This is a genomic window from Streptomyces sp. NPDC037290, from assembly GCF_055603245.1.
In genome coordinates, this window is sequence record NZ_JBVJVZ010000001.1 from 140,191 (window position 1) to 196,127 (window position 55,937).

The window sequence follows — 55,937 nt, forward strand, 5'->3', positions numbered from 1 at the left end:
GAAAGGTAGGGGGTGCGGTGGATCGGCGGGTCGTCTCCGCAAAAAGGAGAAAAAACAAACAAAAAAAAAACCCCCCCCCCCGCCCCCGGGGCCTCGCCCCCGGGACTATTTCCCGATTAGTCGCCTACGCGACGGTGCGCTCAGAAGGCGCTGTTGTTGCAGCCCATGGTCGAGCCGATGTGGGTCGACTGGGCACCCGGGTCGCCCTCGCCGTTGAGGCCGTTGCCCAGGAGGCCGTTGAGGATGCCGACCTCACCGAGGACGTCGAGGTTCAGGTCGTGGGACTTGCAGTTGGAGCTCTGCAGGACGCTGAACTTGTCGCCGCCGCGCTCACCGCCCTTGCCTCCGTAGCCGCCCTGGCCGGCGTGGGCGGTGCCGCCCACGAGCGCGATGCTGCCGATTGCGGCGACGAGGACGGCAGCCTTGCGAAGCTTGTGCATGTCATCTCCGGTGGAGTGAAGTGTGTTGCGATCTGTGACAGATCGACTTCTTACAGTTACGGGAGGTTAATCAGAAATATCTCAAAACGGACAGCGACGCGCCGACTTCATGATCTCTGGGCAAAAGCACCCGAAAGCCGCAGTGCATGCGAACGGGCCCTCCGTGGCGATGCCCGAAGGGCCCGTGCTGGGCTTGGGTGTTCGGTTGTCCGGGGCCCCCGGGGGCCGCCCGCCCTGCCGCGCGCAGCAGGTCCGAGGGGTGAAAGTCCCTAGTGCGCGGTCGCGTTGGCGAGGGCGTTCGACTGCATGTTGGACTGGCCGCAGTCGATGCCGTGGGTTTCGGAGGCGGCGAGCACGGCGACCGGCACGGCCGCGTTGAGCAGCGACTGCGGGCTGCACTCCTGGGACGGGTGGAACAGGTTGCTCTGCAGGGCCGATGAACCCTGGCCCGGCGTGGCCTGCGGGCTGATCTGCGGGCTGATCGACGGGCTCAGCGTCGGGTTGACCTGCGGGGTGACCTCGGCACCGCGCTGCGGGGCCTGCTGGGGGGTCCCGTAGGTCTGCGTGCTGGCCTGGGCGGAGGTTGCCGAGGCGGCCTGGGCGTCCAGCTGCGAAACGGGGGGCGGCGCAGCGCCGTTGTAGCCGTTGTACGCGGGAGCCGCAGCGGAGCTGGGGCCGGCGCCGACGGCGGACAGACCCCCGGCTGCTGCGACGACGAGCGCGACTTGGTGAAGCTTGCGCATGGAACCCTCGGCCCTTCATTGACCTGTGCACGGAACGTGTCGAAATGCTGATGTCTCAATGCAGCTGTTGCTGTTCTTGCTGCCCTGGGCGGCTGCGATGGACCATCGCTCTGTCCTCGTGGGGAACGAAGCAAGTGCCGAGCCGGATACGGGTGTCGGGCGCCGGTCACCCATTTGCCCCAGGCCTGTGCGTGCCTCGGTACGGTGTCCGGAGGACCCCTGCGATCCTGAACCGGCGCGTCCGTCCGTCAATGGCAAATGGGTGACGGAGTTCCCGGTCCCGTGACCGGGGCGGGGGAAATGTCGTTGCCAGCTGGGAGAGGGCAGCGATCATGGATCACGGAGGGGTAAAGGGAGTTCGCTGTCAGCTCCGGCGTAAGTCCGTGCGCAGCCCGGAAGTTACCCCCGTAACGGCGCAGTACGACCATACGAATACCAGGCTGAGCGCACGCCGCACTGAATACAACGGATTTCCCTGTTCAGGTATTGAAGGGCCGAGGGTTCCATGCGCAAGATTCACAAGGCCGCGCTCGTCGTAGCGGCGGCCGGCGGCTTGTCCGCCATCGGCGCCGGCGTCAGCCATGCCGACACTCCCGTCGGATACGGCGGTGGTGCCGCCCCAGCGCCGGCTCCCGAGTACCCCGCACCGCAGTACGCGGCTCCCCAGTACGCGGCTCCTCAGTACGCGCCACCGCAGTACGCCGTTCCCCAGTACGCACCTCCTCAGTACGCGCCACCGCAGTACGCGGCTCCCCAGTACGCACCCCCGCAGTACGCGCCGCCCCCGCCGAGCGGTCCGCAGGCGCAGGCGACGGCCAACTCGCGGGGTGTCGCCCAGGTCGCCGCCCCGCAGCCGTACGCCCCGCCGGTGATGCCGCCCCCGCCCGCGCCCCCGGCGCCGCCGCAGCAGACCGGTTACGCCTCCGCGGTGGCCACGTCGCTCGGCGCCGCGCAGGCCTCCAACTCGCCGTACGGCCCGCAGCAGGCCGTTGCCCCGCAGCAGCCGGCGGCGCAGGTCATGCCCCAGGTCAGCCCGCAGTCCGCGCCGGAGGTCATGCCGCGGGTCGCCCCGCAGGTCTCCGTGCCCCAGACCTTCGGCGCGACGGAGGCCCCGCCGCGTGTCGCCCCCCAGGTGAACCCGCAGGTGAACCCCCAGGTGAACCCGCTCGTCAACCCGCTGGTGTCAGGGGCCGGCGCGCCGGAGGTCCCCGGGCTCGGCCTCGGGCAGGTCGCCGCGCCCCCCGTCGGCCAGCTGGGTCTTCCCCGCCTCGGCTGACCGCCCAGCCGCGCTCCGCCACCCCCCACTCGATCTGCTGCAGATCGCATCCGCCAGACCATCGGAGAAGCAATGCGCACGTTTCACAAGGCCGTCCTCGTGGGCGCCGTCCTCGGCAGCGTCGGCACCTTCGGCGTCAACCCGGCCTCCGCACACGAGCCGGGCCACGACCTCGACATCACGCAGGGCATCGAGTGCCGCTCGCACGACATGAACATCGATGTGCTCGGCAGTGTCGGCGCCGTCAACGGCCTGGCGGGCAACCTGCTGAACGGCGAGGGCAACCCGGGCGCGCAGGAGAGCCACCTCGGCTCGGACATGGGCTGCAACAGCCGGGCGCTCTGACGGGCCGCGCCGAACAGCGCCGGACCCTCCCCGTGAACACCGGGGAGGGTCCGGCGCTCTTCTGTGTGCGGTCGTACCGCCCTGGACGGCGCCCCGGACGGCGAGAAAACTCCCTCCCGGAGGGAGGGCCAGGATGTGCGCCCCCGGCAGGACTCGAACCTGCGGCCAAGCGCTTAGAAGGCGCCTGCTCTATCCACTGAGCTACGGGGGCCTGGTGTGGTGGCCTCGTGCCGGGTGCCCCGGGGGGCTGATCCCTGACGTTGCCCGGGGACAAGGATAGAGCTCCCGGTTCCCTGACCCTGTCGCTTCGCCTCCGTGGCTCGATGTGGAGGTTCGGTGAAGCGGTCCTGATAATCGCAGGCAGGTGCGATTCGTGCATCGCTTTTGGCCTCCGACGCACCGGGTGTTGTGCACTCGTTATGCCTCGACTGCGCCCGTGTCCCAATGGTTCCTTCCGTCCGTTCTGTCCTCCCGGCGCGCAGACATGTCTATATGCTTCAGAATTCCCCTAAAATTGGGCATTCTTCGCATGTGGTGACCTTGGACGTACGGCCTCAGCTGCTCGACACACTCTCCGCTCTGCGCGACAGTGTCGCCGCCACACGCTTTCCGCTGCCCCTGGCCGGGGCCGCACGCGCGCGTGCCAACCGCGACGAACTCCTCGCGCAGCTCGACGACTACCTCGTACCCCGCCTGCGTGAGCCCGAGGCGCCGTTGCTGGCCGTCGTGGGCGGATCCACCGGCGCCGGCAAGTCGACGCTCGTGAACTCGCTCGTCGGACGGCGCGTGAGCGAGGCGGGCGTACTGCGGCCGACGACCCGGACACCGGTCCTCGTCTGCCACCCCGACGATCATCACTGGTTCAGTGGCATGCGCGTACTCCCCGAGCTCACGCGCGTGTGGGCGCACCAGCAGGACCCGGTCGAGGAGCTGCTGCTGCCCGACCGCGAGACCCCCACGCGCGTGCTGCGCATCGAGACGACCGAAACCATCCCGCGCGGGCTAGCCCTCCTCGACGCCCCCGACATCGACTCGCTGATCGCCGACAACCGTGTCCTGGCCGCGGAGCTGATCTGCGCCGCCGATGTCTGGATCATGGTCACGACGGCGACCCGCTACGCCGACGCCATCCCCTGGCACCTGCTGCGCACCGCCAAGGAGTACGACGCCACCCTCGTCACCGTGCTGGACCGGGTGCCCCACCAGGTCGTCTCCGAGGTCTCCCGGCAGTACGGCGCCCTGCTCACCAAGGCCGGGCTCGGCGACGTACCCCGCTTCACCGTGCCCGAACTGCCCGAGTCCGCCTGGGGTGCAGGACTGCTGCCCGCCAGCGCCGTCGCCCCCCTGCGGACCTGGCTCGTGCACCATGCCCAGGACCCCGCGGCCCGGCAGCAGGTGATCGCCCGGACGGTCCACGGCCTCCTCGACTCGTTCAAGTCACGGATGCCCGAGCTGGCCAGCGCCGCCGCCGCCCAGTACGCGGCCGCCCTTCGGCTCACCGCCGCCGTGGACACCGCCTACGACACCGAGCAGGCGCGCGTGCGCGGCCGACTGCAGGCCGGCGCCGTACTCGCCGGGGACGCGCTCAAGCGCTGGCGGGCCTTCCCCCTGGACTGCACCCCCGGGGAACTCCTCGACGCGCTCGTGGAGAGCCTGGGCGCCCTGCTGCTGTGCTCCGTCACCGCCGCCGACGAACGGGTCGGCGAGGCCTGGCGGCACGAACCCGCGGCGAACGCCCCGGGCCTCGCCGGCCGCGACCACTCCTCGGAGAGCGCCGAGCACCGCATCGGCCTCGCCGTACGGCGCTGGCGGCGCGAACTGGAGGAGTACGCCGAGGACGAGGTGCGGGTCCTGGAGCGCACCTCCGCACCCGATCCCGAGGTCGTCGCCGCCGTCGTGGCCACCTCGCTGCTGGGCGGCCGCCGGACGCGCAACGTGGGCGAGGGGCTCGCCGACAAGCTCGGCGCCCATGGCGCGCTGCGGCTGCGCGACCGGGCGGGGCGCCTGCTGGCCGAGTACGTCGAACGGGTCATGCACACCGAACGCGAGCGGCGCCTCGCCCCGCTGGACGCCCTCGGCGTCAACCCCGGGCCCCAGGCCGAGCTCATCGCCGCGCTGTCCGTACTGCAGAAGGAGAGGTGACCGGTGACGGCCGCCACTGATCAGGACCACCTGGAGCACACCGACCCCATGGCGCGCACCGAGCGCAGCGGTCACATGAATGCCGAGGTCATGAAACCAATGGAGCGTGGCGACCTGGTCGGCGAGCTGCCGAACCCGAGCCCGGAAGTTCCCGGCGACGCCGGCCCCGCGCCGGGGGACGGGACCACGGGCGGTGCCTCCACCGCCCCCGAGGAGCGGACCGAGAACGCGGGCAGCGACTCCGTACCGGCCGCCTCGGGGGCGGCCGCGGACACGGGCGAGAACAGGGCCGAGGCCGACGACCGGGGAGCGAGCACGGGCCGGGCCCAGGCCGACGACCAGGGGGCGAGCCACGCCCGGGCCGAGGGCGAGCGCGAGGACTCGGAGCGCGGGGGGCACGCACGCGTGACGGGGGAGGACACCGGCCCCGAGCCGCACAACCGCCGGGTGCCGACGGAACCGACCGGTGACCGGGACGCACGCGCGGCGGGCCAGGGGGCGGGCCGGGACAGGTCCGTCGCTGGTCGGGACGCTGAGGGGGGCGCGGCGGATCAGGGGGCGGGGCGGGGCAGGTCTGGCCAGGGTGCCGGGGCGGGGAAGGCGGATCAGGGGGCCGTTCGGGACAGGTCCGTCACTGGTCGGGGCGCTGACGGGGGCGCGGCGGATCAGGGGGTCGGTCGGGGGAGGTCTGTCCTTGGCCAGGGGGCTGACGGGGGCGTGGCGGATCAGGGGGCGGGGCGGGACAGGCCGGCCCTTCGCAAGGGCGCGGACGCGGGAAGCGGTCAGCGCTCCCGCCCCGCGCACCGCACCCCCCGGCAGCCCGGTCCCAGCGACGAGGCGGCCCCCCGGCGCAGACACGACACCGGTGCGGACTCCGGTACCGGCGCCGACGGCAGTACCGGCGGTACCGACACCGCCGCCGACACCGGCGCCGACTCCTCGGAGACGTGGGACGACGGGCTGATCGCCCGGCGGGTCACGGAGGACGGCGCCGCCGCGCTCGCCACCGAACGCGAGACCACCGGCCGGATCCTGGGCGGCAGCCCCCCCGTCCCGCTGGCGTACGACGGCCCGCTGCGCTCCCGGCTCGACGCCCTGCGCGAGCTCGTCGGCCTCTCCCGCACCCGGCTGGACAAGCACACCCTCGCCGAGGCCGGACGTGTCCTCGACGAGGCGGCCGCCCGCCGCAAGCTCTCCGGCCGGCACACCGTCATCGCCATCGCGGGCGCCACCGGCAGCGGCAAGTCGCAGCTGTTCAACGCCCTCGCCGGGGTGGCCATCTCGGAGACCGGCGTACGGCGCCCGACAACGGCCGCCCCCATCGCCTGCAGCTGGAGCGACGGCGCGGCGGGCCTGATCGACCGGCTGGGCATCCCGGGCCGGCTGCGCCGCCGCCCCGTGCACAACCCGGAGACCGAGGCGGAGCTGCGCGGGCTGGTCCTGGTGGACCTGCCCGACCACGACTCCGCCGCCGTACAGCACCGCGAACAGGTCGACCGGATCCTGAAACTGGTCGACGCGGTGATCTGGGTGGTCGACCCCGAGAAGTACGCCGACGCCGTCCTGCACGAGCGCTATCTGCGGCCCCTGTCCGGCCACGCCGAGGTCATGTTCGTCGTCCTCAACCAGGTCGACCGGCTGCCCGGGGAGGCCGCCGACCAGGTCCTGGACGACCTGCGGCGGCTGCTGGACGAGGACGGCGTCGCGCTCGGCGAGCACGGCGAACCGGGCGCGACCGTGCTCGCGCTGTCCGCGCTGACCGGCGAGGGCGTCGGCGAACTGCGCGACGCGCTCGGCCAGTTCGTCGCGGAGCGCGGCGCGGCGGCCCGCCGGGTCGCCGCCGACGTGGACGCCGCCGCGACCGAACTCCGCCCCGTCTACGCCGCCGAACGGCGCGTCGGCCTCAGCGAGGAGGCGCGCGAGGAGTTCGCGGCACGGCTCGCGGACGCGGTGGGCGCCACCGCGGCGGGCGAGGCCGCCGAACGTGCCTGGCTGCGCAACGCCAACCGCGCCTGCGGTACGCCCTGGCTGCGGCTGTGGCGCTGGTACCAGGGGCGCGGCGACTCCACGACGGGCCGCCACGCGGTGCGCCCGCAGGCCGACGAGGAGGCCACCGCACGGCAGCGGGTGGAGCAGGCGGTCCGTACGGTGGCCGACCGCGCCTCCGCCGGGCTGCCAGGGCCGTGGGCGCAGGCGGTGCGCGAGGCGGCCGTACGTGGATCACAGGGGCTGTCGGAGGCGCTGGACGAGCTGGCCGGGCGGGCCGGACTGCCGCCGGGCCGCCCGCCGCGGCCGGGCTGGTGGCCGGCGGCGGTGCTGGTGCAGGCGGCCATGACCCTGCTGCAGATCGTGGGCGGCGTGTGGCTGGCGGGCCAGATCGCCGGCGTCATGGCGCCGAACCTCGGCGTCCCGGTGCTGCTGATGCTGTGCGGGATCATCGGCGGGCCGCTGGTGGAGTGGGGCTGCCGGATGGCGGCCAGAGGACCGGCCCGGCGCTACGGCCAGGAGGCGGAACGGCGCCTGCGGGAAGCCGCCGCCGGCTGCGGCCGGGCCAGGGTGCTCGATCCGGTGGCGGCGGAACTGCTGCGCTATCGGGAGGTGCGGGAGCAGTACGGGCGGGTCGTGCGGACCGGGGCGGGAGTGAGGGTGAGCTGAAGGAGGCGGGCGGAAGAGGGCGGGGGAGGGCCGGCGGGAAAAGGGCGGAGGGAGGACCGGGGAGAAGGGCAGGCCGAAGACCTGGTGCCGCCACCTCGGGTGAAGGCGGTGGCGGGGGAGGCGTGTCACTCGTGCGGGTGGCGGGGTTTTCCACAGGTCAGGGAGCGTCCACAGCGCTCAGCGGGCCCGGCCCGGCGGAGGCAGTCTGGGGTCGCGGCGATCGCACGGCGGGTCCGGCCGGAGGGACGGCGGACGGCGCACGCGATCGACGGGACGCGCGAGCACGTACGACGGTCGTACGTGCCGGTGCGCCAGACGCAGCCGTACGGGACGGGCCCGTACGCGTGTCCGCCCGGCCGTGACGGGCCGGGCGGGGAGGGGAGCGAGGACATGAACGAGACGATCGTCTGCGTGGTGGGCAACGTGGCAACCGAGCCGGTGTACCGGGAGGTGGCGACGGGCCCGTCGGCCCGGTTCCGGCTCGCGGTGACCGCGCGGTACTGGGACCGGGAGAAGAGCGCCTGGACGGACGGGCACACCAACTTCTTCACGGTGTGGGCCAACCGCCAGCTCGCGGTCAACGTGGCCGCGTGCGTGGAGGTCGGCCAGCCGGTCGTCGTCCAGGGCCGGCTGAAGGTGCGCACGGAGGCGCGAGACCCGCAACAGCAGTGGACCTCCGCCGACATCGACGCCGTGGCGGTCGGGCACGACCTCTCCCGCGGTACGGCCGTCTTCCAGCGGGCGGCCAAACCGGAGGTACCCGCGCCGGCGAACCGGCCCGAGCCGAACTGGGAGACACCACCCCCGCCCGCTGCCGCACCGGACGAGGTCACGGTGCAACAGGCTCCGGAGCCGGCGGCGGTGACATGACGTCAGTGCCTGAGGCCGGTTCGGTGACCACCCCCCGGTCACCGCCGCCTTCCGGATCGCCGAACTCCCCGTACGAACGGGTGGATTTGTCGATATGCCCAGCTCATGGACGGTCCCGGCGATAACGATTACGGATCGGATCGCCCATCGGATCATCCGACCGGCGGGAGAGGCTCCGCCTGATCCATAGGATGCCGGGCGTGCCCCTAGGGGCTGCCGATTCTGCTGGTGGGACCGTCCCCCACGTCCAACGGGTCCTGCTCGAAGGGGAATTCTGTGCTTGCTGCGTTCTCTGGGTTCCGCCGTTCCGCCGGAACGGCCCGCCTGGCCGCCGCCGCGACGGTGTCCGGTCTCGTGGCGGCCGGCGCGCTGTCCGGCGCCGGTACGGCCGCGGCCGACGGGACACCGCAGACCCAGGGCGGGGCGACGGCCACGATCAACGGCCTGAAGACCTACGGCGAGGCAGTGATCCACGAGGACGGCGGCGACCAGCGCGTGGAGGCCGGCCTGTTCGAGATGTCCGTCGACGGCGGCGGCACCCTGCAGACGTACTGCGTCGACCTCCACAACCCCACCCAGCGCGACGCCCACTACCAGGAGACACCCTGGAGCGGCACCTCGCTGGGCGCCAACAAGGACGCCAGCAAGATCAGCTGGATCCTGCGGCACTCCTACCCCCAGGTCAACGACCTCGCCGCGCTCGCCCGCCAGGCGGGCGCCGGCACCCTGACCGAGCAGGACGCGGCGGCCGGCACCCAGGTGGCGATCTGGCGTTACTCCGACGGCGCGCGGGTCGACGCCGTCGACCCGCAGGCCGAGAAGCTCGCCGACTACCTGCAGAAGAGCGCCCGCGCCCTCGATGAACCGCAGGCCTCGCTCACCCTGGACCCGCCCGCGGTCTCCGGCCGGCCGGGCGACCTGCTCGGACCGGTGACCGTGCACACCAACGCGGGCACGGTCGCGGTGAGTCCGCCGGCGGACGCGGCCACCAGCGGGGTGCGGATCACCGACAGGACCGGCAAGGAGATCACCTCCGCGCAGGACGGCAGCCGGCTGTACTTCGACGTCCCCGGGGACACGTCCGCCGGCACGGCCCAGCTGACCGTACAGGCGTCGACCACCGTGCCCGTGGGCCGTGCCTTCGCCTCCGACAGCCACAGCCAGACCCAGATCCTGGCCGGCTCCAGCGAGTCCACGGTCTCCGCGACCGCGACCGCCACCTGGGCGGCCGAGGGCGCCATACCGCAGCTGTCGGCCCGTAAGAACTGCGCCCAGGGCGGCGTGGACATCGTCGCGGCCAACAAGGGCGACCAGCCCTTCACCTTCGAGCTGATGGGCGCCGAGCACACCATCCCCGCGGGCACCTCCCGCACGGTGACCGTCCCGCTCCAGGAGGACCAGGCCTACGACTTCACGATCACCGGGCCGCACGGCTTCAGCCGACGCTTCACAGGCGTCCTCGACTGCAAGACGCAGGGCACGATCACGACACAGACGGCCAAGGTCCCCAACGAGCCGAGCCCCGCGTCGGTCGGCGGCGGCACCACGGCCCCCGACACCGACCTCGCCGCGACAGGCGGCTCCGCGATCACCCCACTGATCGCGGGCGTGGCCATCGGCTTCGTGGTGATCGGCGGGGCGGTACTGGTGGTGCTGCGCAAGCGCGAGCAGCCGGGCGACTGAGGCGACACGCGGGGCCACCGCGCCGCGACCTGCCCGCGGCGACCGATCCCACCCGGCCTCACGCCCCGCCGTCCCGGCCGGCGGCCCCACCGCGCGCAGCGCCGGGAAAGATCAGCTTCGGCCCGCCGCTGATCATCCCCAGAGCCCCGAGACCGAGCGCCACACGCCCCAGGACCTTCGCGCCGTGCCAGGAGTGCGGCGCCCCGAAGGCCACCCAGGCGGCCAGCGCGATGCCCGCCATCATGACCACCAGTCCACCGATGCGACGTAAACCATGGTTCATGGGCTCATCGTTGCCCGGCGCTGATCAGCACTCAACCACCACAGCACCTGACAAGCCACCGTCGACACGACGGCTCCTCCGCGCTCGCGGCATCACGCCCAAGATCGCCCGCAAGGGCACCGCCCACGGATCCGGCCTGGGCAAGACCAGGTGGGTCGTCGAGCGAACCTTCGCCTGGCTCCACCAGTTCAAACGCCTGCGGATCCGCTACGAGATACGAGCCGACGTCCACCTCGGACTGCTCCAACTCGCCTGCAGCATCATCTGCTTGAGGCAACTCCGAACCTCATTCTGAAATGATCAGTTAGAGAATGAAGGTAGCCGGCTTCGTCCTCAGCATCGTCGCTCTGTGCATTGGCATCGGTAATCCGACCTGGCAGTTGGCTCTGTATCTGCTCAACGGCCCTCGCATCCGAGTCCGCATGGCAGTGGGCGCCTTGGGCCCGGGCGGGCTGATGACGTTCCCGGTAGTGGTCCGCACCCCATCAGGGCGTATGTACGTCGTGCAGGGGGCGACGTCCTGAGCCAGCGGTACAGCACGGGAGGGAAACCTCAACGACCGCCCCGCCCGTAGTTCGCAGCTAGGGGCAGCCTGACGCGAGCACTGCACGGGGTGCCGTTCTCAACCCAAGGACGGCACCTGAGGTTTCTGGGCCCCGAGAGCTGCGCCGTCTGGTGAGGTATCTACCCAGCCAGATGAAGATGAACGTCCTGTCTGGACTAGAGGGCTGTGCTCGCCCAGACAGGATGTGGCCCCTCCCCGGCCTATCAGGGGTAGATGACATTCCCGTTGAATTGATTGAATGGGTTGGTCGCGTAGTTTTGGAAGGCGGCGGCGTGCGTGTTCGACACAATGGTGTTGTTCGAGAAATTGATCACGCCGGTGCCGTCAAGTCGTACGCCGAGTGCGGCGGCTGAGATGTCGTTGCCTGTGATGGTGACCTTGGAGCCGCCATTGACATGGAGTCCGGCCCCCGCAATGCTCTGCAGTTCGGAGCTCGAAATCGTCACATAGTATGCACTGCGGATTTCGACTGCTGACGAGCCGTTAGCTCGGAAGTGGCCGCCTGACACGTTGATCCAACTGTCCCCGTCGATCCAGAGGGCGGTTACGTGGCTCTGGTTGGTTGTGTTGGTGATGGTCACAAGGGTTTTGTCTTTGCTGACGATACCGACGTTGCAGAAATCTGTCGTAAGTCCGTCGATCGTGCCCCAGGTGCTTCCTTTGTCGGTCCCTTGCAGAAGAACTCCCCAGTCTGCACCGAAGACGAAGACACCACTCATGTGGAATGCGTCGAGATGGTTGAGTATGATGCCGATTCCGCCGTTATGCCAGAAGGTCCCCTGGTAGGTTTTGTCTGGCGTCCAGACCTCCACATTCGAGATCGTCGTGACGTCCCATCCCGTGTCGAGTTGAATGCCCAGTTTGGCGACCCGCGAGATGAACACATCCTGGATGACCGCACGCCCCGTGTTGTCGGAAGCCGACTGGATTCCGATCCACGTGTGCGCGATCTTCACGTCGCTCACTCGTGTTCCCACCCCGTTCAGGAGGATGGTCGTGGCGTACTGAGTCGGTTTGGCGGAGCCCTCGTCCTGCGCGTAGTCGAATACCAACCCGCTCACTGCGCCACCCTCTAGGAGGCTGATCGCGCTGCGTGAGGGGTTTGTCGCGAGGATGGTGGGGAGCGAATCCCAGTCGGAGGTGTAGCTGCCGTTGGGCTGTCCGAACATCAGCTGCTTTGTCAGCGTCAGGGTATCGGTGATCTTGTAGGTTCCATACGGGACATAGACCGGAGCCTTCCGGGCGGTCGACTGCGCGATAGCGCACTTGAAGGCGTTGGTGTCATCTGTGATGCCGTCACCGACGGCACCACAGTCCCGGACGTTCTCAACGTCTATGCCGGTTTTGACGACCTTCCCTTTGCGCACGGTGAGCTGCTTGGGAGGCCCTGCCGGCATGGTGATCGCGGTACGTACTGGCCCCTTGGCCGCACCTGCTTGTGCTATTCCCCCAGAACCCGTGAGCCCGGCGGCTATGAGTATGAGAGCGAGTAATCGGCCAAGCTGTCGAATCATGCGTCTTCCTTCTCTCGTTCAGTAGTAGCGCGGAGAGTGGCTGCGATACCAGGAACAAGCGAGCACGGCAGGGGCCGGCACTGCCAGGCAGACCGTCTCGTGACGCAGAAAAGACGGACTCCACCGCGCATCGCAACGGACGTTAAGAACGACGCCTTTCCTTCGGCCGTGTGACGTCGATCTCTCAAACCGGACGTATTTTTCATCCGGAGGGGTCAAGGGCGGCGCTCAGCGGAGTGTCTGCGCGATCACACTGAGAGAGGCTGGAGAGCACAACCCGCCGCCCTTCTGAACGAGGCGGTGTAGACAGGGGCAGATCGAGTGTGCCAGGCCGCCTCAGTTTCCGTCTCATTCAGCGAGGTTCACTGCTGTTCAGACAGGACCATCCGCAGAGGTCGTGCCGGCACTCACCCGCCCCTGAACGCAGGTGAACGGCCCTGCACTCTGCCCAGCAAGGCACCAACAGACTTGGAAAGTGTGTTGGTCCGCACGGACCGGGCCCAGGACACCGCCAGTCGAGGCGGCTACTTTGAGTGCGGTAGCGCGAGGGATGCAGGACTACGAGAAATCCCGCCCGAGGCCCAAGGGGATCGTCGCGGAGGCGGAGAGCGCCATAGGCGGTTGCGTAGCGATGTTCTTCGTGGCCTTGGTGATTCTGGGCATCGTCGCTGCCCGTAGCAGGTGACACGCCTTCCCGGTACGTACCCTCGGCGCGATACCTGGGCCGTCCGAGGCCAACCGACTCCAACCGACAACGACAGAAGTCCCGCTGGCCAGCGAGACCCTTGATCAGTAGACCGGCGAGTTAGGCCGCACTGAGCAGGCTGTAGCCGTTGAACGCGCCGGCCTCTTCAGGGGCGATGAGAGTCCCTCACTGCCAGGAGGCGACCGCAGCTCGTTGCAACGCGGAGCACGTCTCGCGATGCCCCGGTCAGTTCCTTGGCCAACCGCCGCAGGTCCTCCGGGCCCTGGTCCCGGTTGCCGAGGGCGTCCGAGGCATGCTCCAGCAGCTCGGCAGCCCTTCCCAGTTGTACCGCTTCGATGTTGTCCGCCAGACGGGACATGTAGCCGCCCTTGTCGTCGGTGTTCAGGTAGCAGGGCTTGCCTTCCGGCCCCGACCACGGGAGGAGGCGTAGTTTGTTCGGTGCCGTCATCCTTGCGTCTGCCTCTCGTCGATCACGTGGTGGGTGGTGAAGACCGCGTCGACGCGATCCCCTGGGAACGCCAGAAGGGCGGCCTCGACGACTCGCCCGGCGGTATCGGTCGCGACGCGCGTGATCGCGAGGACTGCCTTGGAGGAGCCGGTCCGGAGGGTCGATGCTTCGTCCGGCGTTGGTGGGCGGGCACATACCGTCTCCCGGACGGTTGCCGGCGGCGAGCCCAGAACGGCGAGTCGTAGGGCGGTCTCCTGCCAGGAGGGTTCGCTGTCCAGCGCTCCGGCCGGGACCAGGTCGTGCGGGATGTAGATGCGGGCCAGGCCGCGCGGTGACTCTTCCTCGTGGCTGACGCAGAAGAACTCAGTGAGTGGACTGCCCGTCGGTACCTTGAGTAACGTCGTCAGGTGGCTGTCTGCCGGAACCGTGGTGGTGCGCACGGTGACGCGCAGGGCCGCTTCAGCAGCGGTCCACGGGTCCAGCGTCCCCCATCCGCCGACGTACACGATCTTGCGTGGTGGGCGACGAACGAAGTTCCCCTTGCCGTGGACCTTCTCGACGAGGCCTTGGCTTGGAGGACCGCGAGGCGCGCCGCAGTGTCACCGTGCTGACCTTGTATCGGTCGGCGAGGCCGGTCTCGGACGGAAGACGTTCGCCCGGCTTCATGCGACCGGTCGTGATCTGCTGCCGTAGATCGTCGGCGATGTCGTAATGGCGTGGAGGCACGGGCCGGGTCACCGCGAGGAATGACCAGGCTTCAGCGGGCAGGTGCGAAGCGACCACCACCACATGCGGCCGTACTCGTTCTTCCCGAGCCAGCACGTATGGGCGGACGAGCGCGTTCTCTTCGCCCCGGAGCGGTCGTGGCCGGGGGCCGGAAGGGCGTTAAGGGGCGGCGACGCCTGCCCTTGGGGGCGTACCGCGCTCTGGTGAGCGAGACGGCACGGCGGATACGGTTGAGCACGCTACTCAACTCCTGTCGCTGATGGCAGGTCCCCCGACATCGCCCGTCGTGGGGACCGCTTTGCGTACGACCGCCCAGAGGGTGCGGCCGTCCAGGCTGGTGGCGACGAGACCGAACCGATCGGCTCCCGCCACCGCTTCCAGGACCTCCCGCCATGCATCGGCGGAGAGCGAGCCCGGCACCTCTGCTTCGACCGACGCGTACCGGTCGTGCTCCTCCACGCGCGCGGCGAGACCGACGGCGGACAGCCGGGCAGCGATGGCCGCTCGCGGAGCACGTATGGGAGCCGGGGGACCGTCTGCCCTCCCGCGCTCAGATCGGCCAGGAGTGTGGCGTGGGCGAGAACGTCGTCCGCCGCGCGCAGGAGCTGCTGATCTCCCAGGGTGTGCTGGAAGGCCGCGCTCGTCACGCACATCCGGCGGACGTACTACAGCGACCAGGGGCGGCCCGTCGAGACGGCGGACATCGTGGTGCCCGCCGCCCACTGCGAGATCGTGTACGAGATCCCGATCAACCGTTAGCCGGCGCCCTCAGCAGCGAGCCAATCGGCGAGTGTGGAGAAGTCGGCGTCTACGAGTCCTCTGCTCGGGTCGACGCGATGAAGCAGTGACGGCCCACGGTGCTGTGCATCGACCCAGGCACGGTCCATGGGGCTGATTTCGTCGTCGACCCAGATGAACGGTCGACCATCGGCCCACTCGGCCAAGGGGCGGGTCTTCCAGTGCAGGCCGCGGGGTCCGTCGTCGGCGCCGGCGTCCGGCCACTCCACCACGGGCAGCTTCGGCAGTCCCAGGCGCGGAGCGACGGCCTCGTTCGCGTCCTCCATCCACGTCGTGGCCCACACGAGAGGGCAGCCCAGGGCGAGGAGACTCGATCCGATGCCGGGGTCCAGCCGATCAAGCAGCGGGTTGCCCTGATCGAGAGGCGTCGAGGAGCCGTACGACGCTCCGAACGGGATGAGCGGACCGTCGACGTCGAGGAAGAGGATGGGGCGCTCCGTTGCGCCGGCCACAGCGGCACGATAGCCCGCCGCGGTGGCGGCGGGGACTCTGTTTCCTGGGCCGTGCGAGGGTGCCCGAGGCCACCCAACGGCGACCGGCAGTGACAGGCGAGCCGCAGCCCCCATCAGAGAAACCCCAGGTCAGAGCCGCCCGCCCCAACGCGTTTCCGCCCAGGGGTGGCCGTACGGCAAGATGGGGTGTATCTGCCCACTGCCAGATTTCAAGCTGCCGGACGGTTTCTCTTGGCTGAGTTCATTTACACCATGCGCAAGGCGCGCAAAGCGCACGGCGACAAGGTGATCCTCGACGACGTCACCCTGAGCTTCCTGCCGGGAGCGAAGATCGGTGTCGTCGGCCCGAACGGTGCCGGTAAGTCGACCGTGCTGAAGATCATGGCGGGGCTGGAGCAGCCGTCCAACGGTGACGCCTTCCTGTCTCCCGGCTACAGCGTCGGCATCCTGCTGCAGGAGCCCCCGCTGAACGAGGAGAAGACCGTCCTGGAGAACGTCCAGGACGGTGTCGCCGAGATCAAGGGCAAGCTCGACCGGTTCAACGAGATCGCCGAGCTGATGGCGACCGACTACTCCGACGCGCTGCTCGACGAGATGGGCAAGCTGCAGGAGGAGCTGGACCACGCCAACGCGTGGGACCTGGACGCCCAGCTGGAGCAGGCCATGGACGCCCTGGGGTGCCCCCCCGGCGACTGGCCCGTCACCAACCTCTCCGGTGGCGAGAAGCGCCGCGTCGCGCTCTGCAAGCTGCTGCTCGAGGCCCCCGACCTGCTGCTCCTCGACGAGCCCACCAACCACCTCGACGCCGAGTCGGTGAACTGGCTGGAGCAGCACCTGGCCAAGTACCCGGGCACCGTCGTCGCCGTCACCCACGACCGGTACTTCCTGGACAACGTGGCCGGCTGGATCTGCGAGGTCGACCGCGGCCGCCTGCACGGCTACGAGGGCAACTACTCCAAGTACCTGGAGACCAAGGCCACCCGTCTCAAGGTCGAGGGCCAGAAGGACGCCAAGCGGCAGAAGCGGCTCAAGGAAGAGCTGGAGTGGGTGCGCTCCAACGCCAAGGGGCGCCAGGCCAAGTCCAAGGCCCGTCTCGCGCGGTACGAGGAGATGGCCGCCGAGGCCGACAAGATGCGGAAGCTGGACTTCGAGGAGATCCAGATCCCGCCGGGCCCGCGTCTGGGCAACGTCGTCGTCGAGGTCGACAAGCTCAGCAAGGCCTTCGGTGAGAAGGTCCTCGTGGACGGCCTCAGCTTCACGCTGCCGCGCAACGGCATCGTGGGCGTCATCGGCCCGAACGGCGCCGGCAAGACCACGCTGTTCAAGATGATCCAGGGCCTGGAGACCCCGGACTCCGGTGACATCAAGGTCGGCGAGACCGTCAAGATCTCCTACGTCGACCAGAGCCGCGCGAACCTCGACCCCAAGAAGACGCTGTGGGAGGTCGTGTCCGACGGGCTCGACTACATCAACGTCGGACAGGTCGAGATGCCGTCCCGCGCGTACGTGTCCGCCTTCGGGTTCAAGGGCCCGGACCAGCAGAAGCCGGCCGGTGTCCTCTCCGGTGGTGAGCGCAACCGCCTCAACCTGGCGCTGACCCTCAAGCAGGGCGGCAACCTGCTGCTCCTCGACGAGCCCACCAACGACCTCGACGTCGAGACCCTCTCCAGCCTGGAGAACGCGCTGCTGGAGTTCCCCGGCTGCGCCGTGGTCGTCTCCCACGACCGGTGGTTCCTGGACCGGGTCGCCACGCACATCCTCGCCTACGAGGGTGAGTCGAAGTGGTTCTGGTTCGAGGGCAACTTCGAGTCGTACGAGAAGAACAAGATCGAGCGGCTCGGTCCGGACGCCGCGCGTCCGCACCGCGCCACCTACAAGAAGCTGACCCGGGGCTGATCGGTCTTGCGCCACATCTATCGCTGCCCGCTGCGCTGGTCGGACATGGACGCGTACGGACATGTCAATAACGCGATCTTCCTCCGCTATCTGGAGGAGGCTCGCATCGACTTCCTGTCCCTGCGGGGCAAGGAGTCCAAGCAGGGGTCCGTGGTGGCGCGCCATGAGATCGACTACAAGCGGCAGCTCGTCCACCGGCCCACGCCCGTGGACATCGAGCTGTGGGTCACGGAGATCAAGGCCGCGTCCTTCACCGTCCGCTACGAGGTGAAGGACCAGGACCTGATCTACGTACGGGCCGCGACCGTGGTCGTCCCCTTCGACTTCGAGGGGCAGCGGCCGCGCCGGATCACCACCGAGGAGCGGGAGTTCCTCCAGAAGTACCGGGACGACGCCGACGAGGAGGCCGTCGCCGCATGACGGTGCTGCACCTGGCCGACGAGACGGAGGCGGCCGACCTCGCCGCCTTCCTCTCCCGGCTGCTCCACTACGACCGTGGAGCCGCGGTGCGACTGCAGGCGGCCGGCACGACGCTCGCCGTCTTCGGCCGGCCGCCCTCCTTCGAGGTGCTGGCCGTCCGCGCGGTGCGGCTGGCGAAGCCGTACGAGGACGGGCTCGACGCCACCCTCGACGTGACCGTGTCCGCCGGTGAGTTCCTGGAGTCCGTGGACGAGCGCGCCGCCACCGCCGCCGTACCGGCCGCGGTCACCGGTCCGCCGTGGGCCGGGGTGCTGCCGCCGCGCGGCGGCTGGCGGCCCGAGCCGGGGCTGCCGGCCCCGGACGTGCTGCGGGCGACCGTCGCCGCGGCGGTCGCCGAGTTCCGGTCGCGTACGGAGGACCTGGCGCCGGACGGGCGTACCCGCGCGGAGCTGGACCGGATCGGCCGGGACATCTGGTCCCGGGAGATAGGGCGGACCGGGCTCCCGGTGCGGGCCGCGCACGCGGCGCAGTCCCTGGGCTTCCTGCGGCCGGGCGCCGATCCGGCCGACACCGGGCTGTTCTCCTCGGGGGCGTGGCTCAGGCTGCGCACCCCCTACGGATCCGTCGCCGTACGGCGGGCCGGGCTCGGCTCACTGGGTGTCAGCGTGCGCTGAGCCGCCGCGCCCACCGCGTGCCGTCCGGCCCCGCGCCCGGTTCAGTCAGGGGTATTGATCATGGATGCGGCGGCGTACGTCAGGTAGTTCCACAGGATCGTCTCGTGCTCCTCGGAGAGCCCGAGTTCGTCGACGGCCGCCCGCATGTGCCTCAGCCAGGCGTCGTGCGCCGCCCGGTCCACGGTGAACGGGGCGTGCCGCATGCGCAGCCGGGGGTGGCCGCGGTTGTCGCTGTAGGTGGTGGGGCCGCCCCAGTACTGCATCAGGAACAGGGCGAGGCGCTCCTCGGCCGGTCCCAGGTCCTCCTCCGGGTACATCGGCTTGAGGATCGGGTCCCCGGCGACTCCCTCGTAGAAACGGTGGACGAGCCGGCGGAAGGTGTCCTCCCCGCCGACCTGCTCGTAGAAGGTCTGCTCCTGAAGCGTGCCGCGCCGAATCTCATTCACCTGTACATGGTCTCAGACCGGGTGACCCAGGACTCGAGGCTTAGGACCCCGGCCCGGGCCACGGCCGCGCCTACTGTGGACCCATGGGCGCCTACGACACCGAGACCGACCGTCTGGCCGCCGTCGCGCGGGACGCGCTGGTGCAGGAGATCGACGCCGAGGGAGCCTTCGCCGAGGACCCGGTGTGGCGGGAGGCGTTCGCGGCGGTGCCCCGGCACCTGTTCGTGCCGTACTACTACGTCGCCGGTGCCCGCGGCTACGAGCGCCGCTGGGGCGAGAGCCCCGACCCGGAGACCCGCGCACGCTGGGTGCGCGGCGCCTACGCGGACGTACCGCTGGCGACCCGGCTGCGCGACGGCGAGCTGGTCTCCTCCAGCAGCCAGCCCTCCCTGATGGCGCGGATGCTGGTCGCGCTGGAGGTCGGGGAGGGGGACCGGGTCCTGGAGGTGGGCGCCGGCACCGGCTACAACGCGGCCCTGCTCGCCCACCGGCTCGGCGACGACGACCTCGTCACCACCGTCGACCTGGACCCGGAGATCACCGAGTCGGCCCGCCGGCACCTGGAGGCGGCCGGCTTCCACCCGGCCGTCGTCACCGGCGACGGCGCGCGCGGGGTGCCCGAGCGCGCCCCGTTCGACCGGATCATCGCCACCTGCGAGCTGTCCACGGTGCCGCGCGCCTGGCTCGCCCAGTGCCGCCCCGGTGCCCGGATCCTGACCCCGCTGGCCACCGGCCTGCTCGCGCTCACGGTGCGGGACCAGGCACACGGCGAGGGCCGGTTCCTGCCCACGGCGGCCTACTTCGTACCGCTGCGCGGCGAGGGCAGGCCGCAGCCGGAGGGCGTGTCGCTCGCCGGGCTGCCGGGCCGGGCCCGCGAGCAGGAGACGTTCCGCTTCCTGCTCGCCCTCACCCGGGGCACCCTCGATCCGCAGGAGGCCTACGCGCTGTGGGAGCGCGAGGGCATGCCGGAGCGCGAACGGTACGGGGTCACGGTCGGCGGCGAGCACACGTGGTCGTGGCTGGACGAGCCGGAGGGGCCGTACGCCTGGCCCCTCACCTGAGCGCCGTCAGGCCCGGCGGACGGTGATCGTCGTCCAGGCGCCCACGTGCACCCGGTCGCCGTCCTGCAGCGGAACCGGTACGAACGGCTGGATCGGTTCCTCGGACATGTTGACCGTGGTGCCGTTGGTCGAGTTCTGGTCGACGACGGCCCAGTTGCCGTCCGGCTGCTGCACCAGCACCGCGTGCTGGTGCGAGACGCCCGGGTCCTCCGGCGGCACCGCCAGGTCGATGTCGGGGGTGTCGCCGGTGGAGTGCCGACGGCGCCCGATGGTGACCTGGTTGCCGCTGAGCGTGCGCTGCTGCGCGGGCGAGTACGCGGGCAGGTTCAGGCCCGCGGCCTCGGGGCCCGAGCGCTGCATCATCGCCATGAAGTAGTCGCGGTCGGGGCCGATGGTCGCCGTCCAGGTGACCGGTCCCGCGGGCTGCTGCGGGAAGCCGGGGGTGGCCGGAGCCTGCGGGCTGCCGGGCTGCGGGTAGCCGTACCCGCCGCCCTGAGCCCCCCCGGGGCCGCCGGCAGGGCCGCCGGACGAGGGCGGGGAGATCACCCAGTCGTCGTCACGGCCGCCGAAGGACGGGCCACCGGAGGGCGGACCGCCGACCGGGGGCCGGCCGGTCTCGCGCGGGAACGCGGGCGGCGCGGGCGGACCGGACTGCTGATAGGCCTGCGGGGCACCACCGGGACCGGCGTGCGGCGTCGGGCCGGGCGGCGGGGGCACCGGACGCGAGGGATCGCCGCCGAAGCCGGAGGGACCGGGCGCGTGGGGGCCGCCCTGGGTCGGAGCGGGGCCACCGGAGCCGAACGGGCCGCCGGGACCGGACGGCTCACGGCCGAACGGCGGCGGACCGGCGGGTCCCTGACCCTGACCGGGGCCCTGGGCGGGGCCGCCGAAGCCGGAGGGGCCGGAGGGACCACCGGAGCCCGGGCCCTGTCCCGGGCCGCTGCCGAAGCCGGAGGGACCGCCGGGGTCCTGGGCCGGGCCGCCGAAGCCGGAGGGGCGGGAAGGGCCACCGGAGCCCTGGCCCTGGCCCTGGCCGGGGACGGCGCCGAAGCCGCCCGGACCGGACGGGCCGGGGGAGGTCGGCGGCGGACCCGACGGGCCGCGGTCGCCGCCGAACGGCGTCGGGCCCGACGGCTCGCTGCCGAACGACGGGATGGGCTCGGCGGGCCGGTTCACCTGCGAGGGCCGCGAGCCCTGGTACTCGTACCCGTCACCGCCGCCGTACGTCGCGCTCGGCGGCTGGAACCGCGGCTGCGGCGAGCGCGGCGCCGCCGGGGTGTACGAGGTGGCCGTGTTGGTCAGGAAGTTCCACCGGCACTCCTCGCAGAACGGCGCGCCGCCCTCACGGGGCGTACGGCACTGCGGGCACAGCTCCGCCTCCGGCGCGGAGGCGGCCGGCGGGCGACCGCCGGCCGGGCCGCCCTGCGGGGGCGGGAAGCCGTAACCACCCGCGGGCGGGGGCGGCGGAGGGGGCGGAGGTACGGCACCGGCCATGCGGTGACCGCAGACCTCGCACCAGTCGTCGGAACCCGACTGGTGTCCGTTCGGGCAGGTCGGCATGTCGGCGCTTCCCCTTCTCCTACGCTTTCAGGGCCAGTTCGTGAGGGTCACTTCTTTACACGAACAGTCTTTGTGGACCGGGTCTCCAGAGTCATCTCATCCGCCTCTGCGACCTTCGTCTTCAACCGCACAGTACCTGTCGCGGCGTCGACCACGTCCACCACCTTCGCAAGCAGTTTCGCAGTATCTGTGTTCCCGGAGGCACTGGCGAGCTGAACAGCGCGTCCCAGTTTGGCCGTTGCGCCATCGAAATCGCCCGCTTTGCGAAGATCCAGCCCTTGCTGGATGGCTTGCGCCAGTTCGGCCTGCCCCGTGTAGTGGGCGACCTGGGGGCTGATCGAGGTGGAGGCCGTCATGTCGTCCGTCCACACGGCCCGTACGAGGCCCTGCGCGCCGAGGTTCTGTACCGATCCGTCCGGTTGCGGCACGACCAGCGAGACCCGTGCGGCGAGCATCTCCTGGCCGAGACCGGCCGGCGGCACCTGCACGCACAGGTGGTAGTCCCGGGACTCGTCGCCCCAGGACCCGGTCGGGTAGTCCCCGGCGCGCGGTCCGGCCTCGGCGCGGCGGGCGGTCAAGTCCTCGACGGTGGGGGCGACTTGCTTGACGAACCGGATGGTCGTGCCGACCGGCGTCCACACCCGGAGGGAGACGTCCGCGACCTCCTTGCCCATCGCCGTCTCCATCATCCGCGTGAAGTCGGCGGCGAGATGGGCCGGGTCGGCGACGATGTCGGCCGTGCCGAGCAGCGCGGAGGCGATGCCTGTGACTTCTTTCACTTCCCAGTCGGTGCCCACGCCCCGCGCGTCACAGGTGAACCGTCCGGCACAGGTCTCAAGGGCGGCCCTCAGATCCTGGGGCGACTCGTGTTCGTTGCGGCCGTCGGTGAGCAGGATGCCGTGCCGGATGGTGACGTCCGCCGAGTTCAGCAGCTGGTCGGCGAGCCGCAGCCAGGTGCCGATGGCCGTACCGCCGCCCGCGCTGAGCCGTCGTAGCGCCTGCTTGGCCTGCTCGCGGGTGGTGGCGTCGGCGACCGCGAGCCGCCCGCCGCCCGGATACACCTCCTTGGCCACATGTGTGCCGCCGATCACCGCGAAGTGGGTGCCGTCGCGCAGCGCGTCGACCGCGGCGGCCGTGGCGTCCCGGGCGCCCCGCATCTTGGCCGGCGGATAGTCCATGGAGCCGGAGCAGTCCACCATGATCGCCACCGCGGCGGACGGGCCGCGGCCCTGCGCGTACACCGGGGCCGCGGTGCTGCCGATGGTGCCGCCACCGGTCGCCGTCACGGTGACGATGGCGTTGACCTCGCGCCCGCCCTCCGGCAGGTACTCGTTCTGGTAGACGTCCATCGAGAACTGCGGCACATGCGACTTCGCGAAATTGGCCATGCGTACTCAAATCCCCCTTGGCCGCCCTGCCGAAGCAGGGCGATGGCTGTGAACGGGCCGGTCCCCTCCGCCCCGTGGCCTCAGGCCGATCCTGCCCCCTGCGGCGGCGCCGGGAACGGCACGACCGCCACTGTTACGTTGTCGTGGCCCCCGCCGTCCAGGGCGTGGCCGACCAGGACCCGGGCGCCGTGCAGCGGGCGGGTCGCCGCGTCCAGGGGGATGACCTCGGACATCTCCTCGGCCGTCTCGGCGTAGTTCCACAGGCCGTCGGTGCACACCACCACGACACCGGGCCGGTCGGGCTTGAACGACGCCGTGTGCGGCTCCAGCTCGTAGGCGTCCGCACCGAGCCAGCCGGTGATCGCGTGGGCGCGCTCGTCGGCGTACGCCTCGGCCTCGCTCATCAGGCCGGCGGCGACCATCTGCGCGGCCCAGGAGTCGTCCTCGGTCAGCCGGGCCGCCGGTGCGCCGCGGTCGTCCGGCACCCAGTAGACGCGGCTGTCGCCGACCCAGCCGACGACCAGCAGCCCGGCGGCGACCACCGCGCCGACGATCGTGCAGGCCGGGGCGTTCTGGTGCGGGGTGTGCTCGCGGGCGGTGGCGGGTTCCTCGGCGAGCGCGTTGACGGCCTGCGCGGCCGCGACGATCGCCTCGTGCATCGCCGTCTGCGGATGCGTGCCGCGCGGCAGGGCGGCCAGCAGGGTGTCACCCGCGGCCTGGGACGCGGCCGTTGACGCGTCGTCGGGACGCGTCGCCGAGGACACGCCGTCGCAGACGATCGCGAGCACGGCCGGGGTGCCGTCGGGGAGTGTGGTCTGGCCGACGGCGAAGGCGTCCTCGTTGCGGTGGTGGCGCAGGCCCCGGTCGCTGACGGCGGCCACCGGGCCCGACTCCCGCTCCATGTGGTCGCGTTCACGGGGCTGGGCGTGCCCGCAGTTCTCGCAGTAGCCGTCGTCGTCCACCCGGCCCGCCCGGCAGGCCACGCACACCCGCGCCGGCTCCTCGGGCGGGGCCGGGCTCTCCAGGTTCTCGGCCACGCGCGGGTCGGGCGCCTGCAGCGGGTACTCCTCGGGCTCCTCGGGCCGGTCGAAGCGCACGCCGGAGCCGGCTTGCTGCTCCGCACCCCGCCCGGAGCCGGACTCGTGCTCGCGCAGCGGCGAGCCGCCGGAGTCGGTGCCGGGCAGGTCGGCCGGCAGGTGCACCGCCGGCGGCGTGCCGGGACTCTCCGGCTCGGGGGCGGGCCAGTCCACGCCGTCCGCCGGGGAGCCGGTCGCCGAGCCGGTCATGGTCAGCGTCGGATGGTCCTGCGGCGGCGCGGGCACGACGGACAGGTCGTATCCGCACGCTCCGCAGAAGAGGTCACCCGACTCGACGGGCTCCGCGCAGCTCGGGCACTTCGGCAGCGCGGCCTGCTGGGGCATCTGCGACATCAACTACACCCACGTCCGGGGGCGGTAACGGTTGGCCCGTTCCACCAGTTCGATCCTCTCCTCGCCGCCGGGCGCCAGCCGGGCCAGCGTGCGGTAGGCGCGCTCCAGGCCGAAGCGGAGGTCCCGCTCGTCCAGACCGCTGCCCAGCAGCACCCGTCCCCCGGCGGCGGGCGGGGTGCCCTGGCCACCGGAGAGTATCCAGTCCAGCGCACTGCCGAGGACTTCCGCCGACAACTGCTCGCGCCGCGCCGGGTCCAGACCGTACGCGTCCAGCGCCTCGACCTGCCCGGCGGCGGCCGTCAGGTCGTCCAGGAACGGTACGTCACCGGCGACGGCGGTGCGCTGTCTGAGCCGCGCCCGGACGGCGGCGACCCTGGCGGACGTGTAGTGGATGGACGACTCCGGTACCGACTCCAGGGTCCGTACGGCACCGTGCCGGTTCCCCGCCGCGAGCTGCACCCGGGCGAGTCCGAAGGCGGCGCTGACGAAGCTGGGGTCGGTCGCCCACACCAGGTGGTAGTACTCGGCCGCGTTGTCCAGCTGGCCGAGCACCTCCGCGCACAGGCCGAGTGCGAGCTTCGGCGCGGCCTCGCCGGGGAAGGCGTCGTAGATCGCGTCGAACGCCAGCGCGGCGCCCTCGAAGTCACCGGTGACCAGGGCGGCCATGCCCCGGTACCACACCACCCGCCAGTCCTCGGGCCGTTCCTCGTCCAGCTTGGCCAGGCTCATCAGCGCGGCCTGGTGATCGCCGCTCTCGAGCCGGGCGCGGATCTGCCGGAGCCGGGTCTCCACGGTCTGGGTCGGCGCCGCGTCCAGCGCGCTGATCAGCTCGGCCGGCGCGGAGGTCATCAGCCCTGCCAGGAAACCGGCGTTGGGGTCGCCCGGATCGACCAGCGGGACCGGCAGGGCGAGCGCGGTGGCGGGGGAGTCGACGGGCTTGACGAGCACGGGCGGCACGGGCGCGGGCGGATACGGGCCGGCTGCGGACCCGGCGGGCCCCGGCGCGGGCACCACGGCTCCCGGTCCGGCCGTCCCGCCCGGCGCTCCCGCTCCCGTGGCCCCGGCCGCGGGGACCACCGCCCCCTGCGCGGGCCCACCGGCCCCGGAACCGGCCGCCACCGGCGCGCCGGCGGCCCTCCGCCTGCGGCCCCGCACCTCCCGCGCCCCCAGCCGGGACACGTCCCCGTCCAGCGTGGGGAACAACTCCCGGTCCGTGACCCTCACCTCGGGACCGAACAGCGTGGACAGGGCGGGCCGTGCCTGCCCTGTCTGCAGCGAGACCATCTCGCGCAGTACGCCGGTCAGCTGTTCGGCCATCTCCTGCGCGGAGGCGAACCGGCGGGCCGGGTCGGGGTCCGTGGCGCGTACCAGCAGCCGGTAGAAGGACTCGTAGCGGCGGAAGACGTCGATGGTGTCCGGGTCGGGCAGGGAGTCGACGTAGACGTTCGTGTAGCCCTGGAAGTCGAAGGTGAGGACCGCGAGCGTACGGCCCACCGTGTAGAGGTCGCTCGCCACCGACGGACCGACCTCGGCGACCTCCGGCGCCTGGTAGCCGACCGTGCCGTAGATCGCCGACTCGTCGTCGTCCATGCGGCGCACGGCACCCATGTCGATCAGTTTGAGCTGGTCCTCGGTCTGGATGGCGTTGTCGACCTTGAAGTCGCAGTAGAGGAGGTTGCGGCTGTGCAGGTGGCCGAGGGCCTCCAGCGCCTCGATGCCGTACGCGCACGCCTGCTCCACCGGCAGCGGGTCCCGGCGGCCCTCCGGTGTGCGGCGGGCGTTGGCGATCTCCTTCAGGGACTTGCCGCCGACGTACTCCATGACGATGTAGCCGTCGAGGGAGCCGGTGCGCTGGTCCAGGTGCTCGACGAAGTTGTAGATCCGCACGATGTTGTTGTGCTCGATCTCCGCGAGGAAGCGCCGCTCCGAGATCGCCGCCGCCATCGCGTCCTGGTCGCCGGTGTCCAGCAGACCCTTGAGCACCACCCACCGGTCGGAGACCGCCCGGTCCACGGCGAGGTAGATCCAGCCGAGTCCGCCGTGCGCGAGACAGCCCGCGACCTCGTACTGGCCGTGCACCACGTCCCCGGCCTTCAGCTTCGGCACGAAGGAGTAGGGGTGCCCGCACTTGGTGCAGAAACCTTCCGTGCGCCCCGGCCGGTCGCCCCGGGCCCGGCCCACCGGCGCCCCGCAGTCGGACCGCGAGCAGAACCGCTTCCGCTCGGGCACCTCGGGGTGGTCCAGGACCATCGCGCGGGGGTCGGGCCGGGGTACCTGCGGCACGTTCACCAGCCCGGCGCCGAGGCGTCCGCGGGTGGACGTGCCGGAGGAGGAGCCGGAGCTGCGCACCGACACCGAGCGCCCGGTGGACCGGCCCGACAGGGAGCGGGACAGCCGCCCGGACACCGAGCGGCGCGACTTCGAGGACTGCGAGGACGTACGGGAGCTGCTGCGCGAACTGCCGCTGTCCGCCGCGCCCCTGGTCAGCCCGGTCGCGGGCGAGCCGACCATCCCGCTCGCCGAGACGACCGGTGCGAGGCCGCAGGTGTCGCAGTACAGCTCACCGCCGCCGACGTCCTCGTACACGCCCTCGCAGCCCGGCCGCTGACAGCTCTGCCCCGGCTGGCTCATGACTGGTCCCCCTTACGGTCCTCCGGTGCCCCCGCACCACCGAGCAGCTCCGCCGCCAACTGCTGGTAGCGCAGCACCGCCTGTTCGGCCACCCGCAGGTCGCAGGGCGCGCTCCACAGCATGCGGCGGGCCGCGTCGTACCGCTCGACCAGGAACGGGTCCTCCGCGAGTCCGTGCCGGGACACCTTCGCCCTGTACGCGTCGAGCCGGCCGCGCAGCTCGGCGCGGACCGCGAGCGGCGCGGTCACCGCGGTCAACGACTCGCGGGCGCGCAGCAGTTCGTCCTCCGCCTTCTGCTCCAGGGATTCGAGCAGCGGGGAGAGCCGGTGCCACTGCCCCTGCCGCCGGTATTCGGCCGCCGTCGCCAGCTGCTCCTGGAGTACGGTCGGCGGCCCGCTGACCACCGGCACCTCGGTCGCCGCGATCTTCGCCAGCACCTCGCCGCGCGCGGTGCGGGCCTCGGCGAGGGTGCGGTCGGCGCGCGAGAGCACGTCCCGCAGCCGGATCAGCCGCGCCTCCGCGTCCTGCCGGACCGTGAGCACGGCGTCGATCTCCCGGCGCACGTCCTCCAGGGCGCGCGCCTCACGGTCGTACACGGTGGTGTCCGGCCGGCCGCCGCCGGGCGCCGAACTGCCCTCGGCCGGCATCCAGAAGGCGAGCGGGTCCGAGACCACGTCCTGCCTGAGCCTGGTCAGCGTGCGCGTGATCCGCTCCAGGTCGTCGCCGGCCGGATGCTCTCCAGGGCGTACGCCGACGGAGTGCGCGAGCTTGCGGGTGCGCTGGAGTTCCGCGGCGAGTAAATCGATCCGCGCGGGCAGCGCCGACCACACCGCGTCGGCGGTCACGACCAGGTCCAGGCTCGTCGCGTACAGCTCGTTCATCCGGTCGACCAGCGCGGTCAGCGAGAAGGACTCGCTGAGCCTGCCGTTGCCGCCACCGGGGATGGTGACGGACTCGCCGCGCAGCAGTTCGGTCAGCTCCGCGAGGTCCTCGCGGCTGGACCAGCGGCGCCGGGCGCGGATCTCGCGGGCAGCGCGCAGCGCGTCGGCGTACGCGTCGAAGTACCCCCACAGCAGGGTGATCCGCGCCTCCGTCGCCTGCCAGCGGTCCCGGGTCACACCGGTCAGGTCGGCGCCTTCGAGGAGTCTGCGGCCCGCGTGGTCCTGCAGCGCCAGCAGCGAGGTCTCGATCGCCTCGTGCTCCTGGCCGAGCCGCGCCAGCGCACGGTCCACCTCGTCCCGGTCCATCACCGGCCCGGCGGGGTCCGTGACGCCCATCGATCACCTCTCGCTGCCATCAAGTGTTCCGGTCGGATGTGGCTCAACTCGTCCGCAGATACCGCGGCGCGGGCGGCTTGGACGCGCTCGAGTCCTTCCCCAGTGTCGCCGACAGCCAGGTGTCGTACGACGCCTGCCAGCCGCTGGCGCGGTAGCCCACCAGAACGCGGTTGACCCGGCGTACCAGATCGGATGCGTCCTTCTTCATCGCCACGCCGTAGTACTCGGTCGTGAACGCCGCGCCCTTCAGTTCGACGGTCGGGTCCTGGGCGGCCTGGCTGGCGGCGAGCGCGCCGTCGGTCACCACCGCGTCCACCTCGCCGAGTTGCAGCCTGACCAGGCAGTCCAGCTGGTTCGGGACGGTGGTGGAGATGTCCGTGGAGGCGGGCAGGGCACCGCTCTTCCTGTCGGCGTCCAGCTTGGTGTACGCCGTCGAACCGGCCGCCGTGCAGATCCGCTGGTGCGCGAGGGTGCCGTTGTAGCCCGTGACGGACGACGACTTGGGCGCGAGGACCTGCTGCCCGGTCTTGAAGTAGGGGGCGGAGAACGCGACCTGGGACAGCCGGTCGCAGGTGATCGTCATGGTCCGCACGACCATGTCCACCCGCCCGTCCTGGATCGCGGAGATCCGCTGGCTGGTCGGTATCGCCTTGAACTGCACCGCCTCCGGGTCGCCGAGGATGTCCTGCGCGATCCGGTGCACCAGGTCGATGTCGAAGCCCTCCAGCTCCGTGCCCTCGGTGTTCGGGTTGCGGTAGCCCCAGTGGTAGCTGTTCTGGTCGACACCGACGATCAGCTTGCGCTTGGCGCCCGTACGGGCCTTGATCGCGTCGATGGTCGGCCCGTCCGCTCCGGACGGCGCCAGGGTCTGGTCCTGCGCCTCGGAGTCCCGGCAGTCCCCGGCGCGGGCCTGCAGGCCGTGGGCGACGGCCTGACCGCTGCGCCCGGGATGCCCTGGGGGCTGCTGGGTGCACGGCAGCAGCAGGACGAAGGCCAGCGCCAGCGCGCACAGCACCGCCATCGCGCCGACCCCGCCCCAGCCCCGCAGGGAGGCCCGTACACGTGCCGCGTACATCGTCATGCCCCCTGTCACCGGTACTCCGAGAGTCTGCGCCCGATGCCGGCCACCGCGCCGGCCGCGCCGAGCACCGCGAGCACGGCCACGCCGACCGGCAGCCCGGCCATGGCATCCCGGCCGTCTCCGGCGGCCCGCTGGAACTCGCCCTGCTCGTGGTCGATGGCCTGGGCGAGATTGCGGTCGACGCTGTCGAAGCACTCGCCGGTGGCACCCTTGGCGCCGATGACCTTGTCCAGCGCCTGCTGGTAGTTGCCGTTCTCGTCCTCGGCGCGGGCGGAGGCATGGCGCTGCTTCCACACCGCCATGTTGCCCTCGGCCGCCTTCACCGGCGTACGGCCGCCCTGGTCGTCGGCGAGCGTCTGCGCCCGGGTCAGCCCCTTGCCGAGCACGCCCATGTCCTTGTCGAAGTCGTAGTAGTAGGCGTCGTACGTCTTTCCGCCGACCGTGATGGTCTCGGCGCCGCGCGCCACCAGGCTCAGGTTCTCGTTGCCGCGCGCCTTCAGGGAGGCGATGCGGGCGTCGTGCAGCACGGTCAGCGAGCGGACGCCGTGGTCGTAGGAGCCGTTCAGCTCCGCGCGGGCCACCGCGTGCCCGACGACGAGCCACAGCAGGGCGACGGCGGTGCCGGCGCCGGCCGCGACCAGACCGTGGTTGAGCACGCGGTTCGTCCGCCGGTACGTGCGGTGCTGGGCCCAGCCGAGCGCGGCCAGCGCGAGCACGCCGAGCGCGATGGCGATCCACGGGTACGGCGTCGCGTCCGCGTAGTCGGCGTCGAGCCGGGCGTTCTCCTTGGTGTAGAGATCCTCCGCCGCCGGGAGCATCTCCTGCTGCATCTTCTCGTTGGCGTAGCGCAGATAGGCGCCGCCGACCGGATATCCCTGGCGGTTGTAGGTCCGGGCCCGCTCGACGAGCCCCTTGTACTCGGGCAGCAGCTTGTTCAGCTTGGCGATCGTCGCCTCGGAGGCGGAGCCCGGCTCGGCGTTGGCGGCCGCGGTCACCAGCCCGGCGGCCGCGGTCCTGATGTCCTTCTCGTACCGGTCCCGGGAGGCGGCCGTCTCCTGGCCACCCGCCAGAAAGCCGCTGGACGCGGCCGTGTTGGCGTCCGCCAGCGAACGGTAGATGTCGGCGGCACCCGAACTGAGCGGCTGGCTGCGGTGCAGCACGTCGTCGGCGGCGGCCGTCCGCTCACTGGCCTGCCAGGCGCTGACCGCGCCGAACGCCACGACCAGCAGCGCCAGGAAGGCGCCGATGATCCGCAGCCGCCCCGGCTCGGTGGTCGCCGCGGCCCGCAGCCGGTCGACGCCCTCGGCGAAGGCGGTCCGCCGGGTGGGCGGCGCGGGGGAGCCCACGGGGGCCGGCCGGGCGGACTGCGGGGGGATGCCGGGGGCGGCGGGCACGCCGGGGCCCACCGCTGGCGGTGCCGCGCTCTTCGGCGGGTGTGTCACTTGACCTCCCCCATGGTCATCCGTTCGCCGCCAAGTATCGCCGCACGGACTGACATCTGCACCGGCCTTCACTGGATCTTGATCGGATCGCAGTGTGCGCCGCTCATGAACACGCCGGGAGCATCTGTTCGGTTCCCCTCCGCCACGGGATGCGCCGCGCGCCCACGCGACGGTGCCCCGTCAAGTCGCTACCCCTCCCAGTGCCCCCGCGCCCGCTCCCGCGCCTGTGCCGTCGCGCCCAGCCGGTCCAGGCCCAGCAGGGCCGCGCCCAGGACCGGGCTCGCCGTGACCACGCGGACGTCGGCCTTCGGGGCGCGGGCCGTCAGCAGGGCGCGGATGCCGTCGTCGAGCAGGGCGTGCCCGGCCGTCAGGACGCTGCCGCCGAGCAGGACCGGCGTCTCCTCCTCCAGCAGGTCGAGGCGGGTCAGCGCCACCGTGGCCATGACCGCCACCTCCTCCGCGAGCCGCGCGACGATCGCGCGGGCCACCCCGTCGCCCCCGGTGGCCGTGGCGAAGAGCACCGGAGTCAGCTCGTGCCGGCGGTCGTGGTCGACGTGCTCCAGGTGCAGCGCCTCGATCAGCGCGTACATCGTCGGCAGGCCGAAGTGCGCGGGCAGAGTGCGGGACAGGGCCGTCGGGCCGCCCCTGCCGTCCTCCGCGCGGGCCGCGTGCCAGAGGGCCTCCTCGGCCAGGCCCCAGCCGCCGCCCCAGTCACCGGAGATGCGGCCGATGGCCGGGAAGCGCGCGGTACGGCCGTCGGGGCGCATGCCGACGCAGTTGATGCCCGCCCCGCACACCACGGCCACCCCGCGCGGCTCGGCGACGCCCGCCCGCAGGATCGCGAAGGTGTCGTTGCGCACCTGAACCGACTGACCCCAGCCGCGTGCCCGGAGCGCGGCGGCCAACTGCTCCTCCTCGACGGGGAGGTCGGCGTTGGCCAGACAGGCCGACACATGCGAGACCGAGGTGACGCCGGCGTCCGCGAAGGCCCGCGCGACCGGTTCGGCCAGCGTGTCCAGCGCCGCCGCCACCCCCACCGCGGGCGGGCGGAAGCCGCCGCCGCGGGCCGTGGCCAGCACCTCCCCGGCGGCGGTGACCACGGCCACGTCGGTCTTGCTGTTGCCCGCGTCGATGGCGAGCACGGTCGAGGTCAGGCCCACGCGAGGTGCTCCCGGTTGTGTGCGATCAACTGGTCGGTGAGGGCGTCGGCGTACGCGTACTGGCCGATCAGCGGATGGGCGAGCAGGGCGCGGAAGACGCGGTCGCGGCCGCCGCGCAGCGCCGCCTCCAGGGCCAGCTCCTCGTACGCCGTCACGTTCGCGACCAGACCGGCGAACAGGGGGTCCAGCTCCGGGACCGGCAGCGGGGCCGGGCCGGCCGGGCCGACCGCCGCCTGCACCTCGATCACCGCGTCGTCGGGCAGGAAGGGCAGCGTGCCCCGGTTGAACGCGTTCACCACCTGGTACGGGCTGCCGCCCCCGCCGAGCAGGGCCGCCGCCAGGTCCACGGCCGCCTCCGAGTAGTAGGCCCCGCCGCGCCTGGCGAGCAGCGCGGGCTTCTCGTCCAGGGCCGGGTCGCCGTACATCTCCAGCAACTCGCGCTCCATGGCGGCCACCTCGGCGGCGCGGGACGGCTTGGTGCGCAGTTCGCGTACGACCTCGTCGTGGGCGTAGTAGTAGCGCAGGTAGTAGGAGGGGACCACGCCCAGGCGGTCCAGGAGGGGGCGCGGGAGGCGGAGGTCGTCGGCGATCGCGTCGCCGTGCTCTCCGAGAAGCTTCGGGAGGACGTTGTCGCCTTCGGGGCCACCCAGGCGCACACCTGTTTCCCACGTGAGGTGGTTGAGGCCCACATGGGCGAGGTGCACATCCGCCGGGGTCACGCCGAGCAGGCCCGCGAACTTCCGCTGGAAGCCGATCGCCACGTTGCACAGTCCGACCGCCCGGTGCCCGGCCTGGAGCAGGGCGCGGGTGACGATGCCGACCGGGTTGGTGAAGTCGATGATCCAGGCCCGCGGGTTGGTACGGCGCACCCGCTCGGCGATGTCCAGCACCACCGGAACCGTGCGCAGCGCCTTGGCCAGGCCGCCCGCGCCGGTGGTCTCCTGGCCGATGCAGCCGCACTCCAGCGGCCAGGTCTCGTCCTGCTGCCGGGCCGCCTGGCCGCCGACGCGCAGCTGCAGCAGCACGGCGTCGGCGCCCTCGACGCCGGCGTCCAGGTCGGCGGTGGTGACGATCCGGCCGCCGTGGCCCTGCTTGGCGAAGATGCGCCGGGCCAGGCCGCCGACCAGTTCCAGGCGTTCGGCGGCCGGGTCCACGAGGACCAGTTCCTCGATGGGCAGGGTGTCCCTGAGGCGTGCGAAGCCGTCGACGAGTTCGGGGGTGTAGGTCGAGCCTCCGCCGACCACGGTGAGTTTCATACAGGGTTAACCCTTCACTCCGGTGAGCGTGACGCCTTCCACGAACGCCTTCTGGGCGAAGAAGAACACGAGGATCACGGGGGCCATGACCAGCACGGTCGCGGCCATGGTGAGGTTCCAGTCGGTGTGGTGGGCGCCCTTGAAGGACTCCAGGCCGTAGGACAGGGTCCAGGCGCCGGGGTTCTCCGAGGCGTAGATCTGGGGGCCGAAGTAGTCGTTCCACGCGTTGAAGAACTGGAAGAGGGCGACGGCGGCGATGCCCGGCTTCGCCATCGGCAGGACGACCTTCAGCAGGGTCCTGAGGTCACCGCAGCCGTCGACCCTCGCCGCGTCCAGGTACTCGTTCGGGATCGTCATCAGGAACTGGCGCAACAGGAAGATGGAGAACGCGTCGCCGAACGCCAGCGGTATGACCAGGGGCCACAGCGTGCCCGAGAGGTCCAGCTGCTTCGCCCAGAACAAGTACATCGGGATGATGATCACCTGCGGGGGCAGCATCATCATCGAGATCACCAGCATGAGGGAGAGACTGCGGCCCCGGAAGCGGAGCTTGGCGAGCGCGTACGCCACCGGGACGGACGAGACCACGGTCAGGACGGTGCCGAGGCCGGCGTAGATCAGCGTGTTCTTCCACCAGGTCAGAAAGCCGGGCGTGTCGAAGACCTTCTGGTAGTTGCCCCACTCCCAGGTGTGCGGGACCAGGTCCCGGCTCAGCGCCTGGGAGTCGCTCATCAGCGAGGTCAGGAACACGAACACGAAGGGCAGCACGAAGAACAGCGCGGCGGCGACGCCGAGGGAGTGGATCGCGATCCATTCGAGGAGCGCGCGGCGCCGGGCCGAGCGCTCGGCCACGGACACGACCGGCGGTGCCGGCTTCACCGGCTGGTCGAGTACTTGGGTCATGGTCAGTCACCTGCCTGGATGAGACCGCCCCGGCGCCGCATCAGCAGTGCGGTGAACGCCATCGACAGGACGAAGAGGACCAGGGCGACGACACACGAGGAGCCGTAGTCGAAGCGCTGGAAGCCGAGGTTGTAGACGAGCTGGGGGAGGGTGAGCGTGGACTTGTCCGGGTAGCCGGGCTCGAACTGGGTGCCCGCGCCCTGGATCACCCCGGAGGCGACCTTCCCCGCGATCAGGGGCTGGGTGTAGCACTGCATGGTCTGGATCACGCCGGTGACCGCGGCGAACATCACGATCGGGGAGATGTTCGGCAGCGTGACGTACCGGAACCGCTGCCACGCGGACGCGCCGTCCAGCTCGGCCGCCTCGTACTGCTCCGCCGGCACGTCGAGCAGCGCGGCCATGAAGATGACCATCAGGTCGCCGATGCCCCAGAGGAAGAGCAGGGTGAGGGCCGGCTTGGACCAGGCGGGGTCGTTGAACCAGCCCGGCGCCGGGACGCCGGCCTTCTCCAGGAGCGAGTCGACCGGGCCCGTACCGGGGTTGAGCAGGAAGGCGAAGGCCATGGTCGCCGCGACCGGCGGGGCCAGGTACGGCAGGTAGAACAGGGTGCGGAAGACACCCGTCCCCGTCTTGATCTTGGTGATGAGCAGGCCGACGCCCAGCCCGAAGAGGACCCGGAGGGACACCACCACGACGACCAGCCACAGCGTGTTGCGCAGGGCGGGCCAGAACAGCGGGTAGTGCTCGAAGACGTAGGTCCAGTTCTTGCCCCCGCTCCACGTCGGCGGCCGGAAGCCGTCGTAGTGCATGAAGGAGAAATAGACCGTCGAGATCAGCGGATACGCGAAGAAGACCGCGAAGCCGATCAGCCAGGGCGACATGAAGGCGACCGTGCGAAGCGCCGCGCGACGGCGTTTCGACGCGAGAGTGACCGCGCTCATCGGCTACTTCGCCTGCGCGATGTCCGTGTCGATCTGTGCGGCCGCCGTCTTCAGGCCGGCCTTCAGATCGGTGATCTTGCCGCTCTCGTAGTCGTAGCCGAGCTGCTGGATCGTCACCAGGTACTGGCCGCCGTTGAGGGAGGCGGGTGACGTGGTGGAGTCCGGATGGGCGGCGATGTCCAGGAACGTCTTGAAGCGCGGGTCGTACTTCAGCTTCGGGGACCTCAGCGCGGCCAGGGTGGACGGCACGTTGTGGATGTCGTTGGCGAATCCGACCACGGCGTCCGTGTCGGTGGTGATGTACTTGACGAACTCCCAGGCCGCGTTCTGCTTGTGGCTGGTGGCGGCGATGCCCGCGACGGTGCCGGTGATGTAGCCCTTGCCGTACTGCGCGGCCTGGTCGTCGGGCACGGGCAGCGGGGCGACGCCGATGTCGAACTTCGTCCCTGCCTGCTCGGCCATCCCGAGCCGCCACTCGCCGTCGAGCTGCATGGCGACCTGACCGGTGTGGAAGGGGTGCTTGGGACCCCATTCGTCACCGAGCGTCGCCCGGAACCTCTCCAGCTTCTGGAACCCGCCGAGTCCGTCCACGAGCCGTTTCTGGAGGGCGAAGCCCTTCTCGAAGGCCGGGTCCTTGGCGAGGTTCGACTTTCCGTCCCTGGCGAAGTACGTCGGCGAGAACTGCGCGAAGTAGTGCTCGGTGGTGGTCTCCCAGCCGTGGTAGTCCGGCATGAAGCCCAGCTGCCTGTAGCCGTCGCCCTGGGCGATGGTGAGCTTCTTGGCGTCGGTCTCGAACTCGGACCAGGTCCTGGGCGGGTTCGCGAGGCCGGCCCTCCTGAACGCCGTCTTGTTGTAGTAGAGCCCGTAGGCGTCACCGAGCAGCGGCACCGTGCAGCGGTTCCCCTCGAACTGGGTGTACTCGTTCATCGGCTTCGGGAACGTCGTCTCCGGGTCGATGTCCGACTTCTTGAAGAAGGGGTTGAGGTCGACCAGCGCGCCGGAGGAACAGAACTTGCCGACGTTGTTGGTGGTGAAGGAGGAAATGACGTCCGGGGCCTCGTCGCCGCCCGACCGCAGCGCCTGGTTGATCTTGTCGTCGGTCATGTTGCCGACGACGTGCACGTGGATGTTGGGGTGCGCCTTCTCGAAGCCGGCGACCAGTGACTTGACGGCCTTCACCTCGTTCGGCGCGCTCCAGGCGTGCCAGAAGTTGATCGTCGTGTCCTTCGAGGCGTCGTCCGTGGCGCCGGAGCCCGACTGCCCGGTGCACGCGGTGGTGAACAGGGCCAGGGAAGCAGTCAGGGCAAAAGCTGCTTTTCGGGCAGCAGACGGTATGGCTTCGGGCATGGCGGGGTCTCCCAGGGGGACGGGGTGGGTGGAAGAGGGGGGCGCTCTAGCGCGAGGTGTCGAAGACCTCGTCGCGGGTGGTGACGAGCGCGGACTCCAACGCGCCGCGCAGTACGGGGTGTTCGCGGACGCCGCCGACGACCAGCCGGGGGCGGGCGGCGGCCAGCTCCTCCAGCTCGGCCTGGACGAGGGCGCGCAGCACCTCGCCGCCGGCCGTCAGCGCGGAGCCGCTGAGGACGACGAGTTCGGGGTCGAGGACGGAGACGAGCGAGGCGAGACCGGTGGCCAGCCGGGTCGCGTAGGTCTGCAGCAGCTCCCGGTAGGGGCCGCTCGTGTGGTCGGCGGCACGGGCGATGAGTTCGGCGGCGACCTCCGGATGCGACCCGGACGGAAGGTGGGGGATGCCGAGTTCCCGGGCCAGCTTCGGTACGGCCTGGGAGCCGGCCAGTTCCTGGTAGCCGCCGCTGTTGGCCTTGGTCACCTGCCGCACCAGGGGCGTGCCCGGCACCGGCAGGAAGCCGACCTCGCCGGCGCCGCCGGTCCAGCCGCGGTGCAGCCGGCCGCCGAGGACCAGGGCGGCGCCGAGCCCGTCCTCGTTCCACAGGAGGACGAAGTCCCCGTGGCCCTGGGCGGCGCCGAGCCGTTGTTCGGCGAGGGCGACGAGGTTGACGTCGTTCTCGTACTCGACCGGCATCGGCAGGGCGGCGGCGAGTTCGTCGAGCAGGGCGGGGGAGTGCCAGCCGGGCAGATGGGAGGCGTACCGCAGGCGCCCGGTGTTCGGGTCGAAGGCGCCGGGGGTGCCGATGACCAGCCGGTGCACGTCGGACCGCGCGAGCCCGGCCGCCTTCACGGCGCCGTCGAGCGCGTCGGTGACCTGCTGGACGACGGGCCGCACGGGCCGTCTCCCCGGTGTGGGCAGCTCGAACTCACCCACCGTGCGGCCGGTGATGTCGGCGACGGCGGCGCGGATGCGGTGCGGGGTGACGTCCAGGCCGGCGGCGTACGCGGCACCCGGATCGACGGCGTACAGCTGGGCGTTGGGGCCCGGCCGGCCCTCGCTGGTGCCGGTCACCCGGACCAGTCCGGCCGCCTCCAGCCGGGCCAGCAGCTGCGAGGCGGTGGGCTTGGACAGGCCGGTGAGCTTGCCGATCCGGGTGCGTGACAGCGGGCCGTGCGCCAGCAGGAGGTCCAGGGCGGCGCGGTCGTTCATGGCGCGCAGCACGCGCGGGGTGCCCGGCGTACCGGCTGTTCCTGCCATGGAGTTCGACACCTGCCTTTCCAGCCACCCAGCTTTTCAGTGACGCGGGCGCGGCGTCCAGCCTTGATCACCGGCCCCGGGAAGATCACTGTTAGGAAAGTTTCCTATCGCGGTGCGAGGAAGGTAAGCCCAGGACGAAGGGGGCGTCAATAGACAAGGGGCCCGGGGCGGCGGAGTTGGTGTCCCGGGGCCGGAGAAGTCCTCGGGTTCAGCTGCCGAGGAAGGGGGTGGTGTCGAGGGTGGGGTACGGCGCGGGGAGGGGGAGGGGTTCGCCGAGGCTGACCTTGGTGTCGGTGTCGTAGTACGCCTCGGTGGGGCTGTCGCCGGGGAGGATGGGGTCCGTATAGCAGTGGGCCGTCTTGGAATGGCGGTCGATGAGGACGTAGACGGGGATGCCGGCGGCGGCGTAGGTGCGGAACTTGGGGCCGGTGTCGGTCCAGTGGTTCGATGAGGTGACCTCGCCGACGAGGGCGAGCATGTCGGCGGGGTACCACCCCTTGTGGGCCTTGCGGTAGGACTCGTCCAGTTCGGAGGCCTTGCGGCGGCGGACGTAGAAGTCCGGGACGAGCAGGCCCAGGGTCCCGCCGTTCTTGGTGGCTGCGCGGTAGCCGTTGCCCATGCCCACGAGGTGGGTTCCAGCCATGCGGAACTGGAACGTCAGCTCCAGGGCACCGTCGTTGTGATTCTCGTCCGGCTGCGGCGGCACGATGACCGTCCCCTCGACGTACTCGGGTCGAATCGGCATCGGAGACGCCTCTTCGATCGCACTCAACAGGTCGGCGGGGTCCTGCGTCATCACCGGCTCCACGAGAGGTTCGGCGCTCATCGCTCGTTCTCCTTGTCGCGCTGATGTCAGGCTAAGCCCACGCCGGGCGCCCCGGCAGAACGATGGGGCACCCCGTGCGCTCTCCGCGCCGGGATGCCCCACCTGTTCACTCGAACGTGTGTGCCGAACCGTTCCGCTACTTCGCCGGAGGCGCCGGCCGCTGGGGAGCGAGGGGTGCCGTCGCCGCCGACTGCGCGGAGTCCGCGTTGGCGTACACCGAAGGCGCCGCGACCGAGGCTGTCGGGTCGGGGGCGTCCTCCGCGTCCTCCACGGACGTCGCGCCGCCCACGATGCGGATGCTCGCCTGGTCGAACGCCCGCTTGATCCGCCACCGCAGTTCGCGCTCGACCGTCAGCGCCTTGCCCGGCATCGTCTTCGCGGAGACCCGCACCACCATGGAGTCGATCAGCACGGAGTCCAGGCCGAGCACCTCGACCGGGCCCCAGAGCAGCTCGTTCCAGGGCTCTTCCTTGGTCATGTGCTCGGCGACGTCGTCGAGCACGGCCTTGACCCCGTCCAGGTCCTCGGACGACTTCACGGTGACGTCCACGCCCGCCGTCGCCCAGCCCTGCGAGAGGTTGCCGATCCGCTTGACCTCGCCGTTGCGGACGTACCAGATCTCACCGTCGGCGCCGCGCAGCTTGGTCACGCGCAGTCCGACCTCGATCACCTCACCGCTGGCCACCCCCGCGTCGACCACGTCACCGACGCCGTACTGGTCCTCCAGGATCATGAACACGCCGGAGAGGAAGTCCGTGACCAGGTTCCGCGCGCCGAAACCGATCGCCACGCCCGCGACACCGGCCGACGCCAGCAGCGGCGCCAGGTTGATCTTGAAGGTGGACAGCACCATCAGCGCGGCCGTACCGAGTATCAGGAAGCTCGCCACCGAGCGCAGCACGGAACCGATCGCCGCCGACCGCTGCCGCCGTCGCTCGGCGTTCACCAGCAGCCCGCCCAGCGCCGTGCCGTCCACGGCCTCGGCGGTGCGGCCCATCCTGTCTATCAGCTTGGTGATCGCCCGCCGCACCACCGCGCGCAGCGACACCGCCACTACCACGATCAGCAGTATCTGCAGCCCCATCGCGAGCCACGTCGACCAGTTCTGCTCGACCCAGCTCGCCGCGTTCGTCGCGCTCTGCTGGGCGTCCTGGAACGACGGCACGACGGGTGTCGTCCGTGACGGGGAAGGGGACGGGGTCGGCGACGCACCGGCGGCCAGCAGGACGGCGGGCAAGGACGACACGGCAGGTACCTCCAAGGTGCTGCACGGTCCGTACCGGCAAAGCGGTCAAGGTCTTCAAGGTCACGAAAAGGTCACCGGACGGACAGGACCACCACACTAACGGGGCATTGTGTGTGCCCCGCGCGGATCCGCCAAGGAGGCGTACGGGAGCGACGGGGGCGCACCCCAGCTTGAACAGGCCATGGCCCGGCCGGCTTGAACAGGCCGTGATCCGGGGGATGAATCAGATGTGGTCGAAAACACTCCCAGCCCGTTACCGGGACATGGTGGCGCTTCCACCAGGCATGAGGGGAGACTGACTGCAGATCGTCCCGGCGCGAGCCACGCGCCGCCGACGCCCAAGGAGGCACCCGTGCCGCATGTCCTGGTCCTCAACGCGTCGTACGAGCCGCTCGGCGTCGTACCGCTCCGCCGCGCGCTCGTCCTCGTCCTGGAGAACAAGGCCGTCTCCCTCGAGGAATCCGGCGCCTATATGCACAGCGCAACCGTCACAGTCCCCGCACCCAGCGTGGTCCGGCTCAAGCGATTCGTGCGGGTTCCCTACCGGGGGCCCGTTCCTCTCACCCGCCGTGCGCTCTTCGCCCGCGACGGGGGCCGGTGCATGTACTGCGGTGGCGTCGCAACCAGCGTCGACCACGTCATCCCGCGCAGCCGCGGGGGCAAGCACGTCTGGGACAACGTGGTGGCCTCCTGCCGCCGCTGCAACCACGTCAAGGCCGACCGGCACCTCGTCGAGCTGGGCTGGCGGCTGCGGCACAAGCCGGCGCCGCCGAGCGGCCTCGCCTGGCGGATCATCGGTACCGGGCACCGGGATCCGCGCTGGATGCCTTATTTGCAGCCGTACGGTGCGGATGACGCACTGGCCCGGATCGACGGCATCTCCGCCTAGTTCCGGGCCTGTGTTGTTCTGCGCCCGGTAGGGGCGCGGTGGTGGTCGTTGCCGCATGTCAGTTGCCGCATGTCAACAGCGCCCCGCGCCCCGCTCCGCGTACAGGGTCGTGCCCCACGTGCCCGCGAACAGCGCCGCCGCCGGTGCTGTCAGCGGCGCGAGGTGGGCCGGACACCGCGGCCACCACGGGCGCACGGCCGTACGGTCCGGCTCGTCCGACGCCGTGCGCGGGCTCGTACCCGTCACCGCCGAGGCCGGCACCTCCTTGACGTGGCAGTGGACGTGGCAGTCGGCGCGGCGGCGGCCGCGGGCCGCGGAGTAGGCCGACAGCCGGTCCCGGCGCGCCTGCTCGCCCGTCCCGGCCGTCGAGCCCGGAGTGGTTCAGGGAGCCGCAGGTCATGGCCCCGGCATCCGGCGAAGGAGGCGAGGACCGGCGAACCCGGCGCCGGCCCCGGCAGCGGGCCGCTGCGACGGCCCGCAACGGCGCCGCGTTCCCGTCGGCGCCGCCGGTCCCCCCCGGCTCCGCAAACCGCCACGCGTGCCGACGCCGTCACGGGGTAGGCCTGCCCTAACCCGTTCAAAGCCGCACCATCCGACTCGACCGTCCGCCCCGACCGTCCGCCCCCCGATCCGACCCGCGGATCCGACCCACCCAGGCGACTCACCTGAAGGAGGCCCCTGTGGCCGCAACGGCTCGACTCTCGATCCCGGCCCAGTGGAAACCCGTGGCGGAGCCGTCCGCCATGACCGACGAGGCACTGCTGTGCGCCTTCAGCGCGGAGGGCGCCAGCGCCCAGGCCCCGCTGACCAGCGAACCGCCCCTGCCCGACGCCGAGCCCCTGACCAGCGAGCCGCCGCTCGCCGACGCCACCCCGCTGACCAGCGAGTCCGACGCCTTCGGCGCGGGGTTGTAGATGGCCCCGGCGTTCGAGGAGCTCGCGGACGCGGAGCTGTCCCGGCTCGCCGAGCTGCACGGGGTCGCCACCTCCTACAGCCCCGCCCCGGGCCGCGACGTCCCCGTCCCCGCCTCCGCCGTGGTCGCCGCCCTGGCCGCCCTCGGCGTCGAGGCGGCCGGCCCCGGCGCCGTACGCACCGCGCTCGCCGCCCGCGAACGCGAGCTGCGCGAGCGCCTGCTGCCGCCGACGGTCGTGCACTGGGCCGGCGACCCGCAGGGCCCCGCCGCCCTCGCGGCCCTGCCGCCCGGTACCCGCCTGCGCGTCCGCACCGAGGAGGGCGAGGAGCGGGACGGGACCCGGAACCTCCCGCTCGGCGTGCACCGGGTGACCGCCGCGGCCCCCGACGGACGCACCGGCCACGCCCACCTCGTCGTCGCCCCCGACCGGCTGCCCGCCCCGCCCGGCCGCTCCCACGGCCTGCTCGTCCAGCTCTACTCCCTGCTCTCCCGCCGTTCCTGGGGCATGGGCGACCTCGGCGACCTCACCGAGCTGGCCGGCTGGGCCGGACGCACGGCCGGCGCCGGATTCGTCCAGGTCAACCCGCTGCACGCGGCCGTACCCGGCGCCCCCACCGACCCCTCCCCGTACCGCCCCTCCTCCCGCCGCTTCCCGGATCCCGTGCACCTGCGGATCGAGGCCGTCCCCGAGTTCGCGTACGTGGCGGACCGCGAGCGGCTGGGCCGGCTGCTGGAGCGGGCCGAGCGGCTGCGCGCCGCCGTCCTCGACAAGGGCGCCCTCATCGACCGCGACGCCGTGTGGGAGCTGAAGCGGGAGGCGCTGGACCTGGTCCTGGCCGTTCCCCTGGGCCCCGGCCGCCGGGCCGCCTACGACGACTTCCGCGCCGCCCACGGCCAGGCCCTGGAGGACCACGCCACCTGGTACGCCCTCGCCGAGACCCACGGCTGCGACTGGCAGCGGTGGCCGTCCGGCCTGCGGGACCCGCGTTCCGCTCAGACCGCCCGCGCCCGCGCCGACCTCGCCGACCGCGTGGACTTCCACGCCCGCCTCGCCTGGCTCACCGACGGCCAGCTCCGCGCCGCCCAGCGCGCCGCCCGCGAGGCCGGGATGCCGGTCGGGATCGTGCACGACCTCGCCGTCGGCGTGCACCCGGCCGGCGCCGACGCCTGGGCGCAGCAGGACGTGTTCGCCGCCGGCATGTCCGTCGGCGCCCCACCCGACGCCTTCAACGCCCGCGGCCAGGACTGGGGCCTGCCGCCCTGGCGCCCCGACCGGCTCGCCGCCACCGGCCACGCTCCCTACCGAGACCTCCTGCGCGCCCTCTTCCGCTACGCCGGCGCCCTGCGCATCGACCACGTCATGGGCCTGTTCCGGCTGTGGTGGGTCCCGCAGGGCAGCCCGCCCACCGAGGGCACGTACGTCCGCTACGACGCCGACGCCATGCTCGCGATCCTCGCCCTGGAGGCCACCCGGGCCGGAGCCGTCGTCATCGGCGAGGACCTCGGCACCGTCGAGCCCGGTGTCCGCGAGACGCTCGCCCGGCGCGGCGTGCTCGGCACCTCGGTGCTGTGGTTCGAGCGCGACTGGGAGGGCGACGGACGCCCGCTGCCGCCCGACCGCTGGCGCGCCGACTGCCTGGCCACCGCCACCACCCACGACCTGCCGCCCACCGCCGCCCGGCTCACCGGCGACCACGTCGAGCTGCGCGACCGCCTGGGCCTGCTCACCCGGCCGGCCGCCGAGGAACGCGCCGAGGCCACCGCCGACACCGCCGAGTGGCTCGCCCTGCTGGGCAGCCTCGGTCTGCTGGACCTGACGGCCGCCGGACCGCCCGGCACCGACGAGGAGGAGGAGATCCGGGCCTTCCACCGCTTCCTGCTGCGCACCCCGGCCCGGCTGATCGGCCTCTGGCTCCCGGACGGCGTCGGTGACCGGCGCCCGCAGAACCTGCCGGGCACCTGGGACCAGTACCCGAACTGGCGGCTGCCCCTCGCGGACCGCGAGGGCCGGCCGGTGCCGCTGGAGGAACTGACGGCATCCCCCCGGCTGAGGGCGCTGCTCGATGTGTTCACGCAGGCCGGGGACGGGCGGACCACCGGTACCCGACCCCGCGCGCGCGGCCTTCCGGGTGATTCGCTAACTTGAGATCGTGGACAAGAAGAACGCCCTGCGCGCCGGTGCCCTGGCCGCCGGTACGACGCTGATGATGCTGCTCATGTCGTCCCCCGCGCTCGCGCTGACCCGCGACGACGGCGACGACCCCGGCCCGGGCCTGAGCGTCGTCCAGACGCTGGGCCTCTACGTGCTGATCCCGCTCGCGCTGTTCGCGGTCATCGCCGGTCTGGTCATGGCGCTGGACAAGTCCAAGATCAGGACGATCAAGCCCTCGTCCGCCGTGAAGTCCGAGGCCAAGGCCAAGGCCTGACCGGACACCGGTTCTTCCGCCGGGGCGCCTGTCCCCGGTGCCCTCGCCGGGGGCGCCTGGTCCCGCCGGTACGTGCGCACCGCCGTACCCGGGTGCGGACGGCGCCCTCGGCGTTCTGTCTTTCCCGGGCCCCTCAGGGGGTCGGTGCGGTCAGGTACCGCTGTACGGTCGGCCCGAGCCACGCCAGCAGTTCCTCGCGGGCCAGCTCCCGCGCCGCCGGCAGCCGCAGCACATAGCGGGTCAGGGCCAGTCCGAGCAGCTGGGCGGCACACAGCGCGGCCCGCCCGGGGACCTGCTCGGGGTCGGGGCACACCTGCCGGGCCACCGGCAGCAACTGGTCCCGGAAAATGCTCTGCATCCGTTCGGCCCCGGCCCGGTTGGTGACGCCGACCCGGAGCACGGCCGTGAGCTCCTCGTTCTCCTCCCACAGGCCGAGGAAGTGGCTCACCAGCGCCCGTCCGACCTCGTCCCTCGGCACCTGCGCCAGATCGGGGAGCCGCAGGTCCAGCGCGACGGCGGCCGCGAACAGCCCCTCCTTGCTGCCGTAGTAGCGCATGACCATCGACGGGTCGATGCGCGCGTCCTTGGCGATCGCCCGGATGGTGGCCCGTTCGTAGCCGTCGGCGGCGAACCGCTCACGGGCGGCGGCGAGGATGGCGGTCCGGGTGGCGTCGGAGCGGCGCGCCTGGTGCGTTCTGGTGCCGTCTGTCATGCCAACGAGCGTAGGCCAACGCGTGTGGGCCAACAAGTGTTGACCGCCTGTGTCGCGCGGTTCTAGGCTTGCCAACAAGCGTTGGCAAACGAACGTTGACCAACGTCTGTTGTCCAACGAACGTTGACCAACAGGCGTTGACACCCAGGAGGCCACCATGACCGGCACCACGGGAAACACCCCCCACCACGTCATCGTCGTCGGCTCCGGCCCCACCGGCCTGCTCCTCGCCGGCGATCTCGCCACCGCCGGCGTCCCGGTCACCGTCCTCGAAAAGCGCCCCCACCGGATCAGCAACCGGGCGCCCACCCCCTGACCGGCGCCCGCGTCCCGGACGTCGCCCTGGCCGGCGGCGGCCGCCTCCACGAGGCCCTGCGCGACGGCCGCTTCGTGCTGGTCACCGCGGAGCCGTACGAGCCGGGCCCCGCCCGCGCGGCCCGGCTGAGCGTGGCCCGCTGGGCGAGCGACCGCCGTACGACCGTGCTGGTCCGCCCCGACGGATACGCGGCCTGGGCCGCCGACTCACCCACCTCGGCGGACATCGAGACGGCGCTCGCCCCGCACATCGGCGGTTAGTGCCGCTCCTCCAGGGTCCCCGCGAGCAACTCCCGCAGCAGGTCGGCCAGTTGGCCGGCCTGTTCGTCGTCGAGGCGGGACAGTGCCTCCGTCTGGACGGCGAGGCCCGCGCCGACGGCCCGGTCGATGACGTCCAGCCCCTGCTCCGTGAGCGTAACCTTCAGGCCCCGGCGGTCGTGCGGATCGGGGGAGCGGCGCAGCAGCCCGGCCTTCTCCAGCTTGTCGAGGCGACCGGTCATCCCGCCGGTGGTGAGCATGAGGGTGGCCGACAGCTGGCGCGGTGAGAGGGTGTACGGCTCGCCGGCCCGGCGCAGGGTCGCGAGCACGTCGAACTCGCCGCGTGAGATGCCGTAGGGCTGGTACGCCTTCTCCACGCGGTCACCCATGGCGCGGGAGAGGCGGTAGATCCGCCCGAAGACCTCCATGGCCCTGGACTCGAGGTCGGGCCGCACGGCCGCCCACTGGTCGATGATCGCGTCGACGGGATCCTTGCCTGCACTCATGCGCCGAGTATCGCCGTCCGGACGGTCGTCGGCAAGAAAGTGACTTGATGGAAAGTTGCTTAGTGCTAAGCTACTTTCCATCAAGCTACTTCGAGGGGGCAGACATGGTGACAAGGAAGAGCGAGCGCATCCCCGGTGAGTGGGCACTGCCCCTCACCGCGGCCGTCAACGGCATCGGTACCGGCATGTACGTCCCGTTCACGCTGGTCTTCTTCCACGCCGTCACCGGACTGTCCTTCACGGTCGTGGGCGCCGTGCTCACCAGCACCGGCCTCGCCGGGATCGTCGCACTGCCGCTCGCCGGCACGGCGGTGGACCGGTACGGCGCGAAGCGGGTGCAGTACGCGCTGTACGGCGTCCGGGTCGCCGGCTTCGCCCTCTACCCCTTCGCCCACTCCCTCGCCGCCTTCGCGGCCGTCGCCCTGGTCACGGCCGCCGCCGACCGGGCGTTCCCCGCGGCCCAGCAGTCCCTGATCGGAGAGGTCGCCCGCGGGGCGGCCCGGGACCGGCTGCAGGCGTCGACCCGCGCACTGCAGAACGCCGGCAACGGCGCGGGGGCGCTGCTGGCCACTCTCGTCATCTCCCTGGCGGGCAGCGCCGGTTACACGTACGCGGCCTGGGGCAACGCCCTCTCCTTCGCCCTCGCGGCGCTGCTGCTGCGGCCCCTGCGGCCGACGCGTGCGACAGGCGAGATCCCGGCGGCCGGGCGGGCGGGCGACGGCTACCGGCTCGTCCTCGCCGACCGGCCCTTCCTGGTCGTCACCGGCGCCAACTTCCTCAACGCGCTGAGCTATTCGGCCCTCTCGGTGCTGTTCCCGCTGTTCATGGTGGAGTGGCTGCACGGGCCCTCGGTGCTCACCGGCGCCGCGTTCACCCTCAACACGGTGCTGTGCGCGGCCGCCGGGGTGGGCGTGGGCGCACGGGTCCGCAAGGCCGGGGCCAGGCGGACCCGGGCGGCGGCGCTGGGCGGGGGCCTGTTCGCGGCCGCCTTCGCCGCGCAGATCGTGCTCGGCACCGTACGGCCCGCCTCGACGACGGTCCTGGGCGCGGCCCTGATCGCCGTGGTCCTCGTCTACACCCTCGGCGAGCTGATCCACAGCCCCGCCGCCCAGGTGCTCGCGGTGGCGGCGGCGCCCGAGGCGGTGCGCGGCCGGTACCTGGCGGCGTACCAGATGTCCTGGTCGCTGGCGAAGGCGGTGGCGCCGTCCCTGTTCACGGTCCTGCTCGACCTGGACGGCCGGGCACCGTGGGCCGTCCTCGTCCTGACCTCGGCGGTGGCCGCGGCCCTGCTGATCCGGTCGGAACGCCGGCTTCCGGAGGAGGCGGTACGGCCGCTGACGCTGCCGGCGACAGTGGTGCGCCGTGGCGCCCCCGCCCCGGCCCCCATCCCCGCACCGGCCTCCGCCCCGGCGCCCGTCCTCGCCGATGCCGAAGGAACCCGGGGGACCCGGCCGTGAAGCGATCCGTCACCGTCCCGCTCACCGCGCTCGCCCCCGTCTCCTGGGGCACCACCTACGCCGTCACCACCGCGTTCCTGCCGCCGGACCGCCCCCTGTTCACGGCACTCGTGCGGGCCCTGCCCGCCGGGCTCCTGCTGCTGGCGCTGACCCGGGTGCTGCCGCGGGGCCGCTGGTGGGGCAAGGCGGCGGTGCTCGGCGCGCTGAACATCGGCGCCTTCTTCCCGCTGCTGTTCGTGTCGGCGTACCGGCTGCCCGGCGGTATGGCGGCCGTCGTCGGCTCGGTCCAGCCGCTGTTCGTCGTGGGCCTCTCGGCGCTGCTGCTCGGTCAGCGGCCGGTCCCGCGCACGCTCGTCACCGGGGCCGTCGCCGCACTCGGCGTCAGCCTCGTCGTCCTCCAGGGAACCGGGACGCTCGACGCCGTGGGCGCCCTCGCGGCCGTCGCCTCCACCGCTTCCATGGCCGCCGGCACGGTGCTGACCAAGCGGTGGGGCCGCCCGGACGGGGTCGGCCCGCTGGCGCTCACCGGCTGGCAGCTCACGGCGGGCGGCCTGCTCATCGCGCCGGTCGCCTTCCTGGCCGAGGGCGCCCCGCCCGCCCTGGACGGCCGGGCCGCCGGGGGCTACCTCTATCTGGCCCTGGCCAACACGGCGGTGGCGTACTGGCTCTGGTTCCGCGGCATCGGCCGGCTCACCGCCCCGCAGGTCGCCTTCCTCGGCCCGCTGTCCCCGCTGACCGCGGCGGTCGTCGGCTGGGCGGCGCTGGGCCAGGCGCTCACACCGGTGCAGATGGCGGGGATGGCGCTGGCGTTCGGCGCGACGCTCGCGGGCCAGCTCGGGGGCGGCAGACACCAACCGTTCAGTTCAACTGAAAAGAATGCTCGAAAAGATTCGATGGACCTTATGGATCCGCGGCTGCGACGGTAGGGACACGGACACACCACCCACCGAAGGGAGCCCCGTGGCAGCCGTCCTGCCCAGGACCACCACCCCCTCCACCGCACCCGCCCGCGAGGCCGCCGCCCCCGCGGCCGGACTCGCCCTCGCCGCCCTCGCCACCCTCGTCTGGTCCGGCAGCTTCGTCACCTCCCGCGGACTGCACGACAGCGTCCCGCCCGTCCAGCACGCCTTCTGGCGCTGGGTCATCGCACTCCTCGCGGTAGCACCCTTCGGCGCCCGCCAGGCCTGGCGCCAGCGGACGTCGCTCCGCCGCCACGCCCGCTTCGTCCTGCTGGCCTCCCTGCTCGGCGTGGCCACCTACAACACCCTCGTCAACCAGGCCGGACTGACCACCCCGGCCGCCACCATGGGCATGATCATGGCCGCCTCGCCGGTGCTCATGGCCGTGTTCGAGCGGCTGGGCGGCGTACGGCTCGGCGGGCGCCGCACCACTGGGCTGCTCATCGCCTGCGCGGGCGTGACCCTGCTCGTCGGCGGCGGCGCGCACTTCTCGGCCGGCGACCTCTGGATGATCGCGGCCGCCTGCTGCTTCGCCGGCTACAGCGCGCTGCTGCGCCGCAAGCCCGCCGAACTCCAGGGCACCGGCTTCCTGTTCACCACGTTCCTGACCGGCACGGTGCTGCTGCTGCCCGCGCAGGCGGTGAGCGTGACCGTGCAGGGCTCCTTCCACCCCACCCCCGGCACGGTCCTGCCCCTCCTCTACGTCGGGGTCGCCTCCTCCGCCGTCGCCTTCTTCGCCTGGAACAAGGCCATCAGCCTGATCGGCGCGACCCGCGCGGGCATCGTCTACCACCTCCAGCCGGTCTGCGTGGCCCTGCTGTCCTGGGCCGTGCTCGGCGAGACGACGGGCCTGCCGCAGCTGCTGTCGATGGCGCTGATCCTGGGCGGGGTGGTGCTGGGCGCGGGTTCACGCCGCTGACGTGTAGCTTTCCCGGCATGGCCGAGTGGGACATCCGGAAGCTGCAGATCCTGCGCACCCTGCGCGAGCGGGGGACCGTGACCGCGACGGCGGAGGCCCTGCACATGACCCCGTCCGCGGTGTCCCAGCAGCTCACCAATCTCGCCGCCCAGCTCGGCGTGCCCCTGCTGGAGGCGCACGGACGGCGGGTCCGGCTCACCGACGCCGCCCGGCTGGTGCTCACCCACGCCGAGGCGGTGTTCGAGCAGCTGGAGCGCGCCGACGCGGCACTCGCGGCCTACGCGCACGGCGAGGCGGGCGAGGTCCGGGTCGGCGCCTTCTCCACGGCGGTGCCCGCCCTGGTCGTACCGGCCGTACGGGCCCTGCGTGACACGCACCCCGGGGTGACCGTGCGCATACGGGAGGCGGAGGCCGCCGCGGCCTACGACCTGCTGGCCGCCGGTGACGTCGACGTCGCCCTGTCCCTCGCGGCCGAGGCTCCCAGCGCCGCCGACCCCCGCTTCACCCGCGTACCGCTGCTCGCCGACCCCCTCGACATCGCCCTGCCCCCCGACCACGCACTGGCCACCGCCCCCGCCCTGACCCTCACCGACCTGGCCGCGGAACCCTGGATCTTCGGCGGCAGCGGCCCCTGGTCGGACATCACCCGCCGCGCCTGTGAGACGGCCGGCTTCAGCCCCCATCAGGGCCACTCGGCCTCCGGCTGGACGGCGATCCTCGCCATGGTGGAGGCGGGCATGGGGGTGGCGCTGATCCCCCGCATGGCCGCGGCCCGACGCAGCGGCGTCGTCATGCGCGACCTCGGCCCCGACGGCCCGGTCCGGCACGTGACGGCGGCGGTGCGCAGGGGCGGGGAGACGGGGCGGGCGGTGCACCGGGTGCTGGAAGCTCTCCAGAACGCGGCCACCATCAGTGTCGCGGTGACCTCACCGCCGCGGCCCGGCTGACCGAGGCCCGCCGGACGGCCGGGGCTCCCTTCCTCCGCGAGCCTCAGCCCCGCCGCACCTCGTACAGGAAGCACCCGTACTCCACCGCCCGCACGTGCACCACCGCCACCTGCGGGTCGGCGAAGGCCTCGGCGAGGGCTGACCGGAAGTCGCCGTTCACCAGGCGGCCGCCCAGGATGCGGCCGTCGGCGCCGTAGCGGCGCAGGACGCGGTGGTCGTTGGTGAAGGGCAGGGCGGCACCGGACGGGCCCGCGCACTGCGTTGCGTGGATGAAGACCGGACCCCGTTCGTCGTACGCGCCGGGATCGGCGCCCGTCTCGGCCGCCCAGCGGCGCAGCGGCGCGTACGAGACCAGGGCGATCTCCTCGCCCGGCGCACTGTGGCGCAGACAGCAGCGCAGCGGGCCGCCGCCCTCCTCGTCGGTGAAGGGGGCCAGGGGGCGCCCCGCGTCGTCGGCGGTCCGCAGTTCCTCCAGGACCCGGGGCGGGATGGGACGTGGCGTGCATGTCGTCGTCATGGGTCCAGCCTCCCGCCGCGACGCCCCGCTGACCGGCGGGAACCGGACATCGCGCTCCCTGTGGATCCCATGGAAGGATGACGCAACCGACACATAACGAGGAGATGACCGCGTGCCTGGCACAAACCTGACTCGCGAAGAGGCGCAGCAGCGGGCCGAGCTGCTCACCGTTGACTCGTACGAGATCGATCTCGACCTCTCCGGCGCGCAGGAGGGCGGTACCTACCGGTCCGTGACCACGGTGCGCTTCGACGCCGCGCGGACCGGCGCCGATTCCTTCATCGACCTGGTGGCGCCGACCGTGCACGAGGTGGTGCTCAACGGCGACCATCTGGACCCCGCCGAGGTCTTCAAGGACTCGCGGATCGCCCTGACGGGACTGCTGGAGGGGCGCAACGTCCTCCGTGTCGTCGCCGACTGCGCCTACACCAACACCGGCGAGGGCCTGCACCGCTTCATCGACCCGGTCGACGAGCAGGCGTACCTGTACACCCAGTTCGAGGTCCCGGACGCCCGCCGCGTCTTCGCCTCCTTCGAGCAGCCGGACCTGAAGGCCACCTTCCAGTTCACCGTGAAGGCGCCCGAGGGCTGGACGGTGGTCTCGAACTCGCCGACCCCCGAGCCGCAGGACAACGTCTGGACCTTCGAGCCGACCCCGCGCATCTCGACGTACGTCACCGCGCTGATCGTCGGCCCGTACCACTCCGTGCACAGCGTGTACGAGAAGGACGGCCAGTCCGTGCCGCTCGGCATCTACTGCCGGCCCTCGCTCGCCGAGTTCCTCGACTCGGACGCGATCTTCGAGGTCACCCGGCAGGGCTTCGACTGGTTCCAGGAGAAGTTCGACTACGCCTACCCCTTCAAGAAGTACGACCAGCTGTTCGTGCCCGAGTTCAACGCGGGCGCCATGGAGAACGCCGGTGCCGTCACCATCCGTGACCAGTACGTCTTCCGGTCCAAGGTGACCGACGCGGCGTACGAGGTCCGGGCCGAGACGATCCTGCACGAGCTGGCCCACATGTGGTTCGGCGACCTCGTCACCATGGAGTGGTGGAACGACCTGTGGCTGAACGAGTCGTTCGCCACCTTCACCTCCATCGCCTGCCAGGCCGCCGCGCCCGGCTCGCGCTGGCCGCACTCGTGGACCACGTTCGCCAACTCGATGAAGACCTGGGCGTACCGGCAGGACCAGCTGCCGTCCACGCACCCGATCATGGCGGACATCCGCGACCTGGACGACGTCCTCGTCAACTTCGACGGCATCACGTACGCCAAGGGCGCCTCCGTCCTCAAGCAGCTCGTCGCGTACGTCGGAGAGGACGAGTTCTTCAAGGGCGTGCAGGCCTATTTCAAGGCGCACGCCTTCGGCAACACGCGCCTGTCCGACCTGTTGGGCGCCCTGGAGGAGACCTCCGGGCGAGACCTGAAGACCTGGTCGAAGAAGTGGCTGGAGACCGCGGGCATCAACGTGCTGCGCCCGGAGATCCAGACGGACGCCGAGGGTGTCATCACCTCCTTCGCCGTCCGCCAGGAGGCCCCGGCCCTGCCCGCCGGCGCCAAGGGGGAGCCGACCTTGCGCCCGCACCGCATCGCCATCGGCCTGTACGACCTGGCCGAGGCGAGCGGCAACCTGGTGCGCACCGACCGGATCGAGCTGGACGTCGACGGCGAGCTGACCGCCGTACCGCAGCTGACCGGCAGGGCCCGCCCGGCCGTCGTCCTGCTCAACGACGACGACCTGTCGTACGCCAAGGTCCGCCTGGACGAGCGGTCGCTCGCGGTCGTCACCGAGCACCTCGGGGACTTCGCCGAGTCCCTGCCGCGTGCCCTGTGCTGGGCTTCGGCCTGGGACATGACGCGGGACGCCGAGCTGGCCACCCGCGACTACCTCTCCCTGGTCCTGTCCGGGATCGGCAAGGAGTCGGACATCGGCGTCGTGCAGTCGCTGCACCGCCAGGCCAAGCTCGCCATCGACCTGTACGCCGACCCGTCCGCCCGCGAGTCGCTGCTGGCCCGCTGGACCGACGCCACCCTGGCCCATCTGCGCGCGGCCGAGCCGGCGAGCGACCACCAGCTGGCCTGGGCCCGCGCCTTCGCGGCGACCGCCCGCACCCCGGAGCAGCTGGACCTGCTGGAGGCCCTGCTGGACGGCACCCAGACCGTCGAGGGCCTGGCCGTGGACACCGAGCTGCGCTGGGCGTTCGTGGAGCGACTGGCGGCGGTCGGCCGCTTCGACGAGGCGGAGATCGCGGCCGAGTACGAGCGGGACAAGACCGCGGCCGGTGAGCGGCACGCGGCCACCGCCCGTGCGGCCCGTCCGACGCCGGAGGCCAAGGCGGAGGCCTGGGCCTCGGTGGTCGACTCGGACAAGCTGCCCAACGCCGTCCAGGAGGCCGTGATCAGTGGCTTCGTCCAGACCGACCAGCGCGAGCTGCTCGCGCCGTACACGGACAGGTACTTCGAGGTCGTCAAGGGCGTGTGGGACTCCCGGTCGCACGAGATCGCCCAGCAGATCGCCATCGGTCTGTACCCGGCGGTCCAGGTCGCCGAGGAGACCCTCGCCAAGACCGACAGCTGGCTGGCCGCGGCCGAGCCGAACGCTGCCCTGCGCCGCCTCGTCTCGGAGTCCCGCGCGGGCGTCGAGCGTGCCCTGCGGGCCCGTGCGGCGGACGCGGCGGCCGGCAAGTAGCACGACGACAGGGGCGGCCACGTGACCGTGACCGCCCCTGTGGCACAGCTGCGGGTTACCTCGCGGACAGCTCCGCCGCCACCAGCTCCGCGATCTGGACCGCGTTCAGCGCGGCGCCCTTGCGGAGGTTGTCGTTGGAGACGAACAGGGCGAGGCCGTTGTCCACCGTCTCGTCGCGGCGGACGCGGCCGACGTACGACGGGTCCTGGCCGGCCGCCTGCAGCGGGGTCGGGATGTCGGAGAGGGCGACGCCCGGCGCCTTCGCGAGCAGCTCGGTGGCGCGCTCCGGGGAGAGCGGGCGGGCGAAGCGGGCGTTGATCTGGAGGGAGTGGCCGGAGAAGACCGGGACGCGCACACAGGTGCCGGAGACCTTCAGCTCGGGGATCTCCAGGATCTTGCGGGACTCGTTGCGCAGCTTCTGCTCCTCGTCGGTCTCGTTCAGACCGTCGTCGACGAGCGAGCCCGCCAGCGGGAGCACGTTGAAGGCGATGGTGCGCTTGTAGACGTTCGGCTCGGGGAAGTCGACCGCCCGGCCGTCGTGGGTCAGCTTGTCGGCCTCGGCGGCGACCTTCTGCACCTGGCCGTGCAGCTCGGCCACGCCCGCGAGGCCCGAGCCGGACACCGCCTGGTAGGTGGCGACGACCAGTGCCGTGAGGCCGGCCTCCTCGTGCAGCGGCTTCAGGACCGGCATCGCGGCCATCGTGGTGCAGTTCGGGTTGGCGATGATGCCCTTGGGGCGGTCGGCGGCCGCGTGCGGGTTCACCTCGGAGACGACGAGCGGGACCTCGGGGTCCTTGCGCCAGGCGGAGGAGTTGTCGATCACGACGGCGCCCTGGGAGGCGACCTTCTCGGCCAGCGCCTTGGAGGTGGCGCCGCCCGCGGAGAAGAGCACGATGTCCAGGCCCGTGTAGTCGGCGGTCGCCGCGTCCTCCACCGTGACGCCGTCCAGCACGGTGCCGGCCGAGCGGGCCGAGGCGAACAGGCGCAACTCCGTCACCGGGAAGTTCCGCTCCGTGAGGATCCTGCGCATGACCGTGCCGACCTGACCGGTGGCTCCGACGATTCCGACCCTCACAGTGACTCCCTCTTTGTGTCTCTTTGCATGACCGGGGCTTTTCCATCATGCGGCCGACCCCGGTCCACCTGTCCAATTCTTTGCGATGCGTGCCCGAGGAATGGGACACGATCACCTCTCGGACGGTTCCGTACGTTCGCCCGGCACCGCGTTGAGCTGGAGAAATTCCCTCAGCCGGGCGCCCGGGCCGCAAGCTGTGCTGTCCCGTCCCTGCCCGTTCGGGTCGCGGCCACACGGCGGTGTGACGTACGCCTCTGCGGACCGCCGGAGACCGGCCGAACGTTTCGGCCCGCCGCCGCGTCGTAGGGGCACACGCATGAGGGGGTGGCCTGTGCTGCGCGGAAGAGCGCGCCGCGACCAGGGGGCGTACGGCGGCGGTACGGACCGTGGGGGACGTACCGGTGACGATCCGCTGGACGCGGCCCAGGAACGCCGGGTACGGGCGGTGCTCGCGCTCGGCGGGGTGCCGCAGTCGGACCTGCCGGACGGCGTGCAGCAGGTACGGCTACGGCTGCTGGAGCGGACCGCGAGCGGCCGGGAGGCGCCGCGGGACGTGTCGGCGTGGGCGGCGGTGGTCGCCTCCCACCTCGCCATGGACTGGCACCGGGCCAAGCGGCGCCAGGAACGGCTGGGGGAGCGGCTGGCCGCGCTGCACGAGCCCGCGCACCCCTCCGGCGAGGAGACCAGCCTGCTCTCCCTCGCCGTCGCCCGGGGCCTGGACGACCTGCCCGCCGCGCAGCGGCAGGTACTGGTGCTCCGCTTCTTCGCCGACCTGCCCGTCCGGGGCATCGCCGAGGAACTGGGCATCCCCGAGGGCACGGTCAAGAGCAGGCTGCACACGGCGGTCCGCGCCCTGCGCGCCCGACTGCACGAGGACGAGGTGGTGTGACGTGACCGCCGAACACGAGGGCGCACGCGGCGCGGAGGGCGCTGGGGAGTACGGCGGCATGGACGCGCTGATGGCCGCCATCACCGGGGAGCCACTGCCGGACGAGGCCCGCCGGGACCCCGCCTTCCTCGCCGAGCACCGGGCCGCCGAGACCGATGTGAGGGTGCTGAGGGAACAGCTGGACCGGCTCGCGCAGGCGTTGACGGGCGAGACGGCACGAGCGCCGGGAGCGACGGCGGATGACCCGGCCACGGCGGATGACCCGGCGCAAGGGATGCCGACGCCCGCCTTCCGCGAGAAGTCCACGCGTCCCCATGGGCCCCAGCGCCCCGACGTCCCCGCCCGCCCCGCGCGTCCGGCCCGTCCTCCGCGGCCCGGACGGCCCTCCGGGCGGCGGCGGGTGTCGCGGATCGCGCTCGGCTCGGTCGCCGGTGCCGCGGCCCTCGCGTTGGCCGTCGGGTTCGGCTGGGTGGTGACGCACTCCGGCGCCTCCGACGACAACAGCAGCTCCCCCGAAGCCGCGGCCAGGAGCGTGGCCCAGCCCCCGGCCAAGGTCTCCGGGGACGCGGGGAAA

At 71.9% G+C, this 55,937-nt stretch carries 51 protein-coding genes, 1 tRNA gene and 4 pseudogenes (1 of these 56 running past the window's edge); 27 read left to right on the forward strand and 29 right to left on the reverse strand.

What is annotated here, in order from left to right; all coding sequences use genetic code 11:
- Positions 1-140 precede the first annotated feature (140 nt).
- Together ACZ7HQ_RS00650 and ACZ7HQ_RS00655 are read right to left on the reverse strand one after the other, a co-directional pair.
- Positions 141-440 carry a hypothetical protein gene (locus ACZ7HQ_RS00650; RefSeq protein WP_470982860.1) on the reverse strand — a complete coding sequence of 100 codons (300 nt, stop codon included), beginning with the start codon at positions 438-440 and terminating at the stop codon, positions 141-143.
- A 269-nt stretch (positions 441-709) separates the two neighbouring features.
- Entirely contained in the window at positions 710-1,183 is a 474-nt protein-coding gene (locus ACZ7HQ_RS00655) for a hypothetical protein (RefSeq protein ID WP_470982863.1), read from the reverse strand.
- A gap of 505 nt (positions 1,184-1,688) precedes the next feature.
- On the opposite strand from ACZ7HQ_RS00655, the gene ACZ7HQ_RS00660 reads away from it, so the two are divergent.
- Together ACZ7HQ_RS00660 and ACZ7HQ_RS00665 are read left to right on the forward strand one after the other, a co-directional pair.
- Positions 1,689-2,459: a hypothetical protein gene (locus ACZ7HQ_RS00660; RefSeq protein WP_470982866.1), complete on the forward strand. Its 771-nt coding sequence runs from the start codon at positions 1,689-1,691 to the stop codon at positions 2,457-2,459.
- 72 nt (positions 2,460-2,531) lie between these two features.
- Complete coding sequence (locus ACZ7HQ_RS00665; RefSeq protein WP_470982868.1) at positions 2,532-2,804, forward strand: hypothetical protein; 273 nt, start codon at positions 2,532-2,534, stop codon at positions 2,802-2,804.
- 138 nt (positions 2,805-2,942) lie between these two features.
- Here ACZ7HQ_RS00665 and ACZ7HQ_RS00670 read toward each other — a convergent pair.
- A tRNA-Arg gene (locus tag ACZ7HQ_RS00670) sits at positions 2,943-3,015 on the reverse strand.
- A 320-nt stretch (positions 3,016-3,335) separates the two neighbouring features.
- On the opposite strand from ACZ7HQ_RS00670, the gene ACZ7HQ_RS00675 reads away from it, so the two are divergent.
- The 4 genes from ACZ7HQ_RS00675 to ACZ7HQ_RS00690 all read left to right on the forward strand — a co-directional run bounded on the left by ACZ7HQ_RS00675 (position 3,336) and on the right by ACZ7HQ_RS00690 (position 10,154).
- Positions 3,336-4,946, forward strand: coding sequence for a dynamin family protein (locus tag ACZ7HQ_RS00675; RefSeq protein ID WP_470982871.1), 1,611 nt, complete (start codon positions 3,336-3,338; stop codon positions 4,944-4,946).
- A gap of 405 nt (positions 4,947-5,351) precedes the next feature.
- Positions 5,352-7,601 carry a YfjP family GTPase gene (locus tag ACZ7HQ_RS00680; protein WP_470985128.1) on the forward strand — a complete coding sequence of 750 codons (2,250 nt, stop codon included), beginning with the start codon at positions 5,352-5,354 and terminating at the stop codon, positions 7,599-7,601.
- 390 nt (positions 7,602-7,991) lie between these two features.
- Positions 7,992-8,471, forward strand: a complete 480-nt coding sequence (locus ACZ7HQ_RS00685) for a single-stranded DNA-binding protein (protein WP_470982873.1) — start codon at positions 7,992-7,994, stop codon at positions 8,469-8,471.
- A gap of 276 nt (positions 8,472-8,747) precedes the next feature.
- A complete protein-coding gene (locus ACZ7HQ_RS00690) occupies positions 8,748-10,154 on the forward strand; it encodes a Cys-Gln thioester bond-forming surface protein (protein ID WP_470982876.1) in 1,407 nt (468 codons plus the stop codon).
- 58 nt (positions 10,155-10,212) lie between these two features.
- On the opposite strand, the gene ACZ7HQ_RS00695 is transcribed toward ACZ7HQ_RS00690, so the two are convergent.
- On the reverse strand, positions 10,213-10,437 hold the full coding sequence (locus tag ACZ7HQ_RS00695) for a hypothetical protein (protein ID WP_470982878.1): 225 nt from the start codon (positions 10,435-10,437) through the stop codon (positions 10,213-10,215).
- Between the two features lie 67 nt (positions 10,438-10,504).
- Between ACZ7HQ_RS00695 and ACZ7HQ_RS00700 the strand changes: the two are divergent.
- Positions 10,505-10,732 (forward strand): annotated as a pseudogene (locus tag ACZ7HQ_RS00700) (transposase); the annotation flags it as partial.
- A 473-nt stretch (positions 10,733-11,205) separates the two neighbouring features.
- On the opposite strand, the gene ACZ7HQ_RS00705 reads toward ACZ7HQ_RS00700, so the two are convergent.
- From ACZ7HQ_RS00705 to ACZ7HQ_RS00720, 4 genes and pseudogenes are all read right to left on the reverse strand, one after another.
- Positions 11,206-12,516, reverse strand: coding sequence for a right-handed parallel beta-helix repeat-containing protein (locus tag ACZ7HQ_RS00705; protein WP_470982880.1), 1,311 nt, complete (start codon positions 12,514-12,516; stop codon positions 11,206-11,208).
- An 851-nt stretch (positions 12,517-13,367) separates the two neighbouring features.
- Entirely contained in the window at positions 13,368-13,670 is a 303-nt protein-coding gene (locus ACZ7HQ_RS00710) for a hypothetical protein (RefSeq protein ID WP_470982883.1), read from the reverse strand.
- Positions 13,667-14,408: pseudogene (locus ACZ7HQ_RS00715) on the reverse strand (GntR family transcriptional regulator). The gene ACZ7HQ_RS00710 and the pseudogene ACZ7HQ_RS00715 overlap by 4 nt, the downstream one beginning before the upstream one ends.
- Before the next feature lie 231 nt (positions 14,409-14,639).
- Entirely contained in the window at positions 14,640-14,915 is a 276-nt protein-coding gene (locus ACZ7HQ_RS00720) for a hypothetical protein (RefSeq protein WP_470985130.1), read from the reverse strand.
- Between the two features lie 17 nt (positions 14,916-14,932).
- Between ACZ7HQ_RS00720 and ACZ7HQ_RS00725 the strand changes: the two are divergent.
- Positions 14,933-15,155, forward strand: a pseudogene (locus tag ACZ7HQ_RS00725) (hypothetical protein).
- Here ACZ7HQ_RS00725 and ACZ7HQ_RS00730 read toward each other — a convergent pair.
- Positions 15,152-15,646, reverse strand: coding sequence for an HAD domain-containing protein (locus ACZ7HQ_RS00730; protein ID WP_470982885.1), 495 nt, complete (start codon positions 15,644-15,646; stop codon positions 15,152-15,154). The pseudogene ACZ7HQ_RS00725 and the gene ACZ7HQ_RS00730 sit on opposite strands and share 4 nt — an antisense overlap.
- A 231-nt stretch (positions 15,647-15,877) precedes the next feature.
- Between ACZ7HQ_RS00730 and ettA the strand changes: the two genes are divergently transcribed.
- Genes ettA through ACZ7HQ_RS00745 form a run of 3 tightly spaced genes read left to right on the forward strand, consistent with a single transcriptional unit; the run spans position 15,878 to position 18,636 of the window.
- Positions 15,878-17,542 (forward strand): energy-dependent translational throttle protein EttA, encoded by a 1,665-nt coding sequence (gene ettA, locus ACZ7HQ_RS00735; RefSeq protein WP_470982887.1) that lies wholly within the window; start codon positions 15,878-15,880, stop codon positions 17,540-17,542.
- Positions 17,543-17,548: 6 nt separating this feature from the next.
- Positions 17,549-17,962 (forward strand): acyl-CoA thioesterase, encoded by a 414-nt coding sequence (locus tag ACZ7HQ_RS00740; protein WP_470982890.1) that lies wholly within the window; start codon positions 17,549-17,551, stop codon positions 17,960-17,962.
- The gene (locus tag ACZ7HQ_RS00745) at positions 17,959-18,636 is read left to right on the forward strand and encodes a DUF8185 domain-containing protein (RefSeq protein WP_470982893.1); all 678 of its coding nucleotides are present in this window, start codon (positions 17,959-17,961) and stop codon (positions 18,634-18,636) included. The genes ACZ7HQ_RS00740 and ACZ7HQ_RS00745 overlap by 4 nt, the downstream gene beginning before the upstream one ends.
- Positions 18,637-18,677: 41 nt before the next feature.
- Here ACZ7HQ_RS00745 and ACZ7HQ_RS00750 read toward each other — a convergent pair whose 3' ends face one another.
- Entirely contained in the window at positions 18,678-19,082 is a 405-nt protein-coding gene (locus ACZ7HQ_RS00750; protein WP_470982895.1) for a globin, read from the reverse strand.
- An 83-nt stretch (positions 19,083-19,165) separates the two neighbouring features.
- Here ACZ7HQ_RS00750 and ACZ7HQ_RS00755 point away from each other — a divergent pair, with 83 nt between their 5' ends.
- Positions 19,166-20,143, forward strand: a complete 978-nt coding sequence (locus tag ACZ7HQ_RS00755) for a methyltransferase domain-containing protein (RefSeq protein WP_470982897.1) — start codon at positions 19,166-19,168, stop codon at positions 20,141-20,143.
- A 6-nt stretch (positions 20,144-20,149) separates the two neighbouring features.
- On the opposite strand, the gene ACZ7HQ_RS00760 is transcribed toward ACZ7HQ_RS00755, so the two are convergent.
- From ACZ7HQ_RS00760 to ACZ7HQ_RS00775, 4 genes are all read right to left on the reverse strand, one after another.
- Positions 20,150-21,703: an FHA domain-containing protein gene (locus tag ACZ7HQ_RS00760; RefSeq protein WP_470982900.1), complete on the reverse strand. Its 1,554-nt coding sequence runs from the start codon at positions 21,701-21,703 to the stop codon at positions 20,150-20,152.
- A gap of 47 nt (positions 21,704-21,750) precedes the next feature.
- A complete protein-coding gene (locus tag ACZ7HQ_RS00765; protein ID WP_470982903.1) occupies positions 21,751-23,091 on the reverse strand; it encodes a vWA domain-containing protein in 1,341 nt (446 codons plus the stop codon).
- Between the two features lie 80 nt (positions 23,092-23,171).
- The gene (locus ACZ7HQ_RS00770; RefSeq protein ID WP_470982905.1) at positions 23,172-24,521 is read right to left on the reverse strand and encodes a PP2C family serine/threonine-protein phosphatase; all 1,350 of its coding nucleotides are present in this window, start codon (positions 24,519-24,521) and stop codon (positions 23,172-23,174) included.
- Positions 24,522-24,524: 3 nt separating this feature from the next.
- A complete protein-coding gene (locus ACZ7HQ_RS00775) occupies positions 24,525-26,804 on the reverse strand; it encodes a serine/threonine-protein kinase (protein ID WP_470982907.1) in 2,280 nt (759 codons plus the stop codon).
- A gap of 31 nt (positions 26,805-26,835) precedes the next feature.
- Here ACZ7HQ_RS00775 and ACZ7HQ_RS00780 point away from each other — a divergent pair, with 31 nt between their 5' ends.
- On the forward strand, positions 26,836-27,129 hold the full coding sequence (locus ACZ7HQ_RS00780; protein ID WP_470982909.1) for a hypothetical protein: 294 nt from the start codon (positions 26,836-26,838) through the stop codon (positions 27,127-27,129).
- Between the two features lie 19 nt (positions 27,130-27,148).
- Here ACZ7HQ_RS00780 and ACZ7HQ_RS00785 read toward each other — a convergent pair whose 3' ends face one another.
- The 11 genes from ACZ7HQ_RS00785 to ACZ7HQ_RS00835 all read right to left on the reverse strand — a co-directional run bounded on the left by ACZ7HQ_RS00785 (position 27,149) and on the right by ACZ7HQ_RS00835 (position 39,892).
- A complete protein-coding gene (locus ACZ7HQ_RS00785) occupies positions 27,149-28,429 on the reverse strand; it encodes a hypothetical protein (RefSeq protein WP_470982911.1) in 1,281 nt (426 codons plus the stop codon).
- A 43-nt stretch (positions 28,430-28,472) separates the two neighbouring features.
- On the reverse strand, positions 28,473-29,504 hold the full coding sequence (locus ACZ7HQ_RS00790) for a glutamate ABC transporter substrate-binding protein (RefSeq protein WP_470982913.1): 1,032 nt from the start codon (positions 29,502-29,504) through the stop codon (positions 28,473-28,475).
- A 14-nt stretch (positions 29,505-29,518) separates the two neighbouring features.
- Complete coding sequence (locus tag ACZ7HQ_RS00795; protein ID WP_470982915.1) at positions 29,519-30,952, reverse strand: hypothetical protein; 1,434 nt, start codon at positions 30,950-30,952, stop codon at positions 29,519-29,521.
- A gap of 188 nt (positions 30,953-31,140) precedes the next feature.
- On the reverse strand, positions 31,141-32,112 hold the full coding sequence (locus ACZ7HQ_RS00800) for an N-acetylglucosamine kinase (protein ID WP_470982917.1): 972 nt from the start codon (positions 32,110-32,112) through the stop codon (positions 31,141-31,143).
- On the reverse strand, positions 32,103-33,368 hold the full coding sequence (locus tag ACZ7HQ_RS00805) for a 6-phospho-beta-glucosidase (protein WP_470982919.1): 1,266 nt from the start codon (positions 33,366-33,368) through the stop codon (positions 32,103-32,105). The genes ACZ7HQ_RS00800 and ACZ7HQ_RS00805 overlap by 10 nt, the downstream gene beginning before the upstream one ends.
- Before the next feature lie 6 nt (positions 33,369-33,374).
- Positions 33,375-34,271: a carbohydrate ABC transporter permease gene (locus ACZ7HQ_RS00810; RefSeq protein WP_470982922.1), complete on the reverse strand. Its 897-nt coding sequence runs from the start codon at positions 34,269-34,271 to the stop codon at positions 33,375-33,377.
- A gap of 2 nt (positions 34,272-34,273) precedes the next feature.
- Positions 34,274-35,215 (reverse strand): carbohydrate ABC transporter permease, encoded by a 942-nt coding sequence (locus ACZ7HQ_RS00815; RefSeq protein ID WP_470982924.1) that lies wholly within the window; start codon positions 35,213-35,215, stop codon positions 34,274-34,276.
- A 3-nt stretch (positions 35,216-35,218) separates the two neighbouring features.
- Positions 35,219-36,562, reverse strand: coding sequence for an ABC transporter substrate-binding protein (locus ACZ7HQ_RS00820; RefSeq protein ID WP_470982926.1), 1,344 nt, complete (start codon positions 36,560-36,562; stop codon positions 35,219-35,221).
- 46 nt (positions 36,563-36,608) lie between these two features.
- Complete coding sequence (locus ACZ7HQ_RS00825) at positions 36,609-37,820, reverse strand: ROK family transcriptional regulator (RefSeq protein WP_470982929.1); 1,212 nt, start codon at positions 37,818-37,820, stop codon at positions 36,609-36,611.
- Between the two features lie 208 nt (positions 37,821-38,028).
- A complete protein-coding gene (locus tag ACZ7HQ_RS00830; protein WP_470982931.1) occupies positions 38,029-38,646 on the reverse strand; it encodes a Uma2 family endonuclease in 618 nt (205 codons plus the stop codon).
- 136 nt (positions 38,647-38,782) lie between these two features.
- Positions 38,783-39,892 (reverse strand): mechanosensitive ion channel family protein, encoded by a 1,110-nt coding sequence (locus ACZ7HQ_RS00835; RefSeq protein WP_470982934.1) that lies wholly within the window; start codon positions 39,890-39,892, stop codon positions 38,783-38,785.
- 352 nt (positions 39,893-40,244) lie between these two features.
- Here ACZ7HQ_RS00835 and ACZ7HQ_RS00840 point away from each other — a divergent pair, with 352 nt between their 5' ends.
- From ACZ7HQ_RS00840 to ACZ7HQ_RS00860, 5 genes are all read left to right on the forward strand, one after another.
- Entirely contained in the window at positions 40,245-40,781 is a 537-nt protein-coding gene (locus ACZ7HQ_RS00840) for an HNH endonuclease (RefSeq protein ID WP_470982936.1), read from the forward strand.
- A 118-nt stretch (positions 40,782-40,899) separates the two neighbouring features.
- Positions 40,900-41,103 carry a hypothetical protein gene (locus ACZ7HQ_RS00845; protein ID WP_470982938.1) on the forward strand — a complete coding sequence of 68 codons (204 nt, stop codon included), beginning with the start codon at positions 40,900-40,902 and terminating at the stop codon, positions 41,101-41,103.
- Positions 41,104-41,461: 358 nt separating this feature from the next.
- Positions 41,462-41,695: a hypothetical protein gene (locus tag ACZ7HQ_RS00850; protein ID WP_470982940.1), complete on the forward strand. Its 234-nt coding sequence runs from the start codon at positions 41,462-41,464 to the stop codon at positions 41,693-41,695.
- Positions 41,696-43,840 (forward strand): 4-alpha-glucanotransferase, encoded by a 2,145-nt coding sequence (gene malQ / locus ACZ7HQ_RS00855; RefSeq protein ID WP_470982943.1) that lies wholly within the window; start codon positions 41,696-41,698, stop codon positions 43,838-43,840.
- Between the two features lie 4 nt (positions 43,841-43,844).
- Positions 43,845-44,120 carry a hypothetical protein gene (locus tag ACZ7HQ_RS00860; protein WP_470982945.1) on the forward strand — a complete coding sequence of 92 codons (276 nt, stop codon included), beginning with the start codon at positions 43,845-43,847 and terminating at the stop codon, positions 44,118-44,120.
- Between the two features lie 133 nt (positions 44,121-44,253).
- Here the strand turns inward: ACZ7HQ_RS00860 and ACZ7HQ_RS00865 are convergent, their stop codons facing one another.
- On the reverse strand, positions 44,254-44,832 hold the full coding sequence (locus ACZ7HQ_RS00865; protein WP_470982947.1) for a TetR/AcrR family transcriptional regulator: 579 nt from the start codon (positions 44,830-44,832) through the stop codon (positions 44,254-44,256).
- Between the two features lie 157 nt (positions 44,833-44,989).
- On the opposite strand from ACZ7HQ_RS00865, the pseudogene ACZ7HQ_RS00870 reads away from it, so the two are divergent.
- Positions 44,990-45,130 (forward strand): annotated as a pseudogene (locus ACZ7HQ_RS00870) (FAD-dependent monooxygenase); the annotation flags it as partial.
- A gap of 44 nt (positions 45,131-45,174) precedes the next feature.
- Positions 45,175-45,408, forward strand: a complete 234-nt coding sequence (locus ACZ7HQ_RS00875; protein WP_470985133.1) for an aromatic-ring hydroxylase C-terminal domain-containing protein — start codon at positions 45,175-45,177, stop codon at positions 45,406-45,408.
- Here ACZ7HQ_RS00875 and ACZ7HQ_RS00880 read toward each other — a convergent pair.
- Complete coding sequence (locus ACZ7HQ_RS00880) at positions 45,405-45,911, reverse strand: MarR family winged helix-turn-helix transcriptional regulator (RefSeq protein WP_470982948.1); 507 nt, start codon at positions 45,909-45,911, stop codon at positions 45,405-45,407. The genes ACZ7HQ_RS00875 and ACZ7HQ_RS00880 overlap by 4 nt on opposite strands.
- 104 nt (positions 45,912-46,015) lie before the next feature.
- On the opposite strand from ACZ7HQ_RS00880, the gene ACZ7HQ_RS00885 reads away from it, so the two are divergent.
- Genes ACZ7HQ_RS00885 through ACZ7HQ_RS00900 form a run of 4 tightly spaced genes read left to right on the forward strand, consistent with a single transcriptional unit; the run spans position 46,016 to position 50,193 of the window.
- Entirely contained in the window at positions 46,016-47,368 is a 1,353-nt protein-coding gene (locus tag ACZ7HQ_RS00885) for an MFS transporter (RefSeq protein ID WP_470982950.1), read from the forward strand.
- Positions 47,365-48,294 carry an EamA family transporter gene (locus ACZ7HQ_RS00890; protein WP_470982952.1) on the forward strand — a complete coding sequence of 310 codons (930 nt, stop codon included), beginning with the start codon at positions 47,365-47,367 and terminating at the stop codon, positions 48,292-48,294. Before ACZ7HQ_RS00885 ends, ACZ7HQ_RS00890 begins: the two co-directional genes overlap by 4 nt.
- Positions 48,295-48,328: 34 nt before the next feature.
- Positions 48,329-49,246, forward strand: coding sequence for a DMT family transporter (locus tag ACZ7HQ_RS00895; protein WP_470982954.1), 918 nt, complete (start codon positions 48,329-48,331; stop codon positions 49,244-49,246).
- A gap of 17 nt (positions 49,247-49,263) precedes the next feature.
- A complete protein-coding gene (locus ACZ7HQ_RS00900) occupies positions 49,264-50,193 on the forward strand; it encodes a LysR family transcriptional regulator (protein ID WP_470982955.1) in 930 nt (309 codons plus the stop codon).
- A gap of 43 nt (positions 50,194-50,236) precedes the next feature.
- On the opposite strand, the gene ACZ7HQ_RS00905 is transcribed toward ACZ7HQ_RS00900, so the two are convergent.
- On the reverse strand, positions 50,237-50,710 hold the full coding sequence (locus tag ACZ7HQ_RS00905; protein WP_470982957.1) for a DUF1203 domain-containing protein: 474 nt from the start codon (positions 50,708-50,710) through the stop codon (positions 50,237-50,239).
- Positions 50,711-50,822: 112 nt separating this feature from the next.
- On the opposite strand from ACZ7HQ_RS00905, the gene pepN reads away from it, so the two are divergent.
- Positions 50,823-53,399 (forward strand): aminopeptidase N, encoded by a 2,577-nt coding sequence (gene pepN, locus ACZ7HQ_RS00910; protein ID WP_470982960.1) that lies wholly within the window; start codon positions 50,823-50,825, stop codon positions 53,397-53,399.
- Between the two features lie 55 nt (positions 53,400-53,454).
- On the opposite strand, the gene ACZ7HQ_RS00915 is transcribed toward pepN, so the two are convergent.
- Positions 53,455-54,474: an aspartate-semialdehyde dehydrogenase gene (locus ACZ7HQ_RS00915; protein WP_470982962.1), complete on the reverse strand. Its 1,020-nt coding sequence runs from the start codon at positions 54,472-54,474 to the stop codon at positions 53,455-53,457.
- 316 nt (positions 54,475-54,790) lie between these two features.
- On the opposite strand from ACZ7HQ_RS00915, the gene ACZ7HQ_RS00920 reads away from it, so the two are divergent.
- Positions 54,791-55,363 carry an RNA polymerase sigma factor gene (locus ACZ7HQ_RS00920; RefSeq protein ID WP_470982963.1) on the forward strand — a complete coding sequence of 191 codons (573 nt, stop codon included), beginning with the start codon at positions 54,791-54,793 and terminating at the stop codon, positions 55,361-55,363.
- Between the two features lies 1 nt (position 55,364).
- Positions 55,365-55,937, forward strand: partial view of a hypothetical protein gene (locus ACZ7HQ_RS00925; protein WP_470982966.1) — the 5' portion only. It continues 345 nt past the right edge of the window; 573 of the gene's 918 nt are visible here — the first part of the coding sequence; its start codon is at positions 55,365-55,367; its stop codon lies off the right edge, out of view.

Coding starts and splice junctions, on each gene's coding strand:
- ACZ7HQ_RS00650 (WP_470982860.1), bottom strand. CDS start 440: ATGCACAAGCTTCGCAAGGCTGCCGTCCTCGTCGCCGCAATCGGCAGC.
- ACZ7HQ_RS00655 (WP_470982863.1), bottom strand. CDS start 1,183: ATGCGCAAGCTTCACCAAGTCGCGCTCGTCGTCGCAGCAGCCGGGGGT.
- ACZ7HQ_RS00660 (WP_470982866.1), top strand. CDS start 1,689: ATGCGCAAGATTCACAAGGCCGCGCTCGTCGTAGCGGCGGCCGGCGGC.
- ACZ7HQ_RS00665 (WP_470982868.1), top strand. CDS start 2,532: ATGCGCACGTTTCACAAGGCCGTCCTCGTGGGCGCCGTCCTCGGCAGC.
- ACZ7HQ_RS00685 (WP_470982873.1), top strand. CDS start 7,992: ATGAACGAGACGATCGTCTGCGTGGTGGGCAACGTGGCAACCGAGCCG.
- ACZ7HQ_RS00695 (WP_470982878.1), bottom strand. CDS start 10,437: ATGAACCATGGTTTACGTCGCATCGGTGGACTGGTGGTCATGATGGCG.
- ACZ7HQ_RS00705 (WP_470982880.1), bottom strand. CDS start 12,516: ATGATTCGACAGCTTGGCCGATTACTCGCTCTCATACTCATAGCCGCC.
- ACZ7HQ_RS00710 (WP_470982883.1), bottom strand. CDS start 13,670: ATGACGGCACCGAACAAACTACGCCTCCTCCCGTGGTCGGGGCCGGAA.
- ACZ7HQ_RS00745 (WP_470982893.1), top strand. CDS start 17,959: ATGACGGTGCTGCACCTGGCCGACGAGACGGAGGCGGCCGACCTCGCC.
- ACZ7HQ_RS00755 (WP_470982897.1), top strand. CDS start 19,166: ATGGGCGCCTACGACACCGAGACCGACCGTCTGGCCGCCGTCGCGCGG.
- ACZ7HQ_RS00760 (WP_470982900.1), bottom strand. CDS start 21,703: ATGCCGACCTGCCCGAACGGACACCAGTCGGGTTCCGACGACTGGTGC.
- ACZ7HQ_RS00765 (WP_470982903.1), bottom strand. CDS start 23,091: ATGGCCAATTTCGCGAAGTCGCATGTGCCGCAGTTCTCGATGGACGTC.
- ACZ7HQ_RS00770 (WP_470982905.1), bottom strand. CDS start 24,521: ATGTCGCAGATGCCCCAGCAGGCCGCGCTGCCGAAGTGCCCGAGCTGC.
- ACZ7HQ_RS00785 (WP_470982911.1), bottom strand. CDS start 28,429: ATGGGCGTCACGGACCCCGCCGGGCCGGTGATGGACCGGGACGAGGTG.
- ACZ7HQ_RS00790 (WP_470982913.1), bottom strand. CDS start 29,504: ATGTACGCGGCACGTGTACGGGCCTCCCTGCGGGGCTGGGGCGGGGTC.
- ACZ7HQ_RS00805 (WP_470982919.1), bottom strand. CDS start 33,368: ATGAAACTCACCGTGGTCGGCGGAGGCTCGACCTACACCCCCGAACTC.
- ACZ7HQ_RS00810 (WP_470982922.1), bottom strand. CDS start 34,271: ATGACCCAAGTACTCGACCAGCCGGTGAAGCCGGCACCGCCGGTCGTG.
- ACZ7HQ_RS00815 (WP_470982924.1), bottom strand. CDS start 35,215: ATGAGCGCGGTCACTCTCGCGTCGAAACGCCGTCGCGCGGCGCTTCGC.
- ACZ7HQ_RS00820 (WP_470982926.1), bottom strand. CDS start 36,562: ATGCCCGAAGCCATACCGTCTGCTGCCCGAAAAGCAGCTTTTGCCCTG.
- ACZ7HQ_RS00825 (WP_470982929.1), bottom strand. CDS start 37,820: ATGGCAGGAACAGCCGGTACGCCGGGCACCCCGCGCGTGCTGCGCGCC.
- ACZ7HQ_RS00830 (WP_470982931.1), bottom strand. CDS start 38,646: ATGAGCGCCGAACCTCTCGTGGAGCCGGTGATGACGCAGGACCCCGCC.
- malQ (WP_470982943.1), top strand. CDS start 41,696: ATGGCCCCGGCGTTCGAGGAGCTCGCGGACGCGGAGCTGTCCCGGCTC.
- ACZ7HQ_RS00865 (WP_470982947.1), bottom strand. CDS start 44,832: ATGACAGACGGCACCAGAACGCACCAGGCGCGCCGCTCCGACGCCACC.
- ACZ7HQ_RS00880 (WP_470982948.1), bottom strand. CDS start 45,911: ATGAGTGCAGGCAAGGATCCCGTCGACGCGATCATCGACCAGTGGGCG.
- ACZ7HQ_RS00885 (WP_470982950.1), top strand. CDS start 46,016: ATGGTGACAAGGAAGAGCGAGCGCATCCCCGGTGAGTGGGCACTGCCC.
- ACZ7HQ_RS00900 (WP_470982955.1), top strand. CDS start 49,264: ATGGCCGAGTGGGACATCCGGAAGCTGCAGATCCTGCGCACCCTGCGC.
- ACZ7HQ_RS00905 (WP_470982957.1), bottom strand. CDS start 50,710: ATGACGACGACATGCACGCCACGTCCCATCCCGCCCCGGGTCCTGGAG.
- ACZ7HQ_RS00920 (WP_470982963.1), top strand. CDS start 54,791: ATGAGGGGGTGGCCTGTGCTGCGCGGAAGAGCGCGCCGCGACCAGGGG.